Raw genomic sequence first — 57307 nt, forward strand, 5'->3', positions numbered from 1 at the left:
CAGAACGCAAAACAGAGGCAAACAAAATCATCAAACACTTATTGCTTGGAGAGCTAACACAAGGCCAAGCGTTAAAAAGTTTACGCATTAATATACTGGGACTCAAACAGGATGTGTTCGCAAGACTTGTCGATGTCTCAAGAAAAACACTCTCAGATATAGAGAATGATCGGGGCAGCTACAATACAGAGATTCTCAACAAGGTATTCAAACCATTTGGCTTAAAAGTCGGAATGCTACCGTCTTCTCCCGATGTGTTAAAATCGCTACTAATAGATGGTGAGGCTGGGTAAAATACTCAGTATCAGCGCTATTGCTTTAGATTAAATTGCTATAACAAGCTAGCATTTTTAAATGATTTAGTAATACATGGACGCGGGTTCAGTTCCTTTTGAAGCAGGAAATTGATGTAACATTTGATGCAACACCAAATTGGTAACATCGATATAAGTTAGTGAATTTATGAAAAGTGAGAAACCATTTCAACTCCCGCCAGCCCACCAAACGTTTGGAAAAGGCCACCTTCGGGCTGTCTCTTATACACAAATCCCTAAGCCACAGCTTGGGGATTTTTTTTGAACTAATTTAAGGTTTCATGATCTGATCATCTAAGTAATGATAAGGATGATTATGATGACCTATATTGAGCCAACCCTTTGGGCACAAAAACAATTCGGTCAAGCCGACCTCAATGACCCAAGACGCACTCAAAGACTCGTTGCTCTAGCTGCCTCACTGGCCGAGCAACCTGGCGTACCGGTTTCGAAACTCATTATCTCACCAGCTGATATGGAAGGCGCTTATCGCTTTATCCGTAATGAGCAAATCAAAGCAGAAGATATCGCCGAAGCAGGCTTTTATGCCACAGCTCAAGAGGCTTTAGAGCAACAAACCCTTCTTGCATTAGAAGATACCACTTCTCTAAGTTACTCCCATCGCAGCATACGAGATGAGCTCGGACACTCCAATCAAGGCAATCGACACCGAGCTATGTTCGTTCACTCCAGCTTGCTTTTTGCTCCCGAAACTCAAACGGTTGTTGGCTTAATTGAACAACAACGTTGGACTCGAAATATTGAAAAGCGCGGACAACGAAACCAATACGCGACTCGACCATACAAAGAAAAAGAAAGTTATAAGTGGGAACAAGCCTCTCAGCATGTTGCAGAGCGACTCGGAGATAAAATGTCAGATGTTATTTCGGTTTGCGATAGGGAAGCAGACCTGTTTGAATACCTCACTTACAAGCAAGAGCAGCAGCAGCGGTTTCTCGTTCGCTCAATGCAAAGTCGCTGTATAGAAGAGCACGATAATCGCCTTTATGACTACGCCTGGGCACTATCATCAGCAGGAACAAAAGTGCTCAAGATACCGCAAAAAGGCGGTCGTAAAGCTCGAACGGCTCATCTAGATATTAAGTATGCACGTGTGACATTGAAGTCTCCCGCGAATAAGAAAGAGTTCGATAATATCCCCCTCTACTATGTTGGGTGTATCGAGCAAGGTGAATGTAGCGATAAGCTGGCATGGCACTTACTCACCTCAGAGCAAGTAACAAGCAAAGAAGAGGCACTTAAAATCGTCAGTTATTATGAGCTGCGTTGGCTAATAGAAGATTTTCATAAAGTCTGGAAAAGTGAAGGCACTCAGGTTGAGCAACTGAGAATGCAAAGTAAAGATAACTTAGAAAGGCTTAGTGTCATTTTGGCTTTTATCGCGACTCGCTTGCTCCAGTTGAGGTTTATGAATGAATCAGACGAGTTATCGAAGAGCAGTTGTGAGCAGGTTTTAAAAGGTAACGCATGGAAGCTAATGTGGCTAAAGCTTGAAGGAAAAAGGCTACCGAAGGAAGCGCCGAATATATCATGGGCTTACAGAGGTATTGCACGGTTAGGAGGTTGGAAGAATACCAAGCGGACAGGCCGTGCTTCTATAAAAACCTTATGGCAAGGATGGTTTAGGTTACAAACCATCCTTGAAGGGTATGAGCTAGCTAAGTCTCTTGATTAACAAGACTTGTGATCAAGAGACAGCCTTCGGGTGGCCTTTTTTTGTGTCTTATATATTTCAAAATCAAAAACTTAGCATTAAAGGCTATTCAACTACTACCGCCCTACCAATGGTAAACGGCCAATCTCAATTTAGGCCGACTCCCTGATGTTTCTCTTGTTCAAGCATATAAAGCCTCTTTGTAGCGAGTTCAATAGGCACGCTACCCAATCAAAGAACAGGAGGTCGATTTTCAATTGCGTTAAGCAACGACCCTATTTCGCCCTTGTGATTTTGCATCATAAAGGTTGGCATCTGCTTGACGATTGATTTCATCGATGAAGCTTGACGCACGCGCCTCAGCCAAGCCAATACTGACCGTCACAGAGATCGCCCTCTCTTGATAGCCTGATTAACTTAATGATAACAACGATATCAATACGTATGTGCATACGCATATTCAATAACTTAAACGCCAGGTTTCCAGTGACAGCGCGCAACATGGACTGGTATTGGCCCATCAATACTTACTTCTACGCCTTCCTTTGCTCAACCCGCCAATAAGCGACGTGAAGCAGTGTATCGACACCCAGCCAATCTAATGATCAAAAACTAACTGTCCAAAAGCACCTGCTCGGAGTGCGACAACTTCTATCACCATGTCTACGATTTTGATTTACTTGATCTCGATTAGGAGTTGGATTGTGGTGTGGGGTTGTAGGCTTATTTTTGGACAAAAATGTGTTAGCGAGATTGCCAATTTAGCAATTAATGAATTATGTTAGGTATGGCAAAAGTTGCTTAACCAAGAGTTCAGTCCTGCAAGAACAGAACTCTCATACACTCTTCGAGCCCTTTATATTTTACTACTCAACGATTGACTTAGCACAAGTGAAAAGACAAGAATGATCGCTTTCTCGTATATTGGCAGATTATTATGTGCAACATATTTTCTAAGCAACCTAAAGAAGATTACCAATTCATTGCTCGCTCTATCCGAATAGGTGGCCATGCTACCAGCATCAAATTGGAAGCGAGCTTCTGGCAAATTCTTGACGAAATCTCTGAGCAACAACAAATGAAACTGCCCCATTTTATCAGTGTAATCTACAACGAAGCTTTGGCACACAACGGAGAAATTATCAATTTCACCTCATTGTTGCGTTGTGCTTGTTTAATTTATCTACGCCAGCCTAACGAAGTAATGGACATAGTCAAACGACAGCTTATCTCAAGTAGCTAATTAATTTTACTGTCGTACTCTAGTACTACCAACACTTCATTCCTTGCCCTTATTCTAGGTCTCAACTGAATAAGAGGCAGATATGACGAAGCTTATCCACACTATGGTAAGAGTTAGCAACCTTACCGAATCTATCAACTTCTACCGTGCAGCACTGGTGCTCGACATCAAAGACCAATATGTTTTTGATAATTTTACTTTAACTTACCTAGCCAACCCTCAAACAGGCTTTGAACTAGAGCTGACTTATAACCATAACCAATCCGAGCAGTACACTCATGGTAATGGTTATGGGCACATAGCCGTTACTGTCGAGGATATTGAGCAAGCTCATCAGCGAATGACCTCATTAAATATCGAGGCTTCCGATATCAAAACGCTCGCTCACAATCAAATCCACCTCGCGACATTCTTTTTTATTACCGATCCTGATGGATACAAGATCGAGTTTCTACAACGTCAAGGACGATACCTATGACAGAGCGAGTAAACACAATGATTAATTTAACAGCGATATTTCACGCTAAAACTGGGCAAGAGCAGGCTCTCGAGTCTCTGTTGGTTGCGATGCTAACCCCCACCCGAGAAGAAGCTGGCTGCGAAGGTTATTTCTTATTTAAAGATAAAAGCAACCCAGCACTATTTATGTTTCGAGAGCAATTTGTCGACCAAAATGCTTTCGATGAGCACTGTAAGCAACCTCATTTCATCAAGCTGCTAAACAAATTAGAGGGTGTACTGGTGCAAGAGCCACAAATCACTTTCTACGATGAACTCTCTGCTTAATTAAAAAGAGCGCCCAATGAACTCAATGTCAGTCAGTTAAGTTGACTGACATTTTATCTTCTAGTCGAACCCATGGTAAATTTTGGACGAAACTTATCACCGTTTGTTGCGACTACCGTTTTGTGGCGAAAACGAAATGTGGCACAGGCTTTTCAGAGGTAAAGAAAGCCTGTATCAGTACTTCAAGCAATCCGTTTGCTCTGAGAGACTCAGAGCGTCTTCCAGTTCAACCCCAAGGTAACGAATAGTGTTATCTAGTTTCGAATGCCCCAGTAAAATCTATACCGCCCTCAGGGAGACATCAGGGTCAGGTCTTGCTTTTTGCCACGGAATACAAGTTTTGGGGCTGCTTTGAGTTGCGCAGCCCTACTAGTGCTACCTTTCAGATAGCACTTCTTTGAAAGCAAACATTCCATTTAACGCTGCAGGGAAACCAGCATAGACAGACATTTGTATTATTACTTCTTTGATTTCTTCTTCTGTACAACCAACATTAAGGGCTGCGTGCAAATGTACTTTTAGCTGCGGCGTACAAGTTCCCATGGCTGTTAAAGCAGAGACAGTTGCTATCTCTCTTAATTTCAAGTCCAAGCCTTGCCGTGTATAGATATCGGCAAACGGGTATTCTATTGTTAATTTAGCTAAATCAGGGCAAATATCTTGTAGGCTCTCAATAACTTTTTGCCCTGCTTCACCATCGATTTTTGATAACTGTTCTAGCCCAGAATTAAATCGAGTATTGTCCATGTGGCTTGCTCCTCTGAATAAAAGACCAGCACACCTTACAAGTTAGAGTTAACTCTAAGTCAACTCACTTCTCCGTTTTTATATAAATTAATTTTGTCTTCTAATGCTTTCAGATGCTCATTCTGTTGCCTAATGTGTTCTTTTAAGTTTTCTCGGTGTATTTCTAGCAGGCCTTGGCGATCAACCACGGTCTTTACACCTAAATCTCTTAATGACGCATATTTTTGAATTTCTTCTAGCGGCATCCCAGTGTCTTTGAGTCGTTTAATAAAGTTCACCCAATCAATATCTCTATCTGAGTAGACCCGGTGGCCACTGCTATTTCTTTGGACATGTTTTAGCAAACCAATTTTTTCATAGTATCGAAGAGTGTAAGACGATAACCCAACTACGCCCGAAAATTTTTTCATGTTCATTGTTTTTACCTTCTTGCTAAACCTATCTTCACCAGCGCAAATAACCACTGACTTCTAAAACACTACACCGATTAGAAATAATAAGCCAAGTAACTAGTTGTAATAACGTTGTAAGCGAAATAGCTAGCAAACTTTGGGGCAGAAACTTGTTATTTGTCGCTACCACTCCCTATAATTGCGGCCATCATTCCAATGAGATTGCAATATACAATGATTACGCTTCACACCAACTTTGGTGACATCCAAATCGAACTCAACAAAGACAAAGCACCTGTGTCTTCGCGTAACTTTAAAAAGTACTGTGAAGATGGTTTCTACAACGGCACAATCTTCCACCGCGTGATAAAAGGCTTTATGATTCAAGGTGGTGGCCTAACAGAATTGATGGACGAAAAGGAAACACGCGATCCTATTACCAATGAGGCTAATCGCGGTCTAAAGAACGTTGCTGGCACCATCGCTATGGCACGAACGGATGCCCCACACTCTGCAACCGCGCAGTTCTTTATCAATCTTGATGACAATCATTTCCTTGATCACACAGCGAAAACCAACAACGGCTGGGGTTATGCTGTGTTTGGCAAAGTGACGATGGGGATGGATATCGTATATAAGATTGCCGAGGTACATACGCTATCACGGATGGGGCATGATGATGTGCCAGCAGAGACGGTTATGATTGAACGGGTGACCTTAGAAGCATAAGAAGACGTTGGATAACACTGTCGATAATGTAATCCCTATAAAATCAGGATGTAAGGTGAGATTCATAGTAAGAACGAAAGTTAAAGCCTCTACTACCACATTAGTTCTTGTATGATGAAAGACTGTGAACTGAGGCTAGCTGAAATGAATACTTATACATTTTGGGGCACAAATAAGTGAGCTTCCCCCTAGCTCACTTGTTCCAATGCCTTTTGGTCTAAGCGTTAGTCTAATACCGTCCTCATCGAATATGCGAAACTCATTGCTCGGCAATAATAGATCACCTATTGATAAATCGTAGTTGCAGCTAGTTTTAAGATTATTTTTCTATGAGTGCAGTGACCTTTAATCGCAACAGGTTATACTCGGGCGAGCGTTCAGTTGCTTTTTAAGTAGCGTTTTCATGTAACATTCAATGTAGGTCCAAAATCATCAATCCGATTTAATCGGTTGAATTTTAAAGAACTAATACAATCAACCAGTCTTGAATTAGCGCTCACCACTACTATGCTCATCGGTCTTTAGTACCGTCAGTGCTTGAGTGATCACCTTGGCTAACTCGTGATTAGAATTAGACAGAGATAACGCCGTGCGCGTATCAGAGACGAGCTGCTGCATGTTACTTTGAATAATGTGCGAACCTTCAAGCTGCTTGCTGACGCGTTGAATCACTTGCTGTGCGGTGGTTTGACTTTGATTAGCCATTGCGATTAGCTTTTCGGTACTGATGACCGTTTCATCGGCGATCTCTGAGCTAAAGTTAATCACGTTCGAAACCTCTTTTTGCTTATCGATGATCTGTGATGAGGTCTCCATAATAGTATTCATCTCTTTATTGATGCTTTCTGCCGACAGGGTGGCAGTGTTAGCAAGTAAGCGTACTTCATCTGCGACAACAGCGAATCCGCGCCCATGCTCCCCTGCCCGCGCCGCTTCTATCGCCGCATTAAGTGCTAGTAAATTGGTTTGCGCTGCAATACCTTTAATTGAATCAACCAGTTGGCCTATGTTGTGATTATTTTGCTCTAACGAGATAAGTAACTGAGTAAACTCAATCAATTGATTTTTTGCATGGTTGATCTGATCTAATAAACCGTACAGTTTTTCAATCGATTGAGAAGCTGTGCTGACGGTATCACTAGTGGCAGCAAAAGAGTGCTGCGACAAAGTTTCAATGTCATTCGACTGATTAATAAAATCTTCAACCATCTCAGAGCTGTGGCTGATAGCATTCATTCGATTTGACGAAGAGCGATAAACATTACCCGCATTCACAACGATTTGTTCAGCGTGGGGTAAAGGGTTGTCTTGCAGCAATTGCTGATACTTGATTTCTATCTGCTGTAACTCTTGGTAACGCGCGGTATCGAGCACGACCTGATCTACTGCAGGGGTTCGGTTAAAAAACTTTATCATCCGTTACTCCCTAGCGCTTTTTTTGCAGCAAGCGTTGCACTGACGCTCGCGTGAGTAGAAACACAAAACGGGACTAAGTAAGTCAGCAAGATTTTACTCACCCGCGTCAAATCAACCTCTCCCCTCAAGATGGCATCACCGTGATTAATCATCATCAGAACTGTGCCAACGATCAGCGCGACTTTCACTGAGCGATGCAAAATGACGGCTGAGGCTGCTGTCTGGATAAATTCTTTGTAGCGATAACTCCGACTCATCTTTTCACCATCAATTTAGAAAAAGTAGGGAGATTAGAGGCAGTGTGGAAACTAACCTCCCCAAGAGACATTTAAAGATATTGACGGCTGCGCTCGACACTCAACCAAGCGACACCTAAAAATACCAAGTCTTTGAAAATAAAGAATTCAGTGACAATGACTCCGTCGACCACCTTCCACACATTAGGGACGGTGAGCAAAAAGCTGAGAGTCATGACAAAGATCACCACCGCCGCTAAACCACTCCAATAGCCAATTTTTGGCTTCCAAATGCCGACAATCATGCCAATTGCTACGATGATCTCGGTAATACCTATCAGGTTAGAGACCCCTTGCACCGAGAAGATCGCATAGAGCCAATTCATCAAAGGATGGCTCTCTACTAACGGGCGAATCACTTCAGCCTCGGTTGGCGTAAATTTAAAAATGCCAATCCAAACTAAGGTCAAAATCACACCACTCAGCGCGATCAGGTAACCTTTTTCATGCTTCATTGATATTACCTCGCGTTATACAGATAGGCTGACAACGGGGAAATCAATCTCCGTTTGCACAACATGGTTGGTGTAGTTTGTGAATGTGTTGGCAGTAATTTGCGCCAAGACCTCGATCATCAGTTCATCGTCAATGCCGCCTTGACGAGCCGCATCAAATTGCTCATCACTGATCGCGCCGCGTTGCTCAACCACTTGTATTGCAAACGTCACAAGCGCTTGATCAAGTGCATCTTCTGCTTTGCCTTGGCGAGCGGCGAGCACTTGCGCTTTATCAATACCAGCATTACCTGCCAGTAACGTATGTGCCGAAAGGCAGTATTGGCACTGATTAGCCTGACCAACGGCTAACGCGATCAACTCGCGCTGCTTGGCGGTTAAACGGCCGAGTGACAAAGCTTGATTGAAAACCAAAAAGGCGTTGAGCACGTTCGGTGAATGAGCAACTGAAGCATACAGATTTGGCACCATTCCAAGCTGTTGACGCATCGCGCTAAGAGTAGCTGCCGCTTCATTTTGTGGTTGGGAGACAGGAAGAATACGATTCATAACAAGATCCTTAGTTAAGTTTATTTAATGGACGCTTGTTATATTTCCACATCCAGTGATACGATTTATCACTAATAGTCCAAATAAACACACCAAGAGTCTCAAACATGGATGCACTGTCAGCCTTACTCTCTAATGCAGCGCCTCAAGCTAACTATTTCTTTTCAGGTAATTTATGTGGTAGCTCAAGTAGTGATGAGCATCCCGGAGAGGGGCAACTGCATTTGGTACGCAGCGGCCGATTAGCGCTCTATGAGCAAAACAGTCTCACTCATACCATCACCGAACCGACACTGATTATCTTCCCTAGTGGTAAAAAGCATCGCCTGCAATCTCTTACTTTAGAGGGTTGCGATATTGTTTGTGCCAGTTTGAGCTTTAAGGACTCTCCGCTCTATCGTGCTCTGCCAAGTGCCATCGTGATCCCGCTTAGCAAACTGCCGACGCTAAATTCAGTCGTCAGCCTGCTGTTTGACGAAGCCTTCGAGCCACGTTACGCGCAGATCTCTGTTGTATCGACTCTACTTGAATTGATTTTACTGCTCTTGATCCGTTATCTGGTCGACAACAAAATCTGCCAAGAGGGGATCTTGGCAGCGCTCTCTGATCCTAAGCTCGCAAAAGCGATCGAAGTGATTCACTCACAACCCGATCAGCCATGGACAATCGAGAGCTTAGCGCAACATGTGGGGATGTCTCGCGCCCGCTTTGCCGCCCTATTCCATCAAGTGATCGGTCAACCGCCATTGCGCTATCTCACGGAGTCACGTTTACTGTTGGCACAACAACTGCTGTTGGCTGGCAATCCAATGAAATCCGTTTGTTTGGATGTTGGTTACAGTAGCAGTGTCGCCTTTTCACGCGCGTTTCAACGCCAATTTGAACAAACGCCCGGTCAGTGGTTGAAACAACAATAACGGTTGAAACACCAATAACAAGACTAATGTAATTTGGAATCGGATGATTTACAGCTAAGCCATGGCGAGCCAAAGCTCACTTCACACAACATAAATTTACACATCAAACCTTTAGACACCCAAGCATTTTCTGCTATTAAATCGTCTCATATACGCTAAATTTGCACAAAAAATGCCATTTAGTTATACTTCTGTCACAAATTTTAGTTTGAACTCAAAATAATGGAGGGCGGTTTTAGTGTTTTTCTTGCAAGAGATGAACATATATTAAAAACGTTTAATTTGTATTTATGGAAAATGCATCAAAAAAATATAGTATCGAAACCACTGATTATCAGGTCGGCCAAGACAACGTACAAAAGTGGGGGTTCGATATCCACAATCCAGTGTTTGGGATTAGCGCTGGTCTTGTGATTCTCTGTCTTATTTCTCTTCTTATTGTTGAACCCGCAACGGCTCGTGATGCGTTAAACGGACTAAGAAACGGCATCATCGCCGACTTCGATCTGTTCTTTATGTGGTCAACAAACTTTTTCATCGTGTTCGCCATTGCCCTACTTTTGTCACCACTGGGCAAGATTCGTATTGGTGGTAAAGAAGCACGCGCTGAACACTCAACCCTATCTTGGCTATCAATGTTATTCGCCGCTGGCATGGGGATTGGTTTGCTGTTCTGGAGTGTCGCCGAGCCAACGGCTTACTTTACCGATTGGTGGGGCACGCCATTGAACGCGCAGCCTTACAGCGAAGAAGCAAAATCGCTCGCGATGGGCGCCACCATGTTCCATTGGGGCATTCACGGCTGGGCTATTTATGCCATCGTCGCCCTGTCGTTGGCTTTCTTCACCTTCAATAAAGGATTACCACTTTCCCTTCGTTCTGCTTTTTATCCTTTAGTCGGTGATAGAGCTTGGGGCTGGCTTGGTCATATCATTGATATTCTTGCTGTTCTCTCGACGCTTTTCGGTTTAGCGACCTCACTCGGCCTTGGTGCGCAACAAGCCACCAGTGGTATTAACCATGTATTTGGTTTAGAGGGTGGTATTGGCATGCAGATGGTGGTCATCGTCTTCGTTACCTTTATCGCCATACTGTCTGTGATCCGCGGTATTGATGGTGGTGTAAAGCTATTGAGTAACGTCAATATGGTCATTGCCTTTGCACTGCTCGCCTTTGTCATGATGATTAGCTACGACACTGCTTTTGCTTCTATTTGGGACAGCACGGTTGCTTACGCACAAAACATTGTTGCTTTAAGTAATCCACATGGTCGTGAAGATACCGACTGGATGCATGGTTGGACGGTGTTCTACTGGGCTTGGTGGGTTTCTTGGTCACCGTTTGTGGGTATGTTTATCGCACGGGTTTCTAAAGGTCGTACTGTACGTGAGTTCATCTTCGCCGTGATTGTGATTCCAACGGTCGTGACCCTGATCTGGATGTCGGTTTTTGGTGGCATCGCCCTTGATCAAGTCGTCAATAAAGTCGGTGAGTTGGGCACCAATGGACTAACCGATATCTCACTGACTCTGTTCCATGTCTATGATGCGCTGCCGTACAGCTCGATTATTTCAGTGCTTTCTATCGTGTTGATTCTGGTGTTTTTTATCACTTCATCAGATTCGGGCTCGCTGGTTATCGACAGTATTACTGCTGGCGGTAAGATTGATGCGCCTGTACCACAACGAATTTTCTGGGCATGTATTGAAGGCTCAATCGCCGCGGTCATGTTATGGATTGGTGGTAAAGAAGCGCTGCAAGCCTTGCAATCAGGTGTAGTCGCAACCGGCCTGCCGTTTACTTTAGTACTACTGGTGATGTGTTTCAGCCTGATCAAAGGGTTGCGAAGTGAACTGCCAGAGTACCAAGGTTCGGTAGCTAAAGTGGCCTCGGCCAGCTAATTCAGTTCGCTGTGATTAATCAATGAGCACTCTATGTGCTCATTTTTTTTGGCGATTATTTCCATTGAGATAATGGTCATCGATAAATCGCCACTCTCACTAAGCGATCCTCGCAAATCCTGCGTCGTATACTAAAGTTACACTTTTAATCAAGAGGAGCCGTTATGCCAAATCGCAATCCGATTCATGTGGTGGCACTTGACCATGTGGTACTGCGAACCACCCAGCTTGAAGCGATGATTCATTTTTATCAGACCATTTTGGGCTGCCAGGTTGAACGCGAAAAACAAGATATTGGTTTGATTCAGTGCCGAGCGGGCAGTGCCTTAATCGATATCGTGCCACTAGATGGTGAACTAGGAAAAATGGGCGGTAAAGCCCCACAACAAGACGGACGCAACGTCGACCATTTTTGTCTACAAATTGAAGACTTTGATGAAGAGGAACTGCTTGATTATCTTGCTAAACACCAAGTCAAAACGTCTGAGTTTGCCAAACGCTATGGCGCGCAAGGCTTTGGTCGCTCGGTGTACCTTGAAGATCCCGAAGGTAACGTTGTAGAGCTCAAACCTCATGTCCGATTTGAGCGCTAGCTTTTGATATTTCGACCATTTACATCTCTCAATAAGCAAGCGTATAGTGGTCAAATTACCGTCAAACTTGCGCCTAATCTCTCGGACCGGATACCTTATGCTGACCACTTCTCAACTCACTCAACTGCGTAAAAATCTCCATCAATATCCTGAACTTTCACAACAGGAACGAGAAACCGCCGAGCGTATTGTCAGGCAGTTTGAACACTTTCACGCCGATGAGGTTCATCGTAACCTCGGCGGACATGGCCTCGCTTTTGTGTTTAGTGGCACTCTCCCTGGGCCGAGTACCTTGATTCGTTGTGAGCTAGACGCGCTGCCGATAGAAGAGACGAATGACTTTGCGCATCGCTCTAACGTGAGTGGTGTTTCACACAAATGTGGTCACGATGGCCATATGGCGATCATCACCGCGTTAGGGGCAACGCTTGCCGAGCATCGTCCGCAGCATGGACGAGTCATTCTCTGTTTTCAACCCGCAGAAGAGACTGGCACAGGCGCTATCGACATGGTGACAGACGATAAATTCAGTCAGCTAGTCCCCGATTACGCTTTCGCGCTGCACAACTATCCGGGGTTAGCGCTTGGCCATGTTGCGGTGCGCGCTGGCACATTTAATTGCGCCTCGCGCGGGATGATTATCGAGTTGCGCGGTAAAACCTCTCACGCAGCTCATCCAGAAGATGGTCTTAGCCCTGCCCTCGCCATGTGCCAGATCATTGAGCAGCTTAGTCAACTTCCTCAAACCCTTGCAGAGCAAGACTTAGCCGGGAAGCATTGGCTAACGGTGATTCACGCTAAGCTAGGAGAAATCGCCTTTGGTACCGCGCCAGGTGATGCGGTTGTGATGGCCACATTGCGCAGTGAAACCAATCAAGGGATGAACGCGCTAGTTGAACAGGCCGAACTGCTGGCCTCGCGCTGCGCACAACAAGCTGGGCTTGAATTTAATTGCCGTTATGACGATGTGTTTCAAGCCAGTGTGAACAGCGAAGAAGGTTGTCAGCGCGTGGTTAACGCGTGTGAGAAAACCACTATTCCCTATCACTTAATGGACCAACCGATGCGCTGGTCAGAAGATTTTGGTCAGTTTACTGCGGTTGCAAAGCAAGGCGCGATGTTTGCCCTCGGCGCAGGCGTCAAGTCACCGCAGTTACATAATCCAGATTACGATTTTGCCGATGAACTGATCCCCATCGGGCGCGACATCTTTGTCAGCATTATCGAAGATATTAACGGGTTAAGTTAATCAACGCTGTTTTTGGGCGACTTTTTGGCAAATATACTCGCCGATAGGAATGGCCGAGGTCGCCGCCGGAGAGGGCGCATTGCACACATGCAGACTGCGCGCACTTTCGGCGAACAAGAAATCATGCACTAGCGTTCCATCCTTGAGCACCGCTTGCGCACGAATACCTGCCGGATAAGGCATTAAGTCTTGCAATGTCACCATTGGGCAGTACTTATTGACCAACGTTAAGTAGCCTGCTTTCCACCACGAGTTTTTGGCCTCGACTAATCCGGTTTTGAAATGTTTCGCGGTGACTTTCCAAAAACCACTAAAGCAAACCATCTCGGCCACATCTCGCCAACTGAAATTAAATCGTCCATAGCCTTCGCGCTTAAATCCTTGCACTGCATTCGGTCCAACGGTCACTGATCCATCAATCATTTTGGTGAGATGGACACCTAAAAAAGGCAAGTCTGGATCAGGGATCGGATATATAAGATGGTTGATCTTTTGGTTGTAATGACGCGGAAGCCGATAGTATTCGCCGCGATAAGGGACGATTTGAAAATCGCTGGCAATGTTCATCATCCGGGTCATGCGATCAGCCATTAAACCAGAGCACACCACCAGAAACTGAGTTCGATAATGGCAAACGTTGTGATCAGTATTGGCCGTTACGTCGACATGATCTTGCTGTTCGCTCAGTGCGGTCACTTGCGCACCAAGTGCAAGCTCGCCCCCCGCTTGCTGAAATTCATCAGCCATCGCTTGGGTCACTTGTCGATAATCAACAATGCTAGTGCTGCTGACAAACAAAGCCCCTAAACCGACAATATTTGGCTCGCGCAGTTTGAGTTGCGCTTGATCGAGGCGCTCGACGGGTAAACCATTGTCCACGCAGCGCTGATAAAGCGTATTCATACGCTCGATCTCAAGATCGGTGGTCGCGACCAGCAATTTGCCGCAATTCTCAAGCTTAATGCCATGCTTATGACAAAACTCGCTCGTTGCTCGCGCGCCTTGTTGGCAGAACTTAGCTTTAAGGCTGCCGGGCGGATAATAAACGCCCGCATGAATAACACCGCTGTTATGACCGGTTTGATGCGCCGCAAGTTGAGGCTCTTTTTCAAGCACCAATACCGACTTATGCGGATAACGGCTTTGCAGCTGCCAAGCGGTCGATATGCCAACGATGCCGCCACCAATCACAATGTAATCGTAAATCTTATCCAATCCTTGGCTCCTTGACGTCTGTTGATCGTGCCGCTGCGCTTCAGGCGAAGACACTGTCATCTTAATCTTCGGCTTAACCAATTGAAAGTAGTGCGTATCACCCAAAAAGATCATCAATCGATAACATGGAACTGCAATTAATCATCGAAAGTTTGAAAAACATGGTTAAAATAGCCGACCTAGATTTTGAAACCAACCAGCTCCGTCGAGGAACAAACATTGAACACGCAACACCTATTTGCTAACGACAGCCAAGATATTGAACAAGCTAAACAGATATTAGCCCGTGGTGAGCTGGTTGCGATTCCGACCGAGACGGTCTATGGCCTCGCGGCTGATGCATCGAATCCAGATGCGGTAAAAAAGATCTTTGCCGCCAAAGGTCGCCCTGCCAACCATCCCTTGATTGTTCATATTGGTGATGTCGAGCAATTGACCGACTGGGCAGTGGATATCCCGCCAGAAGCCTACACGATTGCCGCCGCTTATTGGCCTGGCCCTGTGACCTTATTATTGAAAAAAGCGCCGCAAGCGACCTCGGTGGTGACAGGCGGGTTAGACTCGATCGGTCTGCGCATGCCTGCGCATGATGTCTTTAGTACTTTACTCAAATCATCAGGTATGGCCGTCGCGGCGCCCTCTGCCAACCCATACAAAAAGCTCAGCCCAACCTCGGCTAAACATGTTCTGAACTCGCTCGGTGGTAAAATAGCCGCCGTACTCGATGGCGGTGATTGCGCTCACGGACTGGAATCGACCATCATTGATCTGACCGAAAAACCGTTTCGAATTTTACGCAGCGGACCAATTAGCGCCGCCCAACTATCACAAACACTGAATATGCCAGTCGAGGCGCCCAAAGCCCACTCGGTAGCGGTTCCGGGGAATGTCACTAGCCATTATCAGCCGAATACCAAAGTGCGCTTAGTCAGCATTGAAGAGATTGAACAAGCCGACGGTGGCAATATCGCTTGTCTCCACTACTCGCCTTTAAACAAGGCCACATTGTTTAAGTCGAAGCCGATGTCAAGTGATGTTAGTCAGTACTCACATGACCTATATCGCGCTTTAGATGAGGCCGATCAATGGGGCTGTGATGAAATCTGGGTTGAGCGACCACCGATGAACGAAGCCTGGTACGCCGTGCATGACCGCCTTAATCGCGCGCAGTCAAAACTCTAACCGCGAAAAACGAGCGCTTATTGGCACTGGTTTTCATTATGCCAATAGACTATCTCACGCACACGCCCCTGTGGATCAATATCCGGCATTGCGGGCAACGTCCTGAGCTGGTGCCAATGCTGAGCAATCAACATCAGCACAAATGCATCAATTAAATCATCGCTACTGGCGTGTTTTTTGGGCGTTGTGTCGAGCTGTGTGATTAATCGATTTGACCATGGCTGATCAAGGGTGTTGATCAGCGCTAAACGCTCTTGTACACCTTGGGGCGTTTTCTTACTGTGCTGTAAAGGCGCAGCGTTGATGGCAGCAAACACCACCTCTGGGTGAGACTCACGTATCATTAAGTCAGGCTGCTGATTTAACAGCGCATCCACTTGTTTGACCTTAGGCAGAATAAACCAACTCTGTTTAGACAGCCTTTTGCCCAGTTGTTGAGCGTTGATCTCACACGCTTGCCCATAACTGTCGGCATAAACCGCGTCGCGACAAGGCACCGGAAACACTGAAGCACTACGTTTGATGGTCAAAAACTGACGGGCAGCTTTATCACACAATCGATCGGGAGTTTGTTGATCACTAAAGCCAATCGGAATATCGATTAAGCTGTGCGCACCGGCAAGCAATGGTTCGGCGTGTTCCAGTTGATCAACAATATGACACTCGGGGCCATGGGCGCCCAAATGCCAGATAACCCAGCCTGCTTTACAACCATCAATACCGTTTACTCTCATTTTCTCTCGTACTCCCCCATTGCCGACACTATGATAAAGCCTTTGGTGACAATAAAAAACGCCCCAAAGATGAGGCGTTTGTACTTAGTTACGTCAGCTAATGGTTACTGAGCGTAGAAACTTCGGATAGGTTCTGGCTCGACGTAGTCAATCAATTCGCTTTGGCTTAGCTTATTGATTTGCTCTTCACGGCCAGAAACCACCAGCACTTGCTGTTTTTCGAGTGTTTCCACCACCTCAAGTTGATGAAGGCGAAGAAGCTCTCTGGTTTGTTGTTCAGCCCCGGAATGATACTTGACAAAAAATCGACTCGGTTGCTGCTTAGCCTGTTCGGTTCGGTTGTCTATTGGCGGAAAAGCAGGATTATCTGCGTAGCTCCAAGCACCAATGCCGCTGCACAATAAAGCAACGAAACCAAGACTGGTGTAGATTCGCTTCTTCATCGCAACTCCTTATTGAAACGTCAGTGACCAGCTATTGAGGCGACCACTATCTTGGCGAACACTATCAACCGCTTTTAATCTCCACTCACCTTGAGCTTCAAAGCCGCTGAAGTCAACTTGGTAACTGGTACGAATATCCGTTCCTGCACCACCTGCATTATCATGCAGCACCACCTCACCACCACTTGCTGATGTCAGCGTTACTTTTAGATCACCAATGTAGCTGTGCGTAATGTCCAGTTCAACCGTCACCACACCAGCGTCGCCTGAACGATCAACGACGATCTCACTGCTTACGCCTTCGGCGCTATTGTCTGGAATGGCTAGCGCATTGGTGTTGCTGTAGCTCGACGCTGGTTGAGTGTCAGTGTCTGAGCCGTTATGCGTCGCAACCAATGTCGCACCAGCGTAGGCTTTGTAACCATTAATCAATACTTGGAACGTGCCTTGTCCGGTCACATCTAAGGTACAAGTCTCTTGGTTGCCACTTTGCCATGAACGACAGTCGTAGTTGTTCTTTGTAGGTTCGCCGTTAAAGAGTACGTACATATCAGCATCACCGCTGCCACCATTGAGGTTGAAGGTTGCACGGGTCGTATCGGCAGGAACGTCAAAGGTAAACAGCTGAGTGGAGTTTGCCTCGCCCGACAGTAATGCCGTTGCTACGCCATTTTTTAACACGTTGCCTTTGATTTCATCACCATTACAGCCTTTATCGAGGTAGGCTTTCGCTGCATCAGCGTTTATCAGGCCATAACCAGTACGGTTGTCACGCCCCGCGACATCAATATCGGTCGCCGTTGCCGTTAACGCCTTACGAATTTGCTGGGCGCTACAAGTTGGGTGGTAACTCCAAACAAGGCCAGCCACTCCGGTCACATGCGGTGTCGCCATCGACGTGCCATTGTAATACTCGTAATCTTCTCCACTTGTGGTCGAGACGGTCACTTCTTGGCCCGATTGAGCCGATAGCTCTTGACCAAATGCGCGATCAACCGTCACTGAAACCATGCGATAGCGGTCGTTATCATCTAACACAAATGGGTTTTGTAACCCTGGAAGCGCTTGATTACTGTAGACAATCGCCGCTTTCGCCCCGGCATCATGACACGCTTTTACCGGATCAATTTCCGGACGCACACCCGTTCTCTGGTTTTCAATACGCTCGGTTAAACACACCTTCTCTGTCATATCGCCACAGTTGTAGCGGCCTGATGAGATATCACACTCTGCTAAAGCGGCGGTAATGCTGCCCGCGACAGGCGCCGAAGTGTAGGACCCTGATTGAAGGATCTTACGATTGTGCGGTACGACTCCGCGATCAAAACTGCTGATGCCATTGATGGTGATATCAGACAAAACCCCTTCGCCAACCGTCACCGTAGAGAGCACGGCGACACCCGGAGCGGCAATATCGACCTGATCGGTGGCTTGAGAAAACGCAGCATGATCACGATTAGTATCGACCGCAGCAACCGACATCACTGCGTCATAAGAAGCAGGATAACTATGAGCGGTATTCCCCGAGTTACCAGCTGCCGCAATCAATAACACACCTTGATCGTACAGCGATTGCAACGCGTTTTGTTCGGTGCGGCTTGATTGGCTACCACCGAGACTCATATTCACCACGTCTGCCCCGTTCTCAGCACAGGTTTGAATGGCTTTAACTAAGCTTGAAGAGTAACCCCACCCCGATTCATTAAAGACTTTAACGATATGAAGGTTAACATTTTGGTTGGGCATCACCCCTTTAATACCTTCGCTGTTAGCAATCGCCGCGATGGTACCGGCCACATGAGTCCCGTGAGCGTTATTGTTGCCAGGCGAACTCCATGACCCGGTACCACTGTCATTGGTTCCGTCAACACGGTTACCGCTTAAATCGTTGTGGCTCAGATCATACCCCGAGTCGATGATACATACCGTGCGATTGCCTGCGTTGGCATCATCAAGCAACTGGGCATTAACCGCATTAAAGCCCCATGGCGTAGTTTCACTGAGCAGAAAACGCGGGGGATCGACCTCGACATACTCTACTTGGCTGTTACTGCGTAACGATGAGAGCTGTTGGTCATCCATCTCAACACTATAAATCGGTTTAGCGCCGAGCTTTTCAATCTTACGTGCGTTTACCTGTTCAAGTACCGACGCGCTAACTTCGCTCGCCGTCATCACAGGCTCTCCCGAGCGGGAAAATGGCGCGGGTGCATCTTGTTTAAATTTAACGATGTATTTGGTCGGTAAGTCTGCTTCATTAAAGCCCAAACCGGGTGCGGCATTTGCAATAGAAATGCCGCCCATAGCCACTGCGATCGTTGATAGGGTAAACAACCCCTTGGTTTTACTAATAATGTTGTGCATCTGCTCTATTCCTTATGGAGCTAATTTTTATTGGTTTTACGCTTGGTCTCATCGTGTTGTACAACTTGACTCAAGTGCACTAGCTATAAGGCATGAATAGAAAACAACCAAAAGGTAACTAGAGTGAATGTACTAATTTTTAGCAAAGCATCACCAATCCTACTAAAAAAGTGAACTCTCAATAGTGATAATAAAAAAACCTTTAAAAGCAATCACTTATTTAGTGAATCAACGTATTAAAGGTCAGCTTATCGCGCTCTTAAACAAAGGCACATGCAAACAGTGATATATGGCTAAGGATGGCGAAAAGTTGTTGCAATTTGGTTAAATGGAGTGAAGACTCTAGTATTAAGGCCATGGTTGACCGCCTAGGTTCATTACCTCCAACCAAAGGAGTCTGTTTTGCTCGCTTTATTACGCCTATTATTGGCTGGGATATTCATTATTATTACCACGCTATTTGCTAGCGTTTATTGCTTATTTAGCCCACGTAATCCAAAACACGTTTACTTTTTTTGTCGCTGGTTTAATCAGTTACATAAGTTGGTTGGCATTAAACTTATCCAACGAGGCTTAAACAACGCCCCAACGCCGAAAAATAGTGTCTATATTTCTAACCACCAGAGTGTCTACGACTTTGTCACGGACCCGGGTATGCTCAGACCACGCACGGTCACCTTAGGTAAGAAAGAGTTAATTTGGGTGCCATTTTTTGGCTTTTTGTATTGGATTACTGGCAATATCATGATTGACCGTCAAGATAAGTCCAAAGCGCGCGATACCATCAAACAGGTCGCTGACGCGATTCATCAGCGCAATTTGTCAGTTTGGGCGTATCCAGAGGGCACTCGCAGTAAAGGACGTGGTTTACTGCCTTTCAAGACGGGGGCATTTCGCATGGCGATTGAAGCGGGTGTGCCGATAACGCCAATGGTGGTCAGCAGTACCCACAATAAGTTCGATCTTAACCGCAGCAATAACGGCATCGTCATTACTGAAATGCTTGAGCCGATTGATGTCTCAAATTATAAGCTGAGTGATGCCAGAGCGCTGGCCGAACACTGTCACTCTTTAATGGCGAAAAAGATTGCCCAGCTTGACGCCGAAGTCGCCGAGCTTGAGCAGCAAAATGGCACAAGTCAAATAGCGACAGGTCAATAATCAACAACGCGGTACCAACATTAATGCTAGTACCGCGTTCATTTACTGTTACCAAGTGGCCTCTTTCATATGAACCTGCGCTCCCAGCTCTAAGCTAAAATCGGTAGCGAGGTTTGGGTAGTGCTGCGCCATGGCATCAATGACTTGTTGACTGTTTTCACTGCGCTTTTCAGCGGCAACAAAACGTTCAATCCAAGTATGGGTAAAAGCAATGCTACTGGCGTCTAACTTGCCACCTTGCTGCATGTGGCCAGGTACGACAAACTTAGGCTCAAGCGCTTGCATCTCTTCAAGCTGAGCTAACCATGCATTGACCTCTTGATCCGATTGCGTATCGGCCATCCATACGTGCATGCCTTCAACGATCCCAACGTTACCCAGAATCGCCTTTTCACTCGGTATCCATAAATATGGACGATGAGCGAGCACCCCTTGCGTACCACGGATCTCAATTTTCGCCCCATCAAGAGTCAGTTGATTGCTATCAACAAGTTCGGGTAACTGAGGGTTACTCGGTGCATTGAACCCCATTTTTGGCCCCCAAAACGAGACTTTTCTTTCTAATTTTTTCGCGATCGCCTCTCGCACTGCCGCGGTGGTCACTACGTTCGCTTGTGGAAACAGTTTAAGCAACTCAGAAGCGCCAAAATAGTAGTCAGGATCCGCTTGGCTAATGAAAATTGTTTTCAATGGTTTACCCGCATCAAGCACTTTCGCTGCAATACGTAGTGCGTCTGCACGCGTGAAACCTGTATCGATCAACAAGCTTTGTGTCTCACCGATGACTAAGGTTGAAGTGACATTAAAACTGTTGTGGTCGGCGTTATAAACATCAAAAGTTAGTTCGGTATCAGCGACCGCTGCGCTGGTGGTCATCAGTAGTGCAAGTGTGGTTAAGGCTTTCATCGTTAGCTCCAAATTGGTTGGTTTTTTTGTCGCTAAGGATAGTAACGCCTAGTTTTATTTCTAAATAGAGCCTATTATTTGCATTATTGTTTCGCAAAACGTGCAGATAAATGGATAGACTCACCGCCGTACAAGTGCTTCTTGACGTTGCACAGACACAAAGCTTTACCGCCACTTCCGATCGTTTAGCGATGTCTCGGCCTATGGTGACTCGCCATGTCGAAGCGGTCGAAAACTGGCTTGGTGCACGACTGCTTCAGCGCACCACGCGCAAAGTCTCCTTAACCAGCGCTGGCGAACAAGTACTGCCAGACTTGCAGCGCTGGGTTGAGCAAGCCAGTCAGTTGGAAGAACAACTAATGCCCAGCCAGGCACTGCGCGGTTTAGTGCGGATTTCAGTGAGTATGTCGTTTGGCTTTTCAATGTTGATGCCTGCACTGCAAGCATTCCGACAACAGTACCCCGGGATAAAAATTGATGTTGACGCTCAAGATCGTACAGTCGATATGGTCAGTGAACGGGTCGATTTAGCCATTCGTACCACCAACACGCCAAACGCGAACTTGATTGGTCGCGAGTTTGCTTTGTGTCACTCTAAATTGGTCGCCTCACCCGCCTACTTAACCAAGTTTCCAGTGATTGCGAAACCCCAAGATTTAGTCACGCATGCGTGTTTAGGCTATAAAAATTTCGGCCGCCATATCTGGCATTTTCGTCGTGGCGAGCAACAACAAGAAGTCGAAGTGAGTTGCGATATTACGGCCAACGAAGCCACCGTGTTGTTGCATGGCTCAATGGCGGGATTAGGCATTTCAATGCAACCTGATTATCTGGCTGACGAAAAGATAGCCAGTGGTGAGTTAGTGTGGGTATTACCCGAATGGCAGTTAACCACGTTAAAAATGTACTTACTCTATCCGTCAAGAAAGCACGTTTCTCATCCAGTAAGAGCCTTAATCGACTTTCTATTACAATACTTTAAGAACCATTAAGAATCGCACCTGATTATGTTAGGCTAGTTTTCTGCCGTAAAAAATGGAACCATGTTATGGACAACATCACGACGAGACTTTCGCTTAGAACGATTGAAAAAGCGGACTACCCTGAAATCGCTCAACTAATGAATTTGGTTTTCCCCGATGTCGGCGGCGCTTGGCCGCGCAGTACCATAATGGATCTGATCCGTCAGTTTCCTGATGGCCAAATCTGTATTGAAGACAATGGTAAAATCGTTGGGGCGGCTCTGACGATTAAAGTTGATTACAACCGTTTCTCGCTGCCACACGTCTACACTGACATCATCAATGCAAACGACGTCATTCAGAATAACCCCAAAGGTGACGCCATGTATGGATTGGATGTGTTTGTCCACCCAGACTATCGTGGCTTACGCTTAGGTCGTCGCTTATATGATGCACGCAAAGAGCTGTGTCGCAGCAAAAACTTTAAAGCCATTTTAACTGGCGGACGGATTCCAAACTATCAAGAACATGCTGATGAGCTCTCGGTGACTGAATACATCGATAAAATTAAACGTCGAGAATTACACGACCCTATTTTGTCCTTCCAGCTCGCCAACGATTTTGACGTTAAGCGTTTGATGCGAAACTATCTGCCTGAAGACGATGCATCACAAGGCTACGCGACCTTGCTTGAGTGGGATAACTTCTTTTACGAGGAAGACATCCACTCAGTGCACGATATTGAAAAAACCTTAGTTCGCATTGGTGTGGTGCAATGGCAGATGCGTGCGATGCGCGATCTCGATGACTTAATGGATCAAGCCGAGTTTTTTGTCTCATCGCTGTCTAACTACAAAGCGGATTTCGCACTGTTCCCTGAGTTTTTTAACGCGCCGCTAATGGGTCTGCAAGAGGGGCAAAACTCGGTTGAAGCGATTCGTTTTCTCGCCAGCTTCAGTGAAGACATTAAACATCGATTTTCACAAATGGCGGTGACTTACAACATCAACATCATCGCTGGCAGCGTGCCGGTATTGGAAGACGAAAAACTGTACAACGTCTCTTACCTGCTTCAGCGTGATGGCCATATTGAAGCGCAGTACAAGGTCCACATCACCCCGCATGAAGAGAAAGATTGGGTGATCGATGGCGGCGATGAGGTCAAAGTATTTGAAACCGATGCAGGTCGTATCGGCATATTGATCTGTTATGACAGTGAGTTTCCAGAGCTGGGCCGGATGATGGCAGAGCAAGGGGTACAAATTATCTTTGTGCCGTTTTGGACCGACACTAAAAACGGTTATCAACGAGTACGAATTTGCTCACAGGCGCGAGCGATTGAAAACGAATGTTATGTTGCTATCGGCGGCAGTGTCGGCAACCTGCCACGGGTTGATAACGTCGATATTCAGTACGCTCAATCGGCCGTCTTTTCGCCATCGGATATCTACTTCCCACACGATGCGACCTTAACCGAGGCCAGCGCCAATACTGAAATGATCATCTTTGCCGATGTTGATCTGACCAAACTTAAGCAGCTCAACACCGAGGGCTCGGTGACTAACCTTAAACACCGTCGTCACGATATTTACGGCTCGTTCATTACCCCAGATGAATAAAAAAAACGGCGCGGGACAACCTGCGCCGTTTTCGTTTTAAGCTTTATTTAAGCATTTAGAGCTTGCTCTAAGTCAGCCAAAATATCGTCGATATGTTCAATGCCGACAGACAGACGGATCATCTCTGGTGCAACCCCTGCTTGTTTTTGCTCTTGCTCGCTGAGTTGTCGATGCGTGGTTGAGGCTGGGTGACAAGCTAACGACTTCGCATCACCAATGTTCACTAGGCGCTTGAAGATTTGCAGCGCATCGTAAAAGCGCACCCCTGCCTCATAACCATCTTTCAAACCAAAGGATAAAATCGCTGAAGGTTTACCACCCATGTATTTTTGTGCGAGCGGATAGTATTGAGATTCAGGCAAACCAGCGTAGCTGACCCAACTCACTTTATCGTGCTGCTCAAGATATTCGGCGACTTTGAGCGCATTCTCGGTATGGCGCTCCATTCGTAGTGACAGCGTTTCCAACCCTTGTAGCAACATAAAAGCATTCATCGGTGACAATGCCGCGCCAGTATTACGCAGTGGCACGGTTCGAGCACGGCCAATAAACGCCGCATCACCAAACGCTTCGCTGTATACCACACCATGATAAGACGGCTCTGGTTGATTGAAGACTGGGAATCGATCTTTGTGCTGCGCCCATGGGAATCGACCAGAATCAATAATCACGCCCCCAAGCGTCGTGCCATGGCCGCCAACATATTTAGTCAAAGAGTGCACCACAATATCAGCGCCAAATTCAATCGGCTTGCACAGCACTGGGGTCGCAACGGTATTATCGACAATAACCGGCACCCCTTGTTGATGGGCTAACTCGGCGATACGCTCAAGGTCAATGATGTTCCCTGCAGGGTTACCAATGCTCTCGCAATAGACCGCTTTGGTGTTCTCATCGATAAGTTCAGCCAAACTCTCTGGTTTATCGTCTTTGGCAAACTTCACGTTTATACCTTGGTTTGGCAACATATGAGCAAACAAGGTATAGGTGCCACCATATAGCTGCGGCGTAGAAACAATATTGTCGCCAGCTTGAGCCAAAGTCAAAATCGCATAGTTGATTGCCGCGCTGCCAGCACTCACCACCAAACCAGCAATGCCCCCTTCAAGAGCCGCCATGCGTTTTTCTAGCACATCGTTGGTCGGGTTCATGATACGGGTATAGATATTACCAGGGACTTCTAAATTGAATAAGTCTGCACCGTGTTGAGCGCTATCAAATTCATACGCCACCGTTTGGTAAATCGGCGTAGCAACTGATTTGGTGGTTGGGTCGGTTTCATAACCAAAATGAATCGATAAGGTTTCGTCTTTCATCGTCCTTCCTTGGGTAAATAGTGTTTTCTGTCTGCTACTGTGATATCAGCATTTATCGACGATTTGTTGAACAGTGGTGCAAATATGTGGGTTATTTCACACTGATTTTGATCATCTTGTTATGCCAGCGATTACAGCAACGGCGGAGCAAAACTTGCTCACAATCAAGACAAAGGCAACAAACTAGCTGATTAGACCATTTAGACCCGATCCTTGTTGTATACTTCGCCGCAGTTATAGCCACATGAATATAAGTATGTTTCTGACACCGTATTTTTCACACGATAACCACCAATTTCAGTTTACGCGCCAGCAAGCAAGTCACTTTGCTAAAAAGGTTGCGGAAGACTTTAACCCTATCCATGACGAAGACAGTAAACGCTTCTGCGTGCCTGGCGATCTTCTGTTTGCCGTTTTGCTGAGCAAAGAAGGCATTAGCCAAAAGATGCGTTTTGACTTCTCTGGTATGGTCAGTGAGGGTATCTCGTTGTCGATTGACAACAAGTGTGACAAAGAGAGTGCGGTTGTCGATCATAATGGCAAAGAGTACCTCCACATGTCACGTCAAGGTGACGTAAGCCATAACCCTGAGTTTATTCAGCACGTGGTCACCAACTATGTGCAGTTTTCCGGCATGAACTTTCCACACATCATGGTACCACTGATGGAACAGCAGCAGATGATGATCAACTGCCAGCGCCCATTAGTGATCTATGAAAGCATGGAAATCGAATTTACTCGCCTTGACCTTACTCAGCCAGAAGTTGAGTTTGCGAACGCCACCTTCGATGTTGAAGGGAAACGTGGCTTAGTAACGCTTAACTTTACGTTTAAAGAGAATGGTCAAGTGGTTGGTAAAGGCCTCAAACGCATGGTAGCAAGTGGCTTAAAACCTTACGATCAAGAGGCCGTAGACGACTTAGTTGAACGCTTCAACGAACGTAAAGAGGCGTTTTTGGCCGAGTTCGCCAACGCTGCCTAAAATGCCAAAGGGCTACCTCATCAGGTAGCCCTTGTTGTTTAAGTTCGCGCTAAAATACGTCTTCTGGCTCTCGCTCACCCGGTGCTAGAGTTATCAAGCGAGTCATTACACCAAGCTAATAATTACAGCTGCCAACGTGCCAAAGGCGCTTGTACTGAAATTCCTTGGCTGCCCCAACGATCAATCACATCAACCTGCAAAATTCGTTCGCTGGGCACTAACGAGGTAAGCTCTGTCGACAGACGTTTATCCGTCACCAGCCATAACGTTGGGTCTTGTTCAAACCGATCTTTGAGCTTCTGCTTATCGCTCTCAGTCCACTCCAATTGAGGCTTAAATTGACGCTCAACCACAAACAATTGATTACCCACAGCAAAATCTTCTAACGCTTGACTAAGCAACACCACAGAATCCATCTGTCTGGCAAAAATGGCGGCTTGCTGCTGATTCATTAACGTTCGCATCGCGAGCAATAACGCTTGCTGATTGGTGTCGATGGTCGCTTGGTGTTGCGGATACACTTTTTGCAGATCATCGCCGACGATCGCTGCCATTCGAATTAAATTGGTCGGATTCATCCAAACATATTTTGATATCTCTCCCTGATCTAAGGTTAATGCTGCGACCCCTTGGGCGCGTGGAGAAATAGCTTGTGAAGCATCAATCTCAATCAGGTGAATATTTCCCTGTCGCGCATAGACATAAGTCGGATCTTGAGGCCAGATGGCCCGCAACGTAATCGCCACTGTGGCTCGTTTTCCCGCTTCAACAACGTGTTGCTGGCCTTTATTGGCAAACCAGTTGGTCAGCCGCTCAATGCCGTAACGTTTGGGCGGCAAGTAGCTAACGTCGATATCCGTCCCTTTTAGCAACTGCTGTGACAACATATAGGTCACTGGGGTACTGGTAACAATATCATTGGCATAACTAAAAGGAGCCAATGCGCAGGCAACTCCATAACACGCGACCATGATCAGTGTTTTCATATTCATATTTAACTACTCAGATTTAAGCTTTATTGACGATTCGATAAATCGTTGCCATTAAAAATAATATCGCAGAGACGATGATGATCGATGCCCCCGACGGCACTGGTAATTCAAGCTCCATCGGCAGTAGCGTCCCTATCAGACAAGCCAAAGTGGCCAGCAAAGAAGAGAGCAAGACAAAACTGCCAATGCGTTTGGTCAGTAATCTCGCGGTTGCGCCCGGAATAAGCAGCAGCGCCCCAACCAGCACCGCGCCAATAATCTTTACCGCAGCGATGGTCACAAGGGTGATCATCATGACAAACAAGTAGTCATAAAAACGGGTGTTAAACCCGCGAACACGGGCAATATCAGGGCTAATACTGGTGAGTAAAATTCGGTTAAAGGTCGGAATAAGTACCAATAAAATAACCAAACAGCTCAAGGCTAAAATGGCAATATCCCCATCAGTTACGGTCAAAATAGAGCCAAATAGGACATTCTCAAGCATGTGGATATTGATCTTACGAGCCACATACATCAGCAGCGCCGCCCCCACTGCAAGCGCCAAGGCGAGGAAAACGCCGACCAGAGTGTCATAGGGTACATTGGTGCGATTACGCACGAAATGCAGCAATAATGCGAATATCATGCAAAAACTGAACAGACCAATAAATGGGTTTTGTGCGGGTTCACCAAGCAACACTCCGATAGCAATCCCCGTCAGGGCGGCGTGCCCGACAGCTTCAGAAAAGAACGCCAAGCGCTTAGCGATAACCAGTGTGCCTAACCCGCCGAGTAGTGGCCCCAATATCAGTGCCGCCACAAGCGCATTGACCATAAAGGCATAAGCAAAGCTGTCACTCAACCAGCCCGCTTCAACTCCAATTAAGGCTTGCTGTCTTAACCAATCCATCATGCTGCCTCCACTTTGGCGCTGTAATGCTTAAACAACGATTCAATCCGGTCGGGGCTTAACACATCCGAATGATGGCCTGAGGTCACAATATGACGATTCACCACATGCACTTGAGCATCTAAACGGCGCACAGCCGTCACATCATGGTGTACCGCCAGCACCGTTTTGCCCTCGGCGACCACTTGATGAATCAGCGCTTCTAGGTAACGCACGCCTTGCTCATCCATCCCGGTCGTTGGTTCATCTAATACCAGTAAGTCGGGCTCATCGAGCAGAGCCTGAGCAAACAACACTCGTTGCTGCTCTCCACCCGAGAGCTGCCCCATACGACGATCACAACGCCCAGCCATGCCAACTCGTTCTAGCTGAGCTAACGCGCGTTGAGTCTGCAAAGTTTTACGTCGCCAAAACAGCGGAATTCGAGTTTGATTGAGCAACACAAAGTCACTGACCGTCAGCGGTAAGCTCGCTTCAAACGTGGCTTTTTGCGGTACATAGCCCACTCTACCCGCTTGCTGAGTCTGGTTTGGGTCTGGCCAGTGAATCGCTATCTCGCCAGTAAATGGCGTTAACCCCAATACCGAACGCAGCAGAGAAGTCTTGCCTCCACCATTGGGCCCCATGAGCACGTGACACTGACCGGCTTCGAACTGAGTTTGGATCTGTTGCAAAATTAGGTTATCGCCGTATCGCAGAGTAACCCCATCAAGAGAAATCGATGGACCGGACATTACGCCTTCTCCTGCGCAGGTTGGCTCGCAACAAACTTCATCGCTTCAATCAGTGTTGCGACATTTGCGCGCATTTCGACTTCTACTTTGTCGGCTTGGTATTCACCGTGTGTCATGTGTGAGAAGCGGTATAACTGAACCCCCGTCGCCGCTTCAATGGTATCGACAAAGCGATTGGGCATATTCAATTCATAAAACAGCACGTCAATACCAGCAGCGCGGATCTTCTCGATAGTCGCTTGCAACTGACTTGCACTTGGCTCGACGCCATGGGCAGGCTCTATCACGGTCGCCACATCAACACCGAACTCTTGCAAAATATAACCGTAAGCATTGTGCGTGGTCGCCACTTTCATGCCTGCGGTATTGAGCTCACCTAAAGACAACATCGCGTCACGCTTGAGTTGGCGAAATGTTTTGGCGTAACGACGGGCATTATGGCGATAAAAAGTCGCGTTACCCGGATCAAGCTTACTCAGCTCGCTGGCAATGGTGTAAACCTTCTGAATCGTGGTCGACAATCCGACAAAGGTGTGCGGATTGACGGCGCCTTTGCCGACCGATTGCCCCATGGCAGGCAGTAGCGGCACCTCTTTATTGGCGTAAATCACCACAAGGTCATCACGCTGAGCTGCCTCAATGACCTTAATGGCAAAATCATCATGACCGACACCATTGACCACTATCACATCCATTTGATTAAGTCTTTTCAAATCATTTGGTTGCGGTAAGTAGTTGTGCGGGTTGAATCCCGCATCGACAAGGGGAATTATCTCGGCTTTGTCACCCACTACCGCTTTAACGTAGCTGTAATAAGGTTGCAAAGTAACGCCAATGCTGAGCTTATCGGTGGCAAAACTGCTAAAAGAGACCATCAATAAAGCGTTAAAAGTGAAAAAATAATGGAATAGAGCGCGGTTGAGCATAGTAACTATCATCTCTGTTGACGCTTAATCAGCGTGAGAATGGGAAGGCGAAGATGGCGAAAGGACGACCTGCTGCCAGCCTTGCAACTGACGATTTTCTGGCTTGATTGGCACGCTTGTTTTCAGCGTCAATGACGCAGGTGCTAGCCAAATGTCGGCCTGTTGATCACGGCTATCTAGCAGCATCGACGCTGAACCTTGTCGGTCTTGTTTCACCCCAAGATACAGTCCTGCTTCAAGTTGCTGCCATTGATGTGAGCCTTTGCGCTGCCAACTTTGGTCTGGCACAAACGGCGCAATCCAGTTGCGCTGTAACTCGCTGACATCTGGCCACTCGCCCGACTCCAGATAAAGATCGCGGATCTCTTCATGCGCAAGTTTAAGCTCGACCAGCATTGCTAAATCGTCTTGCTCAAGAGTGGTGATCAACACTTGATGAGCCAAAGTCGAAGTCTGCTGCGACTGCGCTTGATGGTGCGGTAACAACAGCAGTGAAACCGCTAAGATAGTCGCGACCGTCAACGCCACCCATTTGCCTTCACGACTGCCATTGTCGGCTCGAACCTTGTCAATAATCATCGTGGTTTCAACTCGACCACATCCACTTCCACTGGGTTTTCATGGCCAGCATCAAACACCAGATAGAAGTCAGCATTAGGGTGGGTAAATTGCGCAATCGAACGCTTATCGGTGGTGACTTTGGCAACGAGATTGTCATCATAATCGTACATGTTGACATCGTAGCCTACCGCCGTTGAACCATCAGAGTAGCCGGCTTCACAAATCACTTGGTCTTGCGCTAAGTGACAGCTCATCAACGGAAAATGTGCCGCTGATTGAAACGATGTCAAACCAATCATCAAGCCAAAAATGTTAACTAAGAGCGTGTTGTTCATGGTGTATCCAAAATGGCTCAGTAAGGCACTGAGCCAAGGTTTGATTAGTTAAGTTGGGTTTCAAACGTCAGGTGAACGTTGATGCTGACTTTGTCGGCTAACGGATCATTTTTCAGCTCGCCTTTGTAGTTGGCTTTCATCAGGTAACGCCCTGCGAGGTCGGGCGTAAAGGTCACTTTACCGTCGTTATCACTAACCACATCGATCTGCTCTTGGTGATTGCGATACAGTGTACCTTCGCGAGTAATTTCAGCGGTCACACCTGACTGCGGTTGACCATTAAAGAAAAATTGAAAAGTCACCGCTTCACCTTCAATGATATCGGATGGGTGCGTGAGCGGTTTCATCTCAAGAAATTTACCTTCAATCTCTAACACTTTTTCCGTTGGTTTACCGACGGTGATGTAACTTTCTGCGCGTGTGTAACTGAGCTGAGTGACCACATCACGGGCTTGCTCTGGGATCACGCTGTCGCGTTCAATCTTGCTTGCTTTGGCCCATTTAACCGTGTCACGACGGCCCGCTTTATATTGGGTGTAGTAACTGGGTTGGTTGTTGACTGCCACTTTGTGCGTCCCTTCTTCAACGAAGTAGAAATCAAACATCGAACGACGTTTACCTCGCACTACAAAATTAGGACGTTCAGAACGACCATCAGGCATCATCACAAACGCTTGTTCACTGCCGGCAGGTTTATCAAAGACAAACGTTCCATGCGATGCGGTGACATCAAATGTCAGCCAATCACCGCCCTCTTTAGAGACGGTAAAGTGAGACGGGAGAACCCAGCGAGGATGTGCTTGCACTGTCGTTGCGGTGGCAAAGCCGATTGCCATGACACTGGCTAACGCCACTGCTTTGATATTGGTTTTCATTGTTGTTCCTTTTATCACTTCACTAGGTAATTGACGGTGATCGTTCCCGTCTCTTCGGTTGGTTGGAGTTGGTAGCGCACGTCATGCTCAGCCAAATGTATTTTTTGGCGCAGGTAATTACGCCCACCATGTTCGCGTACCACTTCGACTAACAAGGTGTAATCACCTTGCGCTAGTCGTTGCCCATTATCGTCCGTACCATCCCAGCTAAAGCGATAGTGACCAGCAGGACGAGTGGCGGAAGTGACGGCATCAACTCGTTGGCGGTCATAACGCCCTACTTTGCGCCACCAACTGCGCAAGTCTTTAAGCCATTCATCTTTACCCACCCAAAGCTGAAGGGTTTTCACCGATTGACGCTGTTGGTCTTCAACCCACACGGCAACGTACGGGCGGGCATACATTGAGGTCTCGATGGTGGGAAGCTCGAGTTCAATATCGATTTTTGCCTTATCAGGCAACGGCGTTGCAAGTAGTGGTAACGGCGTCAGTAACGCGATAAGCAGCAATCGACTCAAAGGAGTGCGGCGCAAAAATTGGCCTGTGTTCAACATGGTTTTTCTCTTCATTAAGGCGCTATGGCACAGCAAAAAAATAAATAGTCAGTGATAACGCAGTACCAAAAGTCATCCACTGCATTGAGGTCTTCAATGTCTTTTTCTTCGGTAACAGCAAACACACCCCAGTGACAACAAACAACACCATCAACAATGCGGTGATATCGATAAACCACTTCCAGACTTCACCACTATTTCGCCCTTTGTGCAGATCATTAAGTCGCGCAATCAAGCCGTAGTCTGTGGTTTCAATTTCTGCTTCACCACTCGTCATATCGACAAAAACTGTCGCGTTATAGCCAGGGCCTTTAAAGTCGAGAGAGAGTTCACCGACCAGCAAGCGCCCCTGTTCAACCTCGGTATAAACATCCAAGGCTGAAGGTGTGCCACGTAATTGGCTTTGTTGCGTGAGAAAAGCGATCAACGCAACGCGATTTGGCTCAAAGCTGCGTTCGTTGGCAAACAGATGCTGAGGTGGAACGTTCAGTGTGTGGTGCTCAATCATCGCTTCGCTGCGCTCAAACCACTGCGGACGATTTAAGGTAATGCCAGTGAGGGCGAAAAATAGCGTGACCAATAGCAACGCCATTGAAACGTAAATGTGCAGGCGACGAGCCCAACTTTGAACGCCCTTACTCTTGAGCAACATATAACAGTCATCATCAGTTAATCCGCGCTCAATTTAGATGATAATAGTTCTTATTGGCATTCAATTTACATTATTTACGTTTCGAAGCAGAGTAAGAGTGAGGACGGAGACGAACAGAACACAGAACGGGTCAAATCAAACACAGTCGCGGCCAAATAAAAAAGGCCGGAGCGTTCACTCAGGCCTTTGATGCAATTCAATCATTCGCTTAGCTATTTTGACTGGCCTTAACACTGCGCAGTTGCGACAGGTATTTCACCCAACTTTGCGCTTGTTTGGAAGGCGAAATTTCATTGGCTCGCTTTGCGTTGGCCAAGGCGTCTTCAATACGTTGCAACTTGTAATAAGCACGCGCCTTGATCAAAGCGACCTCGGCGTGACGACCAGCAACCTTATCCAAAGCCGCCAGTGCCTGTTGGTAATGGCCTTCTTGAACCAACAACTGCGATAAATTCCAGTAGTATTGGCCATCTAGCTTAGCGGCAACACGCCAACTCGCGATCGATTTCTGCCACTCTTTGGCGCTTTGCCAGTAACTGGCTTGTTGCGCTTTGAGCTTGCTATCAGCGTCGATCTGCTCCAACTGCGCCAATACCATCGCCGCACGCTCTGGAACCCCGCGTTTGGCATACAACTGAGCCAATAATTTTAGGTCATCTTGGCTAAGCGCTATACCATCGAGCTTGGCCAGCGCCATCGCGTCTAATGCGCCCTTTTCATCACCAACACGCAGATATAACGCCACCAGTTGGCGCCACCATTCCATGCGCGCAGGCTCAATGGCAATCAAACGTTTAATGGTTTTGATCGCAGGCGACCACTGTTTAAGCTCAAGTTGAGCCGATAGTTTGAGTGACAATGGGCTCAGCTGATCGGGCTGTGGATAGTGCTCATAGCGTGCTATCGCCGTCAGTACTTTGCTCCACTGCTGCAACTGGTAATGCGATTGAGCGATACGAAGCCATATTTCAGGCACGGTTTGCCGATCAGACGCCGACTCGCTCAGATTGTAGTAATGTGGCAAGGCTTGGCTGTAGTGTTGTTCGTTGAGCAACATGTCGGCTAACATTTTTCGAGTTTGCCAAGCTTGCTCATCTTGCAATAAACCGCTGGTGACTGCGAGATCCAACTGTTGAATCGCTGGCGTCACTTGATCATTCTGCCAGTACAAAATGCCCAACATACGCGCGACAAACGCTTGGTCATAGCCGCGAGCAAGATCAAGCGCTTCTAGGGTCGAAATCGCCTGCTCAAGCTTATCTTGTTGCGCCAAGTTGTGTGCATGTTGTACACGCGTCGCGGTGTATTGACCAAGTTGATTAGCAACGGCGACACAAGCACTTAAGCTCAGTAGCAAACCGATTAGGCAGTTTTTGATCATTGGGCTAATTTGAACTCCACTCTAGCGGTTTGTCCGACCTGTTCGACTGACACACCCTGGTCAATTTTGGGTTGATATTTCCACTTTTTCAACGCACTAATGGCTTCTTTTTCAAACATGCGTTTGGGTTGTGCCTCGACCACTTGGATGTCTTTTGGCCGACCAGCTGCATCAATGGTAAAGCGCATCACCACATACCCTTCTACTTTGCGTTTTATCGCTTTGCTTGGGTAGCGCGGCTCAACACGATAAAGAGGTAGCGCTTGTTGGTTGCCCATCGCGCCCTGCAAGTTTGGCGCTTGGATCGCAATGCCATCTAACACGGTGTTCAACCCTAAGGCACTGGTTGGTGTCACAGGGCTGATCGGCGTCACTTGCGTTTGCGCTTGCGACACATCGATAGGCTCAGGGGCGCTCGGTGGCGTTGGCGGCTCTGGTACAGAACGTTGACGACGTTGAACATCGCTATCATTTTCTATCATCACCATATCAAAACGCACCGCCTGTGATGGTTTCTGCGCGCGCTGATTGCCATTATCAACCATCCAGGCCATGAAGCTAAATAAACTTACCGCAATCATCAACGCAGCCGGAAGTGCAAGCAGTAATCGCCCCATTAAGGTTTCTCCGCCGCCAAAGCTATGCGCGTCACACCCGCACCTTTTGCAGCATCCATCACTTTCACCACCGTACCGTTGTAAGCATGTTCATCGGCTTGAATAACTAATGATGCATCTGGCTGATCAAGCAGCAAGTGCTCAATGGTCGCCTCAACACGTTCAATATCGACCACACGCTTATCGATATAGACATCGTTCGCGGCAGTCACCGCAATAAATATCCCCGCCTCTTTTTGACTGACGACGTTCGAGGCTTGAGGGCGATTCACTTCCACCCCTGACTCGCGTACAAACGAGCTTGTGACAATAAAAAAAATCAACATGATGAACACGATATCGAGCATCGACGTTAAATCGATCTGCGCTTCATCTTGACGATGGGGTCTACGTCCGAGTCTCACTTTTGACTCCTTAAAGATTGTTCTAACTGGATGGCTTTTCGCTCGCACATTTTGCTTAAGCGAGCATGAATAAACATCCCCGCAAGCGCGGCGACCATACCGGCCATGGTGGGCAGCGTGGCCAAAGAAATGCCGGATGCCATTAATTTCGGATTACTACTGCCCTGTGTTGCCATCACATCAAACACCGTGATCATCCCCGTCACAGTGCCCAGCAAACCAAGCATAGGGAAAATTGCCACCAACACTTTGATCATCGAAAGATTTTTGCGCAGTTGTGTATCTGCTTGAGCTAGCCATCCTTGACGAATTTGATGCGCATACCAAGAGTGATGATCGTCTCTTGCTTGCCACTGCGCCCCCAATTGAGCCTTCACTTTAGGAAACTCGATGGTGATATACAGCACTCGCTCGATAATCAACAGCCAACACACGACAACGGCCGCAGCCAGCCACCACAAAATAGGGCCGCCTTGATGCATAAAACTAACCAAAGTCGAGGCCCAATCTTCACTGATCAAACCCAATGCATTGAGTAGGACCTGCTCCATTACGCTGCGCTCTCGGCTGTGTAGTTAGGGGTATCTTTACTGTGCGATGGTTCGCGTTCAGCTTGCTCTGCCACCAGACCAATACCTTGTTTTTCAAGAATATTGCGTACATTTTCCGCTTGAGAATTCAAGATGGTATGCGCCAAAAGCAGTGGCATTGCTGCGATCAGGCCAAGCACGGTTGTCACTAGCGCCATCGAGATACCGCCCGCCATCACTTTCGGGTCGCCGTTACCAAACTGAGTGATCACTTGGAAAGTCTCGATCATTCCCGTTACGGTGCCCAGCAGTCCGAGCATTGGAGCAAGCGCTGCGAGCAACTTGAGCATCGACAAGCCTTTTTCCAGATGGGTTTGTTCATCGACCACCGCTTCAAGCAGACGTAACTCAAGAGCTTCCACACTGCGATGCTTATCTTGATGATAGACCGCCAAAATACGCCCAAGCGGGTTATCGCCTGGTTGAGTCGGCTGCTTCAATTGCTGGATGATTTTTTGTCGAATCACTAACAAAGCGACGCCACGAACCAAGGCTATCCCCAAACCAATCGCTAACAAGCCGATGATGATTTGGCCAACCACACCACCAGCATTAAGACGATCGAACAAGGTCGGTGAATGGGCTAATTGCTCAAGTAACATACCACGCGATGGGTCAATAACTAGCGATTCAATTTCTGCTGAGTTGATTAGCTTTGCCGTCGGGCCATTATCTGGCTGACGCGCATAGCTCACCGCTAAACCACGTTGACCATTCCATTTGACGTAGCCCGACTCGTCGAGCAGCGCCAATGAACCAAGTCGCACCCCGTTAACGGTTTGCTCACGACCGTCGCCATTTAATCGGGTGAATGACACATTGGCCATCTCACCACTGGCTTGGATTTGCTGCTGCATACTGCGCCACATCGCCTGCAATTGTGGTAGCGTTGGCAAAGACTGAGCCGCAACAATCGCGGCGACGTCTTTGTGGTAAGTATTGGCATCAACACTGGTCACCGACTGCTTGAGTTCAGCGTCGAGCGTTTTGGCATTTTGGCGCACAACGCCAAATAACTCACCCAAACTGCCGGTTTCCAAACGCAGTTTCTCTTCGAGTTCAGCAAGCTGTGACTCATTGTTACTAAATGTGGTACTTAAGCTATCGACTTGCGCTTGCAGTGCGCTTCGCTCGGCAGATAGGTTATTTTTAATCGCTTGCAGCTCTTGCTCGGTTTGCTTAAAGCCTGACTCGCGATTGACATCGTGTCGCTGTTGGGTACGTTTCTCTTGCTGCGCTTTTTGCAACAAGGTTGAATCGCTCGCAGCTTGCGTGTCACTGGCCCAAGTCGTTGGAGTTACAAGGGCTGAGATAGTCAGCACTGCAACCGATAACCATTTATTTATCATCTAGTTGCCCTCCACGACATTAAGAGAAACCGGCAAAGTCAGCATACTTGGAGCAATCTGTTTTTGCGCCATCGCAAACGCTTTATCTAATTGCGCTTGCTGCTGGGAACCTATGATTTGCCACACCTTTTGTTGCGAAGACCAACGCCAGAAAACATCCCCTGACAAGCTACGTGCGATCAAGGAAACCCGGCCAAGATATAAAATATCAGCTTCCACTTGCTCATTGGTGTTGAGCGCAATCTTGCCTTGGTAAACCCCCAACTTGGTGCCGTAATCGATTTCGATTTGGTACGCCTCTAGAATTCGTCGAAACTTCTCTGCATCAGCGACATCTGCCCGCGTCATCATCGAATCGAGCTTAGCAATACGCGCCTCACGCTGGGCTTTGCGGATCGGTTTGTCGTTTGCCACGATCGTCTTTAGTCCGTCTAGCATGTGATACATCAAGGGCACCACACCTTGGCGGGTTTGAGCAATCTGCTCAATCTGTTGATTAAGGCTTGATACCTCTTGATCTTGACTTGCAACAAGGCTGGCAAGATGATCGCGATAAATCTTCAAGTTACTGACTTCTTCTTGCAGCTGTTCGATTTCTGCCTCTAAAGTCAGCGCTTTCTCTGCACTGACATCAACGCGTTTTTGGCTTTGTGCCGATGCTTGATTGGTTTTACTCAGCAGCGCTTGTGCATCGTTAAGATCGTCCGCGTGAACGGGAATCAGGGTCGATGACAGCAACAGAGCGATACTTGATTTGATTAGATTCATACGAGTTATATTTTCTGTTTTCCAAAAACGACTAAAGGGGAAGACGTCGCCTCCCCTTGCCAATCCGATTGTTATCAGTACTTGAACTGAACGGTTGCCATGTAGTTTCGGCCTTCGCCAATCACCACATTACTTGCTCCCTGTTGTTGACTGTTGGTACTACCGCCACCAGCGAGGTAATCGGTATCGAACACGTTTTCAACATTGAAGCGAGCGACAATATCTAAGTTCTCATCGTACTTATGTGTATAAGCTACGCCCATATCAACGCGTGCATAGCCATCTTTCTTAAAGGTGTTCGCAGCGTCGCCGTAACGAGCACCTTGGTAAATCAAACCTAAGTTGACGTTGGTGTTATGGTAAGCCTGATAGCTCGACCAAACACTGGCAGAAAACTCTGGCACATCAGCCGGACGGTTGCCCTTATACTCTGCACTTTGGCTAATTTCTGCATCAAGATACATCGCTGAGGCTGTTAGTGAAAAATCATCCGTCACAAAGCCTTGAGCCAAAATTTCCGCACCACGGTGTACTTGCTCGCCATCTTGTGTCTTTTTGTACATGATATCGTTACCAGCGTTGACACCATCTTCAACATCTAGCGAGATGTTTTCTAGCGTGATATCAAACAGTGCGCCAGTCAGGTACAAACGCTGATCAAACAGCTCCCACTTAGTGCCCATTTCATAAGAGACGCCACGCTCTGCATCAAGCTCTTCACCATCATTGGTGTAGTCAGTGCCGCTTACCGTTCCCTGAGGCATAAAGCTTTCAGAGTACTGAAGGTAAATTGAGCCATTGCTTGCCGGATGAAAAATAACACCAAGCTTTGGTGACACCTGACTTTCTGTCAGCTCATCACTGCGTTTTTCATCATAACGAACACCCGCTAATACTTGCCAGTAATCGTTAATGGTCATCATATTTTGCGCATAAAAGCCCAAGGTATCATATTGACTTGTTGACCATCTTCTCGAGCTAGTCGGTTGAGGCTTTGTCACCGTCTCACCCGCAGATACATACTCGCCATCATGGAAGGCCATAAAACGATCGTAACTGTAATCTAGGTAGTTTGCGCCGACTAACAAAGTATTATCGGTTCCAAACAAAGAGAAATCCGTGGTCACGTCAACGTAGGCGGTATCAAATACCCAGTGATCCGAACGCTCGTTACCTTTGTGCTTAATGGTACCATTTTGATCGTACTTATCGAATTTCGGGTAAGATTCAACATCAAAGCGCTTAAAGTCTTGGCGATTGTAACCCGCTTTTACGTTTACCTTATCGGTCACTTGAGCATTAATGTTGATGCCGTAGTTCTCGACATCGTTATCAATGTTCGACCACTGCGCATCCCAGATAGTCTGGTCACCTCGGGCTGCAGAACCGTCGACAATATAAGCACCAGAATCGACGCTGCCATTATCTTGAGTACGGTCATAGTGCGCAGACAGCATGATCGCATCAGTCAGGTCGTATTCGACAACCAAACCGCCCACTGCACGTTCGGTTTGCGGCGAAGTCCCATCTGCGTACTTGCGCCATGAGCTGTCACTTTGCTTCGACACAATCGCACGAGCACGCAACGTCTGTTCTTCATTCAATGCGCCACTGACGTCAAGCACAGTTCGTGAATAATCGTTTGAACCAATATCTTGGCTCAGGCCGATTTGAGTTTCTGTTGTTGGCTTCTTAGACACCATATTCACTAAGCCGCCAGGTTCAGACTTACCGTAAAGTAGGCCTGATGGCCCTTTTAGCACTTCAACACGCTCTAACAGCTCAATAGGCTGACGGTAGTGTGACCAGTGCTGATGACCATCGCGCAAGAAGCCATCAGAGCTACTTAGCTCAAAACCACGCAGTGAGAAACGCTCACGGTTACGACTTGTACCGCCTGCGCTGACACTGGCGTCGTTTTGTAGTACTTCACCGAGAGTGCTGGCACGCTGTTCATCGATAACGGTTTCATCAATGACGGCCACCTGCCCTGGGGTTTCGAGTTGCGTCATTTCCATCCGCATCGCGGTGCTGTTGGTGTCGGCTTTATAACCAAACTCACGCCCTTCAACGACTACGTGTTCATCCGCTTTTTGTACTTCGGCCACTGCAGGTGCCGCTAACACCGCACCGATCACTAATGCCAACTGGCTCTTAGTAAACATATTGTCTAACTCCGATTATGTTCGGACACACATAGTTACTATGTGATGCCACTTAATTATTTCGGAGGTGAATATAAGTGATAACCATTACCATTTGCATTTAATTTACATTCTTTGCATTTGTTTGGCTATGTAAATTTTTTCTAGTGTGCCATTTATCATCAAAAAGACCCGCTATCACTAAAGAGGCCGTCAGCGATCAAGGGGGGTGTCGCGGGTTGGTTACTGCTTGAATAACAAGGTCACGGCTAAGCCACCATTGGAGCGATTGGATGCGATCGCTTGGCCTCCCATCATGCGCATCGATTCTTTGACAATCGCCAGCCCAAGGCCGTATCCACCACGTTTTTTATCTCGAGAAACATCTAATCGAGTAAAGGGATCAAAAATATCCTGTAGCTTATCTGGGTGAATCCCCGCGCCGTTGTCGGCAATCGTCAGGGCTAAATAACGGTGTTTGTCGGTCAATTTGTTGGTCAGCGAGACCTCAATTGTGGCAGTCTCTCCGGCGTACTTAATTGCGTTAGTGACTAGGTTATTCAAACAGCGTAGCACTAAGGTGTCATCACATTGTGCTTTGGTTTGGCTTGCCAGCGAGTCAAATGTTAAGCTCTGACTCGCTTTTAAATCGAACTTACAACGCTCAATTTGTGGCACGAGAAGCTCAGCTAAATCACGCCATTTCAGCTCGCTGTCATAGCGAGCGTTCTCTAAACGACTAAACTGCAAAATCTCATCAATTAAATGATTGAGCTCATTCGCTTGCTGCTCCATTTGCGTCACTAGGTGTTGTTCGCTGTCACCCACTCGCTTGCGCAGCAGATGCAATACTAAGTTTTGCCGCGCCAGTGGCGTACGTAGCTCGTGAGAAACGTCACGAATCAGCCGACGCTGCTTTTTTGCCAACGAATGAATCTCGATGGTCATATGATCAAAATCTTGCGCAAGTTCGTTAAACTCACGCGTATTAGATTTGAGCTCATTGACCACACTGACATTAAAATCTCCGTTAGATAATTTTTTACTCGCCTCTCGTAATCGGTCCAGTGGCTGTTGGAGCCGCCTTGCCAGCAACCAGGAAAAGAGCGCCAAAATAACAACCGCGATCACCACCTTCAATATCGAGAAGTAATAGATAAAGTCATGCGCCGGGTGCAATTGATGAGGAAGTTGGATCATTAAACTGTTGTTCTGCTCTAAAGGAATACTAATGATCGGTCGACTGACTCTTCCCTCTAGCTGCTGATCTAAGTCTCGTTTGAATTTTAGTTTGAATTCAAAGTGCGGATGCATCATTCGGTGAGTCAGCGGTTTTTGCTCTTGGTCTAAAACAAATAAGTAAAAACGCTGGGCGTTGGCCCAATCGGCTAACTCATCCATGTCACCATATTCGATCAATTGATTGGCTTGATCGGCCAAATCGAGCATTTCTACCTTGATACTCTCTGGCACTTTGAGCATCGCCTTGATCAAAGCTTGCTCGACCAATACCTGAACCAACAAAATACTGATAACAATGGCGGTCATGTAGCTAAAAAGCTGAAAAGCGAGACTATCTTTACGCTTAGCAATATAGGGTGGGCAGACCAATTTCATGAGTCTGCAAATGCCTCTTGGTAGCTGTACCCTTTGCCACGAAACGTTTTGATATGTTGTTTCGATAAACCCGCTTCAACCAGCTTACGACGAATGTTGCTAATGTGCATATCGAGGTTGCGATCATAAGGACTGAGCTCTTTTTTAAGCACTTCTGTTTGCAACTCTGCCTTCGAGATCACCATACCTGGGCTTTTGACTAAGTAGCACAGCAGCTCTGCTTCCGTCCCCGTTAAGGGTAAACTCTCGAGTTGGTCACTGATATTTTGCACCGTGCTGCACATGGTTTGTCTATGGCGCTCTAGACCCACGCGGCGCAAAATCGCTTTAATCCGCATCAGAAGTTCAGCAACATTAAACGGTTTGCCGATATACTGGTCTGCCCCTGCTTGATAACCTTCTAGCATTGAGTTGTCATCATTAAGCGCCGTTAACATCAAAATCGGCGTGGCAAAACGCTGACAGATACGCCGAGCGACTTGCATACCATTTAAGTTTGGCAGCATCACATCAAGCAATACTAGATCAACGGATGTTTTTTCCATGGTGTGCAATGCACTTTCGCCACAATGAACACAAGTGACGGTATACCCCTCTTCTTGCAATACCGTTTCTAACAATTGACACAACAGAGTGTCATCATCGACGACCAGCACTCGTGACATTATTTACTACCATACAAATAAAAACGATTCGCATTCTAATCTTGATCGATAATTTAGACAACAGTGTTATCGATATCCAGCTCAATACGGTTATTTTTCCTGCATGAGTTGATGCGACGGGCGATCTCAGCTCAAAGTTTACGCTTGGCGTGTCTGTGTATACTGGTATTAAATCGAGTTATTGGTTAGCCTCTACCTAACTCAAACTCACACCACGATAGCAATGACTGTATCCGCTTATTACTCCGCTTCAATCTTTGATTTCGTTACTGCCGACTCGGCCTCTATTGCCGATCAGTTGCCCGGTGAGCGCACACAATGGCGAGCGAAAATTGCATTGCTTAAACAGCAGTTCAATCTGCTGCCGCATCTGGCGGGGGACGTAATTCTTTCATTGAACCATCAAGCTCAGACACTCGACACGGTTGTCCTTTATCGTGGTTTGGTCTTTATCGTCGCGATCGAACTTGATCAGCGCGCTTATTGCCAACAGAAAATCGACGCACTATTGCAGCAAGCCAGATGGTTGAAGCGCAGTCACAATGGCAGCGCCAGTAGATTTATAATTCCGCTTTATTTAGCCGTCAACGCACCGCCTCAGGGAAGCAATATTGTCGTCAGTGAAGAATTAGTGGCCAATACCATGTGTGACAATGGCGCGCATTTAGCGGCGTTAATCGAGCACTTTGCCAATCAGTACAAAGACGATCAGATCATTCTCTGTGACTGGTTGGCAAGTGGCTATACAACAGCGGAATAAAAAGACAACGGTGTAGAAATTAGACTACCTAGCCATTAACGGGTCATTTTCTTTACAAAAACCACCACAAACAATGCCATAGTAAAACTCCCGAGAAATGCCTCACAAGCGGCGATAAACCGCGCCATCCCAACAGGAGAAATATCACCATACCCCAGAGTGGTGAAGGTCACGACACTAAAATAGAGCGAGTTTAAAAACTCGAGTAGATAAAATTGCCAACCTGTCACGCCTTCATAGATAGGATGCGCCCCCGTGGTGTCGAGGAAGAAATACGCCAATGCGCAAACCACAATCAGGAAAATAGAAAAGCCGACAACACGCACCGGATCTTCCCCGTAGCCACAAAATATGTCGACGAGCTTAGAAATGACCCGTTTGTTACTAAAGCGTGGCATTTGATAGCGACGATAGCGCATTTCACGCTTAAAAAAATCGCCCGCCATTTCAAACAGCCCCTGTTTTTCACACTGCTTACGAATATTACGACATACCTCTTCGGCTTCTTGGCATAACTGTAACGAGTGTTTCTTGTCACGTTTACGCAGCGCCTGCTTAGCTTCTAACTCTTGTTTAAGATAAATTCCCCACTCAATGTTCTCCAATTTAGCCCGAGCTAAGTCAGCGCCTAATAAGTTACATCCGTCTAACTTGGCACAATGAAGATTGGCCCCTATCAGGCGAGCTTTCATCATTGAAGAGCCACGTAAGTCTAAGCCAAAAAAGTGTGCGTCTTTAAGATTGGCACGATAGAAATCGGCGCCTCGACACTGGTATCCCGCTTTACAGCCACGGTTGACCAAATCGATATCTTCAAGCTCGGTTCTCGCCAACTGAAATCCGTCTAAAGGTTTACCTGCTGCGGCCCATTGCTCAACCTCGTCTTTAATATTGTCATTGCTTTTGTCGACGTTGGGATCATGCCAGTAACACAGTCCTGACTCACCACTTGGTTGATCGCAGCACCAGCCATCAGGGTTTTGATAGCTGCATCGGCCTAGTTGAGATTCCATATGCGCTGCCCCTTACCGTTCCTGCCTAACGATGATATTGGGCAGAACTACTGATAAGTGTAGTGGCTGATTGTCGACGCGCCACGCTATTTACATATCAATCACTATCAACTTCTTGCTTAAGCCACTGCTTGAACAGTCGCGTGTAGGGATCTTCGGTATGGGTGATGACAAAGTAACCTGCGTTAGCGCTTATTGGCTCAAATGGCGCGACTAAACGCTGCTGTTCAATTTCACTCCCCAGCAAAGCAACTCGTGCTAAAGCGATACCAACCCCTGCTTCCGCCGCCGACATCGCCATATCGGTACGATTAAAAAAGTGGCCTTGATGGGTTGGAAAGTTGAACCGCTGCGCCGCAGACCAAAAGCGCCACTCTTGATCTTTTTGCGCGCCTTGCCACGGCATCATGTCATGCAGCAAGGTGACCTGATGCCAAGCTTCACTGCCGTGTACAATGTGCTGGTGCTGGCTCAAGTACTCTTGGCTCATGACCGGCAGCAAGGACTCCGCCATCAAAAGTTCAGCGTCGGGGTACTTGTAAGGCAGCGGACCATAATCAATCGCAAGATCAAAGTTACGCTTATCACTGTCAACCAATGCACCTTCTGCAATGGTATGAATTTGTACCTCTGGATACTGACGGTGAAATCTCTCTAATCTCGGCACCAACCACTTAAACGCAAACGAGGGCGTCAGTTTCAAGCGTATCTGTTTGCGCTCTGACACTTGGGTCAATTGAAAAATATTGTCTTCGATCGCCACAATGTGATGACTGGTCGCCTCAACCAACTTGGTTCCTTGTTCAGTCAAGCGCACACCACGCGCGTGACGTTCAAAAACACTAAAACCTAACCGCTGTTCAATCTGTTGCAACTGCTGGCTAATTGCTCCTACTGTCAAGTTGAGGTCCTTAGCAGCACTGGTTAAGCTTTGATGGCGGGCAACGGTGCAGATCAAATTTACTCCATGTAACAACGCCGATTTCATTTTTTAGCCTTTAGTTTTTCTAAACCCTACTATCAATTCTTATCGATTGTTAAATCAATGTAAACAACCGATTCTTGGCAAAATTCAATCGTGTGAGAAGAAGACGTGGAAGTCGTTGTATTAGGAAGTGGCGTAGTGGGTTTAACCAGCGCCTGGTATTTATCACAAGCCGGTTTTAGCGTGACCGTGATTGATAGACAAGCGCGTGCAGCCGAAGAGACAAGCTTCGCCAACGCGGGGCAAATATCCTATGGTTACTCCTCACCTTGGGCTGCACCTGGTATTCCAGCTAAAGCGATTAAGTGGTTGTTTGAACAACACGCGCCACTAAAAATCAAACCATCGATTAGCCCAGAGCTGATGCAGTGGGCGGGAAAAATGCTGCTTAACTGTCAACTCGATAAATACCGCATTAACAAGGCGCGTATGTTAACCGTTGCCAATCGCAGTCGAGACTGTTTAGCCAAGTTAAATCAGCAGTATCAGCTCGACTATCAAGGTCGTAGTCAGGGTACCTTGCAGATTTTTCGCACCACCGCTCAACTCACTGCGGTCGAAAAAGACATCAAATTGCTCGAAGAGAGTGGTACGCGCTTTGAGTTAATGGATAGCAAACAGTGTCTGGCTCAAGAGCCCGGATTACATCACATGCAAGGAGAGCTCGTCGGCGGGTTATATTTACCCGATGATCAGACCGGTGACTGTTACCTCTTTTGCCAACAGTTACAGCAAATGGCGCAGCAAGCAGGCGTTAAGTTTCTATTTAACACCCATATCGATGCATTACTCACTGAGAAAAACCGCGTTGTCGGTATCACTACCAATCAGGGCACCATCAGCGGTGATCACTATGTTGTCGCGATGGGCAGTTATTCCAAACACCTCTTGGCGCCATTTGGCATCGATTTGCCGGTTTATCCTGTCAAGGGGTACTCGCTAACCTTACCCGTGATCGATGAGCAACATGCACCAAATTCGACCATTATGGACGAGACCTACAAAGTCGCGGTCACGCGCTTTAATGAACGAATTCGCGTTGCAGGTACCGCTGAGCTGGCCGGATTTGATACTGCGTTACCGGACAAGCGCTTAGCGACACTCAATCATGTGGTCAGTCAGTTGTTCCCACATGGGGTCGACTTTAATCAGGCCGAGTACTGGAGCGGCTTTCGTCCGATGACGCCTGATGGCACGCCGATTATTGGCCAAACATCGCTGGCAAACCTCTATACCAATACTGGTCACGGGACCTTAGGTTGGACGATGGCCTGTGGCTCGGCCGACATCTTAACCGAGATCATCGCTGCACAAGGGAAACCAACTCAGCCCGAATTAAGTGTTGCCCGTTATGGCTAGTAACTGACTCTGTCAAAGCTTCACCACACAACCAGCTTTAACCATATAAAAAGCTAGACTGCGCCAAATTGATAAAATAATCGACAGCGCAGTTTAGCAATGTTTTAAACATCCTCCCTACCAAACGTAATATCCACGCCATCTATATAGATGATAATTTTCATTAAGTAAGCGCAACCTCTCGCGATGATTTAACACTTTTTTAGCACTTTGTGTTTGGTATCACGCTAATTAACACTGATAGATAAATAAATTAACAATTGCGTTACAGAAAGGGTAATATCCTGTTCAGAAAACAACCATTACAAAACAGAACAGGGAAAATTCTTATGCAGTCATTTGTTGATTTTCTGAATGGAATCATCTGGAGTCCGGTACTAATTTATTTGTGCCTGGGCGCTGGTTTGTTCTACTCAATCTTGACTCGTTTCGTGCAAATTCGTCACTTTACGGAAATGTGGCGTCTACTACTTTCAGGTAAAAGCTCATCGAAAGGTATCTCATCTTTCCAAGCATTAGCCGTGTCACTTTCAGGACGTGTCGGTACTGGTAACATCGCGGGTGTCGCTGCTGCGATTGGCTTCGGTGGCCCTGGCGCAGTTTTCTGGATGTGGGTTGTCGCCTTCTTTGGCGCTGCAACAGCCTACGCCGAGTCAACACTGGCGCAAATCTATAAAGAGGAAGACAACGGAGAGTTCCGTGGTGGCCCTGCTTACTACATCGAAAAAGCGATGGGACAAAAATGGTACGCATGGATTTTTGCTGTCGCGACCATCTTTGCTTGTGGCTTCCTACTTCCGGGCGTTCAATCAAACAGTATTGGTAATGCCGTTGAAGCCGCCTTTGGTTCTGGTGCAATGATCGAGACTGCCATCGGCACGTTCAGCTTTGCTAAAATCCTAACCGGTACGATTATCTCTGTGATTCTGGCGTTCATCATCTTTGGTGGTGTTAAACGTATCGCAAACTTCACACAGATCGTTGTTCCTTTCATGGCATTGGCATACATCATCACCGCTTTCGTTATCATCTTACTTAACATCGGTGAAGTACCACGCGTATTTGCCATGATTTTAGGTGATGCATTTACACCTATGGCTGGCATGGGTGCTGCGATTGGTTGGGGCGTCAAACGAGGCGTTTACTCTAACGAAGCTGGTCAAGGTACCGGGCCTCACGCCGCCGCGGCCGCGAACGTAGATCACCCAGCGCAGCAAGGCTTAGTTCAGTCGTTCTCAATCTACATTGATACGCTGCTAGTTTGTTCTGCAACCGCGTTTATGATCATCATCACGGGAGCGTACAACGTCCATGGCGCTGAAGGGTTCCTAGTGCAAAACATTGCCACTGACATTGCTGCAAACGGCCCAGTCTTTACCCAAATGGCGATTGAAAGTGCACTGCCTGGCATTGGTAAGCCATTTATCGCGATTGCGCTGTTCTTCTTCGCTTTCACTACCATCTTAGCTTACTACTACATTGCAGAAACTAACGTGGCTTATATTCGTCGTACTGTGAAAGTGAATGGCGTAATGTTCCTGCTAAAGATCGCGCTGATTGCTGTCGTGTTCTACGGTACCGTCAAAACGGCTAATCTTGCGTGGGCATTGGGTGATGTAGGTGTTGGCCTGATGGCTTGGCTCAACATCGTCGGTATTTTGATTATCTTCTTTATGTCTAAACCTGCGTTGAAAGCGTTAAGAGACTACGAAGAACAACAGAAACAAGGCGTAACAGAATATACCTTTAATCCGGTTAAACTGGGCATCAAAGGCGCTGACTACTGGGAAGATAAATATCGTCGTAAGACAGGAAAAGAGCCGCAAGCAGAAGCGGAAGACACCAAACCTGTTGAACAACCGTCAACTTAATCTAAATAATATCGCTTGAGAAAAGCAGTGGTAAAAAAAGGGGTTAGCCAGTGGCTAACCCCTTTATCATTCCTGTTTCCCATAGTTCAGCATTGCTATTTCAGGCAAATACCAACACCGAATATTTTTTTACGCCGCGACTTGCTCTAGTTCAACCTGTTCAGCCGATTTCTTCTCACCAATCGGTAAAATGGTGCGACCATATTCGTTGTTAAGTACTTGAGCCATCGCAAAATAGATCGCGCTCGCACCACAGAAGATACCTTCAAAACCGGCAATCGTGCCAATCAGCTCACTACCGGTAAAATCACGTGCAGCGAGTAGGAAGAATAAGATGGTCAGTGAGCCAAACACCACTTGTTTCGCCACAGGGTAGCAAAGAGAGCCAATAAACATAAAGCCGGTGAATACACCCCAAAGCAATAGGTACCAACCCATAAAGCTGGCCGGACTTGCTGGCAGCCCCATGTATGGCATAACAATTACCCCCACAAGCGTCAGCCAAAACAGACCGTACGAAGTAAACGCCGTGGTACCAAACGTATCACCACGCTTAAAGCACATCATGCCAACCAACACTTGGCTTAGACCACCATAGAAAATACCCATTGCTAGGATCATAGAATCAATGGGGAAAAAACCTGCATTATGGATGTTAAGCAGGATGGTTGTCATACCGAAACCCATCAGGCCAAGTGGAGCTGGGTTTGCCAGTTTTGTTGACATTTTGCACACCTTTAAAAAAAGTTAATAAAAATTACGCGCGAATTTTAATCCCGTTCAATAAAAAAGCCAGAGGCAGACAGTGCAATCTAAGATTGCGCAAATAACTCACAAACAACAGCGGCGAGTCAATTGACTCGCCGCGGTGTTACTTGGTCGCTTAAATTATGGTGAATTAGCCCTCTATTGGCATGATATTTCATCCCAGAACCAGTTTGACTGGATTGGAGATTCCCACACACCTGGGCCGTTTTTGGCCACAAAACACTTGCCTTGATACGTTACTTTATCGCCATCGGCCACTTGGGACGTTCCTGGCTGCCACTGGATAAAAGCATCTGGTACGGGCGTTGGTTCTGGGGTCGGAGTTGGGTCAGGTTCTGGTGTAGGCTCTGGTTCTGGATCTGGGGTCGGCGTTGGCTCTGGAGTCGTTGGAGTCCCCGATACAGGCTCCCATGGTCCACCTTGTGAAGGATCATCACCTTGTGTCCACCATTTTGCCTGATAGGTTGCGCCATTATGCGTCACTTGCTCACCCGCGTTATACACTTTATTGATATCCCAACCATTCCCACCGGGATCGGTTCCTGGGTCTACTGGGTCAAGTTGCTCAACCACTCGTACTTCAGGCCAGCTTGAGTGTGAACCATAAAGGTTAGTCACACATTTTTCGTAATCACCTGCCACCAAGGCTGAGTAAGCCGTTTGAAAACCAACCAGTTCACACTCAAATGAGTAGCCCCCAGGGCGATCAGCATAGTACTTCCAGTTACCATCCCAATTGGTGTACAGCACGTCGGTTGCGCCATTTAAGTTCAAACTTCCGTAAGGCGTTTGCTGCCAACACGTGCTCTTTTCGTCTGTTTCAAGCGGGATTTGATAGTGATTAGATAAGCCTTCCCAATAACGAATGCGGTTAACTGGCTGACCTTTGTCTTTGTTTTGTTCACCACACTCAATACCACCGTTAATGATATTAATAGTGGTACCAAACCCATAACCGATACCTGCATCAATCTCTCGTTGAGAGGGAGTCCAAGTTTTATCGATCACATGCAGCATGGCTGGTTTAGGGGCTTGCGGGGTGAGAAAAAACCAAATCGCGGAGGCCAGATTCAGCCAAGAGTCAGCCACCAGCCCCGGATTGTTGAGTAACACCGATGCGTCACCGTCAAACATGACTTCTGAGAATGCGCCGTAGTTAAAATGGTAAGAAAGTTGTTTGGCACCGCGACCAAAATAGCCTTGTCCGACGGCACATGGCCATTTTTTATTTTGCCAATCGTTCTGTCCACAACCCGTGGTATAGCCTTCTTGTCCTTCTGACCACCCCATTTCACGCACGTGAACTAATGCTTGTTGCCACTCTTCTAGTCCGAGTGGGTTATCCGACGTATTATCTATCGCGATATGCCCCCCTGTCTCTTGAGCGAAGTGAGCAAATGCCGTCACGATAGAACGCTTACAAATAGCATCTGAATCTCGTCCATCAGTGTATTCAGCACAGAAGGCCGGAAATTTACCGATAGCACGTAAAAATCGTGTATACGTATATTCTGGCGCCGCCATATGGGTCAGAAAATCCCATTCAGCTTGAGGGAAAACACGCTCAGCACGCTTGACGTTGTCAGGGTTAGACATAAGCCCGGCATCAATGGCTTCAACCACTGTGTTAGGCGCAGTACTCAGCGCCTGAGACCAAATTTGGTACATCGGGTCAGCCGTTTTCTGCATTTCTGCGGCCTCGATATCGCTGCGTGCAACAACATAACCGGTTGGATTATCTGGGTCTGGCTGAATGTTCATTGCAGCCCAAGTGGGAGTCGTGGCCAAAATAGCCAATGCCGTTAGGTAACGTGTTTTGTTCATCGAACCAATCCTTGTATGAATAGCTTGTGTGAATAGCTCACCCAAGATTAGAAAAGTCCGAGCCTTGCTGCACGTGAAGTCTCTGTCACCAAAGTCAAGTTGCGAGGCAGTGTTCAATTACAACAAAAGCCGTCACTCTGCGTTAACTAAAACTGTCTAATCGATTCAAAAAATCAATTTAAACAAACGTTTTCACTGCCTATGGGTTGTCGACTCACAGAGTCATCAGCGTACAGTAATGTGGTTAAACTCGGCGATAACAAAACAAAAAAACTAGCCCGAGAGCTAGTTTTTGTTAACGTTTCATGGTCAATCGAGAGTGATTATTCCCACTCGATCGTCGCTGGCGGTTTACCTGAAATGTCGTAAACGACACGGGAAATACCTTCAACTTCGTTGATAATGCGGTTAGATACCTTACCTAAGAAGTCATATGGCAGGTGTGCCCAATGCGCGGTCATAAAGTCGATGGTTTCAACTGCACGCAGTGATACAACCCAATCGTACTTACGGCCATCGCCCATCACACCCACAGAGCGAACGGGTAGGAATACCGTGAACGCTTGAGAGACTTTGTTGTATAGGTCTGCAGCGTGTAGCTCTTCAATAAAGATAGCATCAGCGCGACGTAACAAGTCACAGTACTCTTTCTTCACCTCACCTAGAACACGAACACCAAGGCCTGGACCTGGGAACGGATGGCGATAAAGCATATTGTATGGCAGGCCAAGCTCGAGACCAATCTTACGCACTTCATCTTTGAACAGCTCACGCAGCGGCTCAACCAGCCCCATATCCATATCATCAGGCAGGCCGCCGACATTATGGTGTGATTTGATCACGTGCGCTTTACCTGTTTTAGAGGCAGCAGATTCAATAACGTCTGGGTAGATGGTTCCCTGAGCTAGCCATTTCGCATTCTTCAGTTTCTTCGACTCTTCATCGAAGACATCAACAAAAACGTGACCGATAGTCTTACGTTTCTGTTCTGGATCCGATTGGCCTTCTAGCGCATCAAGGAAACGATCTTCGGCATCAATTTTAATAATCTTCAAGCCAAACTTGTCACCAAACATATCCATAACTTGCTCACCTTCGTTGAGACGAAGTAAGCCGTTATCAACAAAGACACAAGTCAGCTTATCGCCGATAGCACGGTGAACGAGCATTGCAACGACAGATGAGTCAACACCACCAGACAGACCTAGAATGACTTCATCATCACCCACTTGCTCTTTAATACGAGCAACCGCATCTTCGATGATTGATTCAGAAGTCCATAGGCGCTCACAGCCACACACACCAAGAACAAAGTTCTCTAGCATCTGCAGACCTTGCTTAGTATGAGTTACTTCTGGGTGGAACTGTACGCCGTAGTATTTCTTCTCTTCATTGGCCATTGCAGCGTAAGGACAGGTGTCTGTCTGGGCTACTTTGACGAAATCGGCTGGAATTTCGACCACTTTGTCGCCGTGGCTCATCCAAACATCTTGAGTCGCTTCAAGATCTTTAAATAATGCAGATTCACCTGACACTTTAACTTGAGCGTAGCCGAACTCACGTTCGTTAGAGCCCGCAACTTTACCACCGAGCTGCTCTGCCATGGTTTGCATGCCGTAACACACACCCAGTACAGGAACACCTGAATCAAAAACATATTGAGGTGCACGTGGAGAGTTGTGTTCTGTTACGCTTTCAGGGCCACCAGAAAGGATGATGCCGTCAGGATTGAATTCACGAATATCCGCTTCTTCAACATCCCAGCTCCAAAGTTCACAGTAAACGCCGATTTCACGTACGCGGCGCGCTACTAATTGAGTGTACTGAGAACCGAAGTCCAAAATCAGAATACGTTGGTCATGAATATTTTTAGTCATTTTGAGCAGTCTTTTTAGGCTAAGTGATTAAAACGGAGGCGAGTTTACTCGCCTCTTCTTAATGCTTCAAGGAAAAGCAAACGTTTACGTAAAGTTATTGCATAGCAAAAACTCGTCAACGCTGATTAACCCAAACGGTAGTTTGGCGCTTCCTTAGTGATTTGGACGTCGTGTACGTGAGACTCTTTCATACCAGCACCAGAGATGCGGACAAATTCAGCTTTAGTGCGCATTTCTTCGATCGTTGGTGAACCTGTAAGGCCCATACTTGAACGAAGACCACCCATTTGTTGATGCACGATCTCTTTTAGGCGACCTTTGTAAGCGATACGGCCTTCGATGCCTTCAGGAACAAGTTTGTCTGCAGCATTGTCAGACTGGAAGTAACGATCAGATGAACCTTGAGACATTGCACCTAGTGAGCCCATACCACGGTAAGACTTGTATGAACGACCGTTATATAGAATGACTTCGCCCGGCGCTTCTTCAGTACCAGCAAACATCGAACCGACCATAACGCATGATGCGCCAGCGACAATCGCTTTACAGATATCACCTGAGAAACGGATACCACCATCAGCAATCACTGGGATGCCGTGTTGATTGGCCACTTCAGCCGCATCGGCGATAGCCGTAACTTGAGGAACGCCAACACCAGTTACAATACGAGTAGTACAAATAGAACCAGGGCCGATACCCACTTTGACTGCGCTAACACCAGCATCGATAAGCGCTTTAGCGCCTGCGCCAGTTGCAACGTTACCACCGATGATGTCGAGATCTGGGTAAGCGGCACGAGTTTCACGAATGCGGTTTAGTACCCCTTCAGAATGACCATGTGAAGAGTCAATCAGCAGTACGTCAACACCCGCTTCAACCAAAGCCGCAACACGCTCTTCGTTTCCGGCACCTGCACCAACGGCGGCACCGACGCGCAAGCTGCCACGCTCATCTTTACAAGCGTTTGGTTTACTTTCTGCTTTGTGGAAGTCTTTCGCTGTGATCATACCGGTCAGTTGGAACTCATCGTTCACTACCAATACTTTCTCTACGCGCGCTTTGTGCATTTTCTCTTGAACTTCTTCACGAGTAGCCCCTTCTTTCACGGCGGCAAGACGCTCTTTTGGCGTCATTACAACATCAACTTTCTTAGAAAGATCAGTGACAAAGCGAACATCACGGCCGGTGATAATACCAACCAGCTCGTTAGTATCAGTGACGACAGGGAAACCGGCAAAACCGTGCTTTTCAGTTAGAGCGATAACATCAGCGATAGTGGCATCAGGATTTATGGTTACTGGGTGAGAAACCACACCCGCTTCATAAATCTTAACTTGGTGAACCATTTGAGCCTGCTGCTCGATAGACATGTTTTTATGAATAAAACCAATGCCGCCTTCCTGCGCAAGAGCGATAGCGAGACGAGCTTCCGTCACGGTATCCATAGATGCAGAAACCATTGGAATATTTAAAGTGATATTTTTCGTCAACTGAGTGCGAAGATCAGCTGTGTTTGGGAGAACGGTGGAGTGTGCTGGCACAAGCAGTACGTCGTCGAATGTCAGCGCTTCTTTGGCAATTCTTAGCATTTGCAATATCTCACAATTAGAGGAGTAAAAAGAATAATCCGGTCTCATCGTTTCGCATAATGAGGGCAGTAAGCTTGGGAAACTCAGCTGCATTTGGATTAGATATTGCGGACGGATTATACGGCCTGAGCAATCGCTTGGCTACACATTTTTATATTTTTAATTTGCATTTACCCCCTTGCTATGTATTATATTGCCGCTAATTTCCATAATCACGCCCAAGAGATTAGCTGTGTCTTCTCTGACCAATCAAAATATCTTCACTGTTTCTCGTCTCAATGCCGAAGTGCGTTTACTCCTTGAAAACGAAATGGGGATTGTTTGGTTAGTGGGTGAGATCTCAAACTTCTCAGCCCCCGTTTCAGGGCACTGGTATCTGACGCTGAAAGACTCACGTGCTCAAGTCAAATGTGCCATGTTCCGTGGCAACAATCGTCGTGTTACCTTCAAGCCTCAAAACGGCAATCAAGTGCTAGTTAAAGCCCGCCTCTCATTGTATGAGCCTCGTGGTGACTATCAGTTGATCATTGACAGTATGCAGCCTGAAGGAGACGGCAGACTGCAACAGCAGTTCGAAGAACTCAAGATGAAACTGGCCGCTGAAGGGCTGTTTGCTCAAACAAGTAAACGGCCGCTACCAGAACATCCGCAGACCGTCGGCATCATTACTTCAAAAACTGGCGCGGCGCTGTTTGATATTCTTGATGTGTTGAAACGGCGCGATCCATCGCTGCCTGTAGTGATTTATCCAACCATGGTTCAAGGCGAAGAGGCGGCAATCCAAATAGCCCAAGCGATTGGCCGAGCGAACAGTCGTAACGAGTGTGATGTATTGATTGTTGGTCGCGGTGGTGGTTCGTTAGAAGACTTGTGGTGTTTTAACAATGAAGTGTTAGCTCGGACCATTGCAGCCAGCCAGATCCCGATTATTAGTGCCGTGGGCCATGAAGTGGATGTAACCATCGCTGACTTCGTTGCTGATATGCGCGCGCCTACACCCTCTGCAGCCGCCGAGTTAGTCAGTCGTGACAACAGTCATAAAGATCAAGCGTTCAACGCTCGCCAACATAAGCTCATCAGTGCGATGCGCCACTATCTGAGTGAGCAAAAGCAGCAAACCACCTCGTTACTGCATCGCTTAGATCGCCAACACCCGAATAATCAACTGCAACGTCAGAGCCAACAGTTAGATGAATTAAATGCGCGTTTACAGCGTGCAATAACTCAGTTACTGAGTTCTCATCAACACAAAATTGAGCGCCAACAGCACAAAATTGCCCTTTATTCTCCAGTAAAACGCTTAGCGGCCCAACAAGCGAGTTTGCAAAGACTAGAGCAAAAACTGCTGGATGCTATAGATAGAAAATTGCTCAACACGCGTCATCAACTGGCATTGGCGGCTGAGAAACTTGATACCGTTAGCCCACTTGCAACATTAAAGCGCGGTTATTCGATTACGCAAAACCAATCCGGTCAAGTCATTAGCCAAGTGTCACAAACCAAAACGGGCGACACTTTGGTCACCCGCTTATCTGATGGCGAAATCCGCTCGACGGTTAATTAGTCTAAAAGCTGAAACTCAAACTTCACCCGAGATTTAGATTTAAGTTCATTACAACTATTGCAAAAATAGTTGGCGGCGCCACACGCTTGAAGCTTCTCTAGCTCAGCATTGCAGTCGGGACAAAAACCGACTTTCTTATAATCACTTTGACAAGCAGTACAATGATATTGCCCTGTCCATTCAAGCGCCTGATTGCAACTTGGGCAGTCGTTTTCGTTCATAGTAGCTCTCAATTAAATACTTCTGTTGTCACTTAATTTAACGGCTAACGCTGTAAGTGTCTTGATCAGGATCACATCTATTGGCGTGTTTTATTTGATACATCTTTTTATCTGCTTGTTGTATCAGTTGCTGCAATGATACCAAACGGCCCACTTCACACACTGACTTACCGATACTGACATGCACTTCTAGCCCTTCAACCAGCACCAAATCTTGGAGTGATTGGGTAAATTGCTTTTCTAAACGGCTAAAGGTTTTCTTGTCGTCAGAAAAAGCAAAAGCGACAAATTCATCGCCGCCATAACGACCATTCAAGCTCAAGCCATCAAAAGTTTGATTGAACACTCCTCCCACTTGCGCTAGAACACGGTCTCCAACCTCATGCCCATAGCGGTCATTGATTTGTTTAAATCTGTCGATATCGGCAAAAAAACACGCCACGTAGTCTAAATCGGTATTTAAACAGTCGCTGGCTTGTTGCAACAAAGCGCGACGATTTAAACAGCCGGTTAAAGAGTCATAGCGAGCGTGGTAATGGAGTTGATCTTCTAATTCATACTTTTCCCATGCCACCGCATATAGTGACGCAAGCATTTGCAAAACTTCTAACTCATATGGCTGAGGAGATGAAGGCTCATGACTGTAAATGGCAAACGTCCCCATTGCCGCATCTGTACTGGAAAGAATCGGAACAGACCAACAGGCATGTAAATTTGCTTGTTGGGTGATAGCGCTAAAAAAGTTCCAGTTAGGGTGTTGATTGATATCTTCAACCACCACAATTGTCTTTGAATAGGCGGCCGCGCCGCATGATCCAACAGTGGGTCCTATTGCGACACCTTCCACCGCTTGATTATAAAAATCGGGTAAACTCGGCGCGTATTCGACATAGAGCTGTTGTCTTTGCCTATCAAGGCGAAGAATCGACGCTCTACGCTCACCAAACCAGTTTTCAGAAAGATCGACAACCCGCCGATTGAGCTCTTCCTTACCCATTCCTAATGCTAGTTTTGTGAGCAATTTATTGACTTCTCTGTGAGCGGTGAGAAGCTTGAGGTAACTCATTATGACTGACTCAATTTTTTTTATTATTACCATACACGGTAGCATATAACATCATTTCATACGCTGATCATTACCTCAGTTACGTAATCATTGATAAAGATGACAATGTTTGCACCAAATTGAGAGAGTAACGATCAAACTCAGATCGTCGGCTAAATCCAACTTGATCAGCGATCTACCCTTTAAAGAACATTTATATAACCACACA

General features: G+C 46.8%; 58 protein-coding genes and 1 pseudogene. 19 read left to right on the plus strand and 40 right to left on the minus strand.

The window, feature by feature from the left end:
* The coding region (locus tag BS19_RS09175; RefSeq protein WP_038174825.1) for a helix-turn-helix transcriptional regulator at window positions 1-293 on the plus strand (293 nt) is incomplete at its 5' end.
* 340 nt (window positions 294-633) lie between these two features.
* Window positions 634-2010, plus strand: a complete 1377-nt coding sequence (locus BS19_RS09180; RefSeq protein WP_038174827.1) for an IS4 family transposase — start codon at window positions 634-636, stop codon at window positions 2008-2010.
* Window positions 2011-2251: 241 nt separating this feature from the next.
* On the opposite strand, the gene BS19_RS20180 is transcribed toward BS19_RS09180, so the two are convergent.
* Window positions 2252-2380: a nucleotidyl cyclase domain-containing protein gene (locus tag BS19_RS20180; RefSeq protein WP_281170130.1), complete on the minus strand. Its 129-nt coding sequence runs from the start codon at window positions 2378-2380 to the stop codon at window positions 2252-2254.
* A gap of 546 nt (window positions 2381-2926) precedes the next feature.
* Here BS19_RS20180 and BS19_RS09185 point away from each other — a divergent pair.
* The 3 genes from BS19_RS09185 (at window position 2927) to BS19_RS09195 (ending at window position 4018) form a co-directional block, all read left to right on the plus strand.
* Window positions 2927-3232: a ribbon-helix-helix domain-containing protein gene (locus BS19_RS09185; RefSeq protein WP_038174828.1), complete on the plus strand. Its 306-nt coding sequence runs from the start codon at window positions 2927-2929 to the stop codon at window positions 3230-3232.
* Between the two features lie 82 nt (window positions 3233-3314).
* Window positions 3315-3710 (plus strand): VOC family protein, encoded by a 396-nt coding sequence (locus BS19_RS09190; RefSeq protein WP_038174830.1) that lies wholly within the window; start codon window positions 3315-3317, stop codon window positions 3708-3710.
* A 17-nt stretch (window positions 3711-3727) separates the two neighbouring features.
* Window positions 3728-4018, plus strand: coding sequence for a putative quinol monooxygenase (locus tag BS19_RS09195; protein ID WP_038175048.1), 291 nt, complete (start codon window positions 3728-3730; stop codon window positions 4016-4018).
* Between the two features lie 174 nt (window positions 4019-4192).
* Here BS19_RS09195 and BS19_RS20185 read toward each other — a convergent pair.
* The 3 genes and pseudogenes from BS19_RS20185 to BS19_RS09205 all read right to left on the minus strand — a co-directional run.
* A pseudogene (locus tag BS19_RS20185) lies at window positions 4193-4297 on the minus strand (integrase); the annotation flags it as partial.
* A gap of 96 nt (window positions 4298-4393) precedes the next feature.
* The gene (locus tag BS19_RS09200) at window positions 4394-4765 is read right to left on the minus strand and encodes a carboxymuconolactone decarboxylase family protein (RefSeq protein WP_038174831.1); all 372 of its coding nucleotides are present in this window, start codon (window positions 4763-4765) and stop codon (window positions 4394-4396) included.
* A gap of 59 nt (window positions 4766-4824) precedes the next feature.
* On the minus strand, window positions 4825-5181 hold the full coding sequence (locus BS19_RS09205; RefSeq protein ID WP_038174832.1) for a MerR family transcriptional regulator: 357 nt from the start codon (window positions 5179-5181) through the stop codon (window positions 4825-4827).
* A gap of 210 nt (window positions 5182-5391) precedes the next feature.
* Here BS19_RS09205 and BS19_RS09210 point away from each other — a divergent pair, with 210 nt between their 5' ends.
* On the plus strand, window positions 5392-5886 hold the full coding sequence (locus BS19_RS09210; protein ID WP_038174834.1) for a peptidylprolyl isomerase: 495 nt from the start codon (window positions 5392-5394) through the stop codon (window positions 5884-5886).
* Between the two features lie 489 nt (window positions 5887-6375).
* On the opposite strand, the gene BS19_RS20700 is transcribed toward BS19_RS09210, so the two are convergent.
* The 4 genes from BS19_RS20700 to BS19_RS09230 form a co-directional block, all read right to left on the minus strand.
* Entirely contained in the window at window positions 6376-7302 is a 927-nt protein-coding gene (locus BS19_RS20700; RefSeq protein WP_038174835.1) for a methyl-accepting chemotaxis protein, read from the minus strand.
* Window positions 7299-7559, minus strand: a complete 261-nt coding sequence (gene nrtS, locus BS19_RS09220; RefSeq protein ID WP_038174836.1) for a nitrate/nitrite transporter NrtS — start codon at window positions 7557-7559, stop codon at window positions 7299-7301. The genes BS19_RS20700 and nrtS overlap by 4 nt, the downstream gene beginning before the upstream one ends.
* Window positions 7560-7630: 71 nt before the next feature.
* Window positions 7631-8053 (minus strand): DUF417 family protein, encoded by a 423-nt coding sequence (locus tag BS19_RS09225; RefSeq protein WP_038174838.1) that lies wholly within the window; start codon window positions 8051-8053, stop codon window positions 7631-7633.
* 15 nt (window positions 8054-8068) lie between these two features.
* On the minus strand, window positions 8069-8602 hold the full coding sequence (locus tag BS19_RS09230) for a carboxymuconolactone decarboxylase family protein (protein WP_038174839.1): 534 nt from the start codon (window positions 8600-8602) through the stop codon (window positions 8069-8071).
* A 107-nt stretch (window positions 8603-8709) separates the two neighbouring features.
* Here BS19_RS09230 and BS19_RS09235 point away from each other — a divergent pair, with 107 nt between their 5' ends.
* The 4 genes from BS19_RS09235 (at window position 8710) to BS19_RS09250 (ending at window position 13262) form a co-directional block, all read left to right on the plus strand.
* Entirely contained in the window at window positions 8710-9519 is an 810-nt protein-coding gene (locus tag BS19_RS09235; protein WP_038174841.1) for an AraC family transcriptional regulator, read from the plus strand.
* Window positions 9520-9809: 290 nt separating this feature from the next.
* Complete coding sequence (locus BS19_RS09240; RefSeq protein WP_038174843.1) at window positions 9810-11420, plus strand: BCCT family transporter; 1611 nt, start codon at window positions 9810-9812, stop codon at window positions 11418-11420.
* 164 nt (window positions 11421-11584) lie between these two features.
* Window positions 11585-12013, plus strand: coding sequence for a VOC family protein (locus BS19_RS09245; RefSeq protein WP_038174844.1), 429 nt, complete (start codon window positions 11585-11587; stop codon window positions 12011-12013).
* Window positions 12014-12110: 97 nt separating this feature from the next.
* Entirely contained in the window at window positions 12111-13262 is a 1152-nt protein-coding gene (locus tag BS19_RS09250; RefSeq protein WP_038174845.1) for an amidohydrolase, read from the plus strand.
* On the opposite strand, the gene lhgO is transcribed toward BS19_RS09250, so the two are convergent.
* Window positions 13263-14477 (minus strand): L-2-hydroxyglutarate oxidase, encoded by a 1215-nt coding sequence (lhgO, locus tag BS19_RS09255; protein WP_038174846.1) that lies wholly within the window; start codon window positions 14475-14477, stop codon window positions 13263-13265. It lies immediately after the preceding gene.
* A 219-nt stretch (window positions 14478-14696) separates the two neighbouring features.
* On the opposite strand from lhgO, the gene BS19_RS09260 reads away from it, so the two are divergent.
* The gene (locus tag BS19_RS09260; RefSeq protein WP_038174848.1) at window positions 14697-15659 is read left to right on the plus strand and encodes an L-threonylcarbamoyladenylate synthase; all 963 of its coding nucleotides are present in this window, start codon (window positions 14697-14699) and stop codon (window positions 15657-15659) included.
* Between the two features lie 17 nt (window positions 15660-15676).
* Here the strand turns inward: BS19_RS09260 and BS19_RS09265 are convergent, their stop codons facing one another.
* The 3 genes from BS19_RS09265 to BS19_RS09275 form a co-directional block, all read right to left on the minus strand.
* Window positions 15677-16393 (minus strand): DUF429 domain-containing protein, encoded by a 717-nt coding sequence (locus BS19_RS09265; protein ID WP_038174849.1) that lies wholly within the window; start codon window positions 16391-16393, stop codon window positions 15677-15679.
* A gap of 104 nt (window positions 16394-16497) precedes the next feature.
* Window positions 16498-16836 (minus strand): hypothetical protein, encoded by a 339-nt coding sequence (locus BS19_RS09270; protein ID WP_038174850.1) that lies wholly within the window; start codon window positions 16834-16836, stop codon window positions 16498-16500.
* A gap of 9 nt (window positions 16837-16845) precedes the next feature.
* Window positions 16846-19200, minus strand: a complete 2355-nt coding sequence (locus BS19_RS09275) for a S8 family serine peptidase (protein WP_038174851.1) — start codon at window positions 19198-19200, stop codon at window positions 16846-16848.
* A 402-nt stretch (window positions 19201-19602) separates the two neighbouring features.
* On the opposite strand from BS19_RS09275, the gene BS19_RS09280 reads away from it, so the two are divergent.
* The gene (locus BS19_RS09280) at window positions 19603-20361 is read left to right on the plus strand and encodes a 1-acylglycerol-3-phosphate O-acyltransferase (protein ID WP_038174853.1); all 759 of its coding nucleotides are present in this window, start codon (window positions 19603-19605) and stop codon (window positions 20359-20361) included.
* 48 nt (window positions 20362-20409) lie between these two features.
* Here BS19_RS09280 and BS19_RS09285 read toward each other — a convergent pair whose 3' ends face one another.
* Complete coding sequence (locus BS19_RS09285) at window positions 20410-21267, minus strand: MBL fold metallo-hydrolase (protein ID WP_038174854.1); 858 nt, start codon at window positions 21265-21267, stop codon at window positions 20410-20412.
* 110 nt (window positions 21268-21377) lie between these two features.
* On the opposite strand from BS19_RS09285, the gene BS19_RS09290 reads away from it, so the two are divergent.
* Together BS19_RS09290 and BS19_RS09295 are read left to right on the plus strand one after the other, a co-directional pair.
* A complete protein-coding gene (locus tag BS19_RS09290; protein WP_038174855.1) occupies window positions 21378-22259 on the plus strand; it encodes a LysR family transcriptional regulator in 882 nt (293 codons plus the stop codon).
* A 56-nt stretch (window positions 22260-22315) separates the two neighbouring features.
* The gene (locus BS19_RS09295) at window positions 22316-23848 is read left to right on the plus strand and encodes a bifunctional GNAT family N-acetyltransferase/carbon-nitrogen hydrolase family protein (protein WP_038174857.1); all 1533 of its coding nucleotides are present in this window, start codon (window positions 22316-22318) and stop codon (window positions 23846-23848) included.
* A gap of 47 nt (window positions 23849-23895) precedes the next feature.
* Here the strand turns inward: BS19_RS09295 and BS19_RS09300 are convergent, their stop codons facing one another.
* The gene (locus tag BS19_RS09300; protein ID WP_038174858.1) at window positions 23896-25164 is read right to left on the minus strand and encodes an O-acetylhomoserine aminocarboxypropyltransferase/cysteine synthase family protein; all 1269 of its coding nucleotides are present in this window, start codon (window positions 25162-25164) and stop codon (window positions 23896-23898) included.
* Between the two features lie 256 nt (window positions 25165-25420).
* Between BS19_RS09300 and BS19_RS09305 the strand changes: the two genes are divergently transcribed.
* A complete protein-coding gene (locus tag BS19_RS09305) occupies window positions 25421-26146 on the plus strand; it encodes a DUF3581 domain-containing protein (protein ID WP_038174859.1) in 726 nt (241 codons plus the stop codon).
* A 122-nt stretch (window positions 26147-26268) separates the two neighbouring features.
* Here the strand turns inward: BS19_RS09305 and BS19_RS09310 are convergent, their stop codons facing one another.
* The 18 genes from BS19_RS09310 to BS19_RS09395 form a co-directional block, all read right to left on the minus strand.
* Entirely contained in the window at window positions 26269-27138 is an 870-nt protein-coding gene (locus tag BS19_RS09310) for a metal ABC transporter solute-binding protein, Zn/Mn family (RefSeq protein ID WP_038174862.1), read from the minus strand.
* 16 nt (window positions 27139-27154) lie between these two features.
* Window positions 27155-28030: a metal ABC transporter permease gene (locus tag BS19_RS09315; protein ID WP_038174863.1), complete on the minus strand. Its 876-nt coding sequence runs from the start codon at window positions 28028-28030 to the stop codon at window positions 27155-27157.
* Window positions 28030-28764, minus strand: a complete 735-nt coding sequence (locus BS19_RS09320; protein ID WP_038174864.1) for a metal ABC transporter ATP-binding protein — start codon at window positions 28762-28764, stop codon at window positions 28030-28032. The genes BS19_RS09315 and BS19_RS09320 overlap by 1 nt, the downstream gene beginning before the upstream one ends.
* The gene (locus BS19_RS09325; protein ID WP_038174866.1) at window positions 28764-29702 is read right to left on the minus strand and encodes a metal ABC transporter solute-binding protein, Zn/Mn family; all 939 of its coding nucleotides are present in this window, start codon (window positions 29700-29702) and stop codon (window positions 28764-28766) included. Before BS19_RS09325 ends, BS19_RS09320 begins: the two co-directional genes overlap by 1 nt.
* Before the next feature lie 12 nt (window positions 29703-29714).
* Window positions 29715-30269: a DUF6162 family protein gene (locus tag BS19_RS09330; RefSeq protein WP_038174867.1), complete on the minus strand. Its 555-nt coding sequence runs from the start codon at window positions 30267-30269 to the stop codon at window positions 29715-29717.
* Window positions 30266-30586, minus strand: a complete 321-nt coding sequence (locus tag BS19_RS09335) for a hypothetical protein (RefSeq protein WP_038174868.1) — start codon at window positions 30584-30586, stop codon at window positions 30266-30268. Before BS19_RS09335 ends, BS19_RS09330 begins: the two co-directional genes overlap by 4 nt.
* 44 nt (window positions 30587-30630) lie before the next feature.
* On the minus strand, window positions 30631-31461 hold the full coding sequence (locus BS19_RS09340; RefSeq protein ID WP_038174869.1) for a DUF4198 domain-containing protein: 831 nt from the start codon (window positions 31459-31461) through the stop codon (window positions 30631-30633).
* A gap of 14 nt (window positions 31462-31475) precedes the next feature.
* Window positions 31476-32015: a DUF2271 domain-containing protein gene (locus BS19_RS09345; protein ID WP_038174872.1), complete on the minus strand. Its 540-nt coding sequence runs from the start codon at window positions 32013-32015 to the stop codon at window positions 31476-31478.
* A gap of 22 nt (window positions 32016-32037) precedes the next feature.
* Complete coding sequence (locus BS19_RS09350; protein WP_038174873.1) at window positions 32038-32667, minus strand: PepSY-associated TM helix domain-containing protein; 630 nt, start codon at window positions 32665-32667, stop codon at window positions 32038-32040.
* A gap of 208 nt (window positions 32668-32875) precedes the next feature.
* Window positions 32876-34048, minus strand: coding sequence for a tetratricopeptide repeat protein (locus BS19_RS09355; RefSeq protein WP_038174875.1), 1173 nt, complete (start codon window positions 34046-34048; stop codon window positions 32876-32878).
* Window positions 34045-34665 carry an energy transducer TonB gene (locus BS19_RS09360; protein ID WP_038174876.1) on the minus strand — a complete coding sequence of 207 codons (621 nt, stop codon included), beginning with the start codon at window positions 34663-34665 and terminating at the stop codon, window positions 34045-34047. Before BS19_RS09360 ends, BS19_RS09355 begins: the two co-directional genes overlap by 4 nt.
* Window positions 34665-35069, minus strand: a complete 405-nt coding sequence (locus tag BS19_RS09365) for an ExbD/TolR family protein (protein WP_038174877.1) — start codon at window positions 35067-35069, stop codon at window positions 34665-34667. The genes BS19_RS09360 and BS19_RS09365 overlap by 1 nt, the downstream gene beginning before the upstream one ends.
* On the minus strand, window positions 35066-35620 hold the full coding sequence (locus BS19_RS09370; RefSeq protein ID WP_038174879.1) for a MotA/TolQ/ExbB proton channel family protein: 555 nt from the start codon (window positions 35618-35620) through the stop codon (window positions 35066-35068). The genes BS19_RS09365 and BS19_RS09370 overlap by 4 nt, the downstream gene beginning before the upstream one ends.
* A complete protein-coding gene (locus BS19_RS09375; protein WP_038174880.1) occupies window positions 35620-37008 on the minus strand; it encodes a MotA/TolQ/ExbB proton channel family protein in 1389 nt (462 codons plus the stop codon). The genes BS19_RS09370 and BS19_RS09375 overlap by 1 nt, the downstream gene beginning before the upstream one ends.
* Window positions 37009-37776 (minus strand): DUF3450 domain-containing protein, encoded by a 768-nt coding sequence (locus tag BS19_RS09380; protein WP_038174881.1) that lies wholly within the window; start codon window positions 37774-37776, stop codon window positions 37009-37011.
* Window positions 37777-37850: 74 nt separating this feature from the next.
* The gene (locus tag BS19_RS09385; RefSeq protein WP_038174883.1) at window positions 37851-39941 is read right to left on the minus strand and encodes a TonB-dependent siderophore receptor; all 2091 of its coding nucleotides are present in this window, start codon (window positions 39939-39941) and stop codon (window positions 37851-37853) included.
* Between the two features lie 222 nt (window positions 39942-40163).
* Window positions 40164-41537, minus strand: a complete 1374-nt coding sequence (locus tag BS19_RS09390) for a sensor histidine kinase (protein WP_038174884.1) — start codon at window positions 41535-41537, stop codon at window positions 40164-40166.
* Complete coding sequence (locus BS19_RS09395) at window positions 41534-42202, minus strand: response regulator transcription factor (RefSeq protein WP_038174886.1); 669 nt, start codon at window positions 42200-42202, stop codon at window positions 41534-41536. The genes BS19_RS09390 and BS19_RS09395 overlap by 4 nt, the downstream gene beginning before the upstream one ends.
* 223 nt (window positions 42203-42425) lie before the next feature.
* On the opposite strand from BS19_RS09395, the gene BS19_RS09400 reads away from it, so the two are divergent.
* The gene (locus BS19_RS09400) at window positions 42426-42962 is read left to right on the plus strand and encodes a hypothetical protein (RefSeq protein ID WP_038174888.1); all 537 of its coding nucleotides are present in this window, start codon (window positions 42426-42428) and stop codon (window positions 42960-42962) included.
* A 35-nt stretch (window positions 42963-42997) separates the two neighbouring features.
* Here BS19_RS09400 and BS19_RS09405 read toward each other — a convergent pair whose 3' ends face one another.
* Together BS19_RS09405 and BS19_RS09410 are read right to left on the minus strand one after the other, a co-directional pair.
* Window positions 42998-43975 carry an ion channel gene (locus tag BS19_RS09405; RefSeq protein WP_038174890.1) on the minus strand — a complete coding sequence of 326 codons (978 nt, stop codon included), beginning with the start codon at window positions 43973-43975 and terminating at the stop codon, window positions 42998-43000.
* Window positions 43976-44072: 97 nt separating this feature from the next.
* Window positions 44073-44963 (minus strand): LysR substrate-binding domain-containing protein, encoded by an 891-nt coding sequence (locus BS19_RS09410; RefSeq protein ID WP_038174892.1) that lies wholly within the window; start codon window positions 44961-44963, stop codon window positions 44073-44075.
* A 105-nt stretch (window positions 44964-45068) separates the two neighbouring features.
* Here BS19_RS09410 and BS19_RS09415 point away from each other — a divergent pair, with 105 nt between their 5' ends.
* Both BS19_RS09415 and BS19_RS09420 read left to right on the plus strand, forming a co-directional pair.
* Window positions 45069-46319, plus strand: a complete 1251-nt coding sequence (locus BS19_RS09415) for a D-amino acid dehydrogenase (protein WP_038174893.1) — start codon at window positions 45069-45071, stop codon at window positions 46317-46319.
* A gap of 329 nt (window positions 46320-46648) precedes the next feature.
* Window positions 46649-48190, plus strand: coding sequence for an alanine/glycine:cation symporter family protein (locus tag BS19_RS09420; RefSeq protein ID WP_038174895.1), 1542 nt, complete (start codon window positions 46649-46651; stop codon window positions 48188-48190).
* Between the two features lie 129 nt (window positions 48191-48319).
* Here the strand turns inward: BS19_RS09420 and BS19_RS09425 are convergent, their stop codons facing one another.
* The 4 genes from BS19_RS09425 to guaB all read right to left on the minus strand — a co-directional run bounded on the left by BS19_RS09425 (window position 48320) and on the right by guaB (window position 54248).
* Window positions 48320-48916 carry an acetate uptake transporter gene (locus BS19_RS09425; RefSeq protein WP_038174896.1) on the minus strand — a complete coding sequence of 199 codons (597 nt, stop codon included), beginning with the start codon at window positions 48914-48916 and terminating at the stop codon, window positions 48320-48322.
* A 180-nt stretch (window positions 48917-49096) separates the two neighbouring features.
* Complete coding sequence (locus tag BS19_RS09430; protein ID WP_038174897.1) at window positions 49097-50782, minus strand: glycoside hydrolase family 19 protein; 1686 nt, start codon at window positions 50780-50782, stop codon at window positions 49097-49099.
* 323 nt (window positions 50783-51105) lie between these two features.
* Complete coding sequence (gene guaA / locus BS19_RS09435) at window positions 51106-52659, minus strand: glutamine-hydrolyzing GMP synthase (protein ID WP_038174898.1); 1554 nt, start codon at window positions 52657-52659, stop codon at window positions 51106-51108.
* A gap of 125 nt (window positions 52660-52784) precedes the next feature.
* Window positions 52785-54248, minus strand: a complete 1464-nt coding sequence (gene guaB, locus BS19_RS09440; RefSeq protein ID WP_038174900.1) for an IMP dehydrogenase — start codon at window positions 54246-54248, stop codon at window positions 52785-52787.
* Window positions 54249-54480: 232 nt separating this feature from the next.
* Between guaB and xseA the strand changes: the two genes are divergently transcribed.
* Entirely contained in the window at window positions 54481-55812 is a 1332-nt protein-coding gene (gene xseA / locus BS19_RS09445) for an exodeoxyribonuclease VII large subunit (protein ID WP_038174901.1), read from the plus strand.
* On the opposite strand, the gene BS19_RS09450 is transcribed toward xseA, so the two are convergent.
* Together BS19_RS09450 and BS19_RS09455 are read right to left on the minus strand one after the other, a co-directional pair.
* Complete coding sequence (locus BS19_RS09450; RefSeq protein ID WP_038174902.1) at window positions 55809-56033, minus strand: zinc ribbon domain-containing protein; 225 nt, start codon at window positions 56031-56033, stop codon at window positions 55809-55811. The genes xseA and BS19_RS09450 overlap by 4 nt on opposite strands.
* Window positions 56034-56070: 37 nt before the next feature.
* Window positions 56071-57099 carry a sensor domain-containing diguanylate cyclase gene (locus BS19_RS09455; RefSeq protein ID WP_038174904.1) on the minus strand — a complete coding sequence of 343 codons (1029 nt, stop codon included), beginning with the start codon at window positions 57097-57099 and terminating at the stop codon, window positions 56071-56073.
* Between the last annotated feature and the right edge of the window lie 208 nt (window positions 57100-57307).

This window comes from Vibrio pacinii DSM 19139 (assembly GCF_000711795.1).
GTDB classification, from domain to species: Bacteria; Pseudomonadota; Gammaproteobacteria; order Enterobacterales; family Vibrionaceae; genus Vibrio; species Vibrio pacinii.

What these genes read in the sequence shown, in the direction of transcription:
- BS19_RS09275 (WP_038174851.1), bottom strand. Translation starts at nt 19,200, where the DNA reads ATGCACAACATTATTAGTAAAACCAAGGGGTTGTTTACCCTATCAACG.
- guaB (WP_038174900.1), bottom strand. Translation starts at nt 54,248, where the DNA reads ATGCTAAGAATTGCCAAAGAAGCGCTGACATTCGACGACGTACTGCTT.
- BS19_RS09350 (WP_038174873.1), bottom strand. Translation starts at nt 32,667, where the DNA reads ATGTTGCTCAAGAGTAAGGGCGTTCAAAGTTGGGCTCGTCGCCTGCAC.
- BS19_RS09235 (WP_038174841.1), top strand. Translation starts at nt 8,710, where the DNA reads ATGGATGCACTGTCAGCCTTACTCTCTAATGCAGCGCCTCAAGCTAAC.
- BS19_RS09245 (WP_038174844.1), top strand. Translation starts at nt 11,585, where the DNA reads ATGCCAAATCGCAATCCGATTCATGTGGTGGCACTTGACCATGTGGTA.
- BS19_RS09335 (WP_038174868.1), bottom strand. Translation starts at nt 30,586, where the DNA reads ATGAACAACACGCTCTTAGTTAACATTTTTGGCTTGATGATTGGTTTG.
- BS19_RS09425 (WP_038174896.1), bottom strand. Translation starts at nt 48,916, where the DNA reads ATGTCAACAAAACTGGCAAACCCAGCTCCACTTGGCCTGATGGGTTTC.
- BS19_RS09300 (WP_038174858.1), bottom strand. Translation starts at nt 25,164, where the DNA reads ATGAAAGACGAAACCTTATCGATTCATTTTGGTTATGAAACCGACCCA.
- BS19_RS09180 (WP_038174827.1), top strand. Translation starts at nt 634, where the DNA reads ATGACCTATATTGAGCCAACCCTTTGGGCACAAAAACAATTCGGTCAA.
- BS19_RS09360 (WP_038174876.1), bottom strand. Translation starts at nt 34,665, where the DNA reads ATGGGGCGATTACTGCTTGCACTTCCGGCTGCGTTGATGATTGCGGTA.
- BS19_RS09355 (WP_038174875.1), bottom strand. Translation starts at nt 34,048, where the DNA reads ATGATCAAAAACTGCCTAATCGGTTTGCTACTGAGCTTAAGTGCTTGT.
- BS19_RS09325 (WP_038174866.1), bottom strand. Translation starts at nt 29,702, where the DNA reads ATGATAGTTACTATGCTCAACCGCGCTCTATTCCATTATTTTTTCACT.
- BS19_RS09320 (WP_038174864.1), bottom strand. Translation starts at nt 28,764, where the DNA reads ATGTCCGGTCCATCGATTTCTCTTGATGGGGTTACTCTGCGATACGGC.
- BS19_RS09430 (WP_038174897.1), bottom strand. Translation starts at nt 50,782, where the DNA reads ATGAACAAAACACGTTACCTAACGGCATTGGCTATTTTGGCCACGACT.
- BS19_RS09200 (WP_038174831.1), bottom strand. Translation starts at nt 4,765, where the DNA reads ATGGACAATACTCGATTTAATTCTGGGCTAGAACAGTTATCAAAAATC.
- BS19_RS09410 (WP_038174892.1), bottom strand. Translation starts at nt 44,963, where the DNA reads ATGAAATCGGCGTTGTTACATGGAGTAAATTTGATCTGCACCGTTGCC.
- BS19_RS09420 (WP_038174895.1), top strand. Translation starts at nt 46,649, where the DNA reads ATGCAGTCATTTGTTGATTTTCTGAATGGAATCATCTGGAGTCCGGTA.
- BS19_RS09375 (WP_038174880.1), bottom strand. Translation starts at nt 37,008, where the DNA reads ATGATAAATAAATGGTTATCGGTTGCAGTGCTGACTATCTCAGCCCTT.
- BS19_RS09370 (WP_038174879.1), bottom strand. Translation starts at nt 35,620, where the DNA reads ATGGAGCAGGTCCTACTCAATGCATTGGGTTTGATCAGTGAAGATTGG.
- BS19_RS09240 (WP_038174843.1), top strand. Translation starts at nt 9,810, where the DNA reads ATGGAAAATGCATCAAAAAAATATAGTATCGAAACCACTGATTATCAG.
- BS19_RS09305 (WP_038174859.1), top strand. Translation starts at nt 25,421, where the DNA reads ATGTTTCTGACACCGTATTTTTCACACGATAACCACCAATTTCAGTTT.
- BS19_RS09395 (WP_038174886.1), bottom strand. Translation starts at nt 42,202, where the DNA reads ATGTCACGAGTGCTGGTCGTCGATGATGACACTCTGTTGTGTCAATTG.
- BS19_RS09270 (WP_038174850.1), bottom strand. Translation starts at nt 16,836, where the DNA reads ATGAAGAAGCGAATCTACACCAGTCTTGGTTTCGTTGCTTTATTGTGC.
- BS19_RS09210 (WP_038174834.1), top strand. Translation starts at nt 5,392, where the DNA reads ATGATTACGCTTCACACCAACTTTGGTGACATCCAAATCGAACTCAAC.
- BS19_RS09185 (WP_038174828.1), top strand. Translation starts at nt 2,927, where the DNA reads ATGTGCAACATATTTTCTAAGCAACCTAAAGAAGATTACCAATTCATT.
- BS19_RS09290 (WP_038174855.1), top strand. Translation starts at nt 21,378, where the DNA reads ATGGATAGACTCACCGCCGTACAAGTGCTTCTTGACGTTGCACAGACA.
- BS19_RS09400 (WP_038174888.1), top strand. Translation starts at nt 42,426, where the DNA reads ATGACTGTATCCGCTTATTACTCCGCTTCAATCTTTGATTTCGTTACT.
- BS19_RS09190 (WP_038174830.1), top strand. Translation starts at nt 3,315, where the DNA reads ATGACGAAGCTTATCCACACTATGGTAAGAGTTAGCAACCTTACCGAA.
- BS19_RS09345 (WP_038174872.1), bottom strand. Translation starts at nt 32,015, where the DNA reads ATGTTGAACACAGGCCAATTTTTGCGCCGCACTCCTTTGAGTCGATTG.
- BS19_RS09295 (WP_038174857.1), top strand. Translation starts at nt 22,316, where the DNA reads ATGGACAACATCACGACGAGACTTTCGCTTAGAACGATTGAAAAAGCG.
- BS19_RS09450 (WP_038174902.1), bottom strand. Translation starts at nt 56,033, where the DNA reads ATGAACGAAAACGACTGCCCAAGTTGCAATCAGGCGCTTGAATGGACA.
- BS19_RS09265 (WP_038174849.1), bottom strand. Translation starts at nt 16,393, where the DNA reads ATGAGAGTAAACGGTATTGATGGTTGTAAAGCAGGCTGGGTTATCTGG.
- BS19_RS09455 (WP_038174904.1), bottom strand. Translation starts at nt 57,099, where the DNA reads ATGAGTTACCTCAAGCTTCTCACCGCTCACAGAGAAGTCAATAAATTG.
- BS19_RS09195 (WP_038175048.1), top strand. Translation starts at nt 3,728, where the DNA reads ATGATTAATTTAACAGCGATATTTCACGCTAAAACTGGGCAAGAGCAG.
- BS19_RS09250 (WP_038174845.1), top strand. Translation starts at nt 12,111, where the DNA reads ATGCTGACCACTTCTCAACTCACTCAACTGCGTAAAAATCTCCATCAA.
- BS19_RS09340 (WP_038174869.1), bottom strand. Translation starts at nt 31,461, where the DNA reads ATGAAAACCAATATCAAAGCAGTGGCGTTAGCCAGTGTCATGGCAATC.
- BS19_RS09330 (WP_038174867.1), bottom strand. Translation starts at nt 30,269, where the DNA reads ATGATTATTGACAAGGTTCGAGCCGACAATGGCAGTCGTGAAGGCAAA.
- BS19_RS09380 (WP_038174881.1), bottom strand. Translation starts at nt 37,776, where the DNA reads ATGAATCTAATCAAATCAAGTATCGCTCTGTTGCTGTCATCGACCCTG.
- guaA (WP_038174898.1), bottom strand. Translation starts at nt 52,659, where the DNA reads ATGACTAAAAATATTCATGACCAACGTATTCTGATTTTGGACTTCGGT.
- BS19_RS20700 (WP_038174835.1), bottom strand. Translation starts at nt 7,302, where the DNA reads ATGATAAAGTTTTTTAACCGAACCCCTGCAGTAGATCAGGTCGTGCTC.
- BS19_RS09405 (WP_038174890.1), bottom strand. Translation starts at nt 43,975, where the DNA reads ATGGAATCTCAACTAGGCCGATGCAGCTATCAAAACCCTGATGGCTGG.
- BS19_RS09225 (WP_038174838.1), bottom strand. Translation starts at nt 8,053, where the DNA reads ATGAAGCATGAAAAAGGTTACCTGATCGCGCTGAGTGGTGTGATTTTG.
- BS19_RS09285 (WP_038174854.1), bottom strand. Translation starts at nt 21,267, where the DNA reads ATGAAAGCCTTAACCACACTTGCACTACTGATGACCACCAGCGCAGCG.
- BS19_RS09310 (WP_038174862.1), bottom strand. Translation starts at nt 27,138, where the DNA reads ATGAATATGAAAACACTGATCATGGTCGCGTGTTATGGAGTTGCCTGC.
- BS19_RS09390 (WP_038174884.1), bottom strand. Translation starts at nt 41,537, where the DNA reads ATGAAATTGGTCTGCCCACCCTATATTGCTAAGCGTAAAGATAGTCTC.
- BS19_RS09385 (WP_038174883.1), bottom strand. Translation starts at nt 39,941, where the DNA reads ATGTTTACTAAGAGCCAGTTGGCATTAGTGATCGGTGCGGTGTTAGCG.
- BS19_RS09230 (WP_038174839.1), bottom strand. Translation starts at nt 8,602, where the DNA reads ATGAATCGTATTCTTCCTGTCTCCCAACCACAAAATGAAGCGGCAGCT.
- BS19_RS09315 (WP_038174863.1), bottom strand. Translation starts at nt 28,030, where the DNA reads ATGGATTGGTTAAGACAGCAAGCCTTAATTGGAGTTGAAGCGGGCTGG.
- BS19_RS09205 (WP_038174832.1), bottom strand. Translation starts at nt 5,181, where the DNA reads ATGAACATGAAAAAATTTTCGGGCGTAGTTGGGTTATCGTCTTACACT.
- nrtS (WP_038174836.1), bottom strand. Translation starts at nt 7,559, where the DNA reads ATGAGTCGGAGTTATCGCTACAAAGAATTTATCCAGACAGCAGCCTCA.